Raw genomic sequence first — 46,780 nt, forward strand, 5'->3', positions numbered from 1 at the left:
CGTTGGCGCGGGCGACGAGCCGGTCGACCGTGAAGTCGGCGTCCCCGACGCGCGGCACCTCGCGCAACAACCACCAGCGGACGGCGTCGGTGCCGTACTCTCCTGCCAGGGCGATCGGATCGGCCGTGCCCCCACCGGATTTACTGATCTTGCGGCCACCGGCGGTGAGGTAGTCGTGTACCACCACGTCCGTGGGCGGCGGCTGCCCGGCCGACAGCAGCATCGCCGGCCAGTAGACGGCGTGGAAGCGCAACACTCCCTTGCCGACCAGGTGGATCCGGCGGTCGGCGCCGACCCACCAGCGGCCGTGGTTCTCACCGCCGGTGCCGTAGTCCAGGGCCGTGATGTAGTTGCCGAGCGCGTCCCACCACACGTAGACGACCTGGCCGGGGTCCCCGGGAACCGGGATTCCCCACCCCCGGGCACGGGCGGTCGACCGGGAGACCGAGAGGTCCTCCAGGCCACCGGCGATGAAGCCGAGGACCTCGTTGCGACGCTCCGCGGGCTCGATCCTCAGGCGTCCGTCGGCGACGAGGTCGTGGAGCCGGTCCGCGTAGCGCGACAGGCGGAAGAACCAGTTCTCCTCGGCCACCCGCTGGGGCTCGACACCGTGTTCCGGACATCGTCCGCCGGTGAGCTCGGCGGGGGTGTAGAACTGCTCGCAGCCGACGCAGTAAAGACCCTCGTAGTGCTTACGGTAGAGGTCACCGGCATCGGCGCAGGCCCGCCAGAGCCTCTCCACGCCACTCCGGTGGCGGGGGTCGCGGCTGGTACGGACGACGTCGTCGACCGTGAGTGCCAGCGGCTCGCGCAGCGCGACGAACGCCTCGGCGTTACGGTCGACGAACTCCTGGACGGGAACACCGGCCGCCTCGGCGGCCAGCACGTTCTTCAACGAGTTGTCGTCGGTGCCGGTCTGGAACCGCACCTGCTCGCCCTGTGTCCTGCGGAACCGGGCGAGCACGTCGGCCTGCACGAGCTCCAGCGCGAACCCCAGGTGGGGGCGGGCGTTGACGTAGGGGATGGTGGTGGTGACGTAGATGTGCGGTGTGGTCATCGGAACCTCCGAAAGAACGGGGGCTCCGGCCGGTGAAACGCGCCGAGGCCCCGTGACAGGGCCTCGGAAACGAACGTCCGTGCGGCGTCAGCGGCCCCGTGAGCGGGGCATCATCACCTGGCGTCCGGACGTGTTCATGCGGTCAGGTTAACACCCGCCCCTTGGCACGAGCCGCCAGTTTTACGGCGAACGGCCTCAGCGCGAGGAGGGATCAGGTGCCCCCGCGACGAGCCGCCGGGAATCGCGACACGCCGCGCGGCCCACCTCATGGCCTCGGCGATACCTCCGGCAGGTGATCCGGACCATGCACCGACCACCTCTTTCACTCTGAGTGATAGTCTCATTACTCATTGCAGAGAATCGAGATCGTCGAGAGGATCGTCGTGAAGCGAATCGCCCTCGTCCCCGTCATCTCCGCCGCCCTGGTCGTGGTCATGGGCAGCGCCGCCTACGCCTCGCAGTACGTGGCCTACGAAGGGCCGGGCTTCACCGGCCGGTCGGTGGTCATCGACCGGTGCGGCCCGTCCAACATCCCCTTCCACGGGTCCTACAAGTGGTACGGCGACGGCCAGAGCGGCCGGATGTACAACCAGCCCGACACACAAGGGGTGATGCACTTCGAATTGGCGTCCAACCGCAACGCGGAGCTGAGGACGCCCGTCGGCTGGAAGAGCATCTTCATCGTGTGCTGACGCCCGGAAGACGTGGCCGGAAGCCGGAGCCTCTCCGGCTTCCGGCCACGCGCCTGTGTCTTCCCGTGTCTTCCCCGTGTCTCGCCGCCCGCCTCCTCAGACCGCCTCATTCAGCCGGGAAGCGGCCACGGCCCGCTGCAGGGTAGGTCCACTTTCTCCTCGTCCAACGATCCCGCCGGGGCTACCGGTTACCTGGCCGACTCCATGATGGCGAGCACCTCCGGCATCATCTCCCGGTAACCGGCGCCTTGCTTGACCCGCGCGCTGAAGTTCTGGGCTTCGTGCGTCGTCGGCAGGACGCCCACGAGCAGCATCGGCAGGAACAGGCGACGGGCCAGCAGTTCGGGACCGGAGACGGCGTGGGGGCGGCGCAGGACCGAGACGTTCACGCGGACCGCGTGCTCGTTCAACCGGGGCACCCCCGGCCGGTCGGTCTCGATCGCCGCGTAACGGAAACCATGGGCGAGGTCACAGGGGTCGCAGCCGACCGGCCCGCGGCTCAGGACCCCATGACACTTCGGGCACACCATTTTGTCGAGCGCGGCATCGACCACCCGCCAGTCGTGCCGGTCCGGCTCATCGACGACCATTTCTCCGACGGCCATCGCCTCGGCGGGAGAGATGGGGCCGATTTCCGTGCGCAGGAACTCCTGCCAGCCTTCCTCGACGATGTCGTCCACGAGTGCGGCGCAACGTGCGCAGTCCGGGGCGCCACCGTATTCCCAGCAGTCACAGGCCGGACAGATCCTCAGCGGGTCACCCACCGCCGGCCGCATCGCTTCTCCATGCACATAGACCGCGTCCATCGACGTTTTAACCCTACCGATGGGGTGTACGGGCTCAACTGGATTTCACGCCGGCGGAAGCCCTCCCGGGGAGCCCCGCCGGCCCGTACACCTTGGAGAAGATGCGCAGGACCGCCAAGACCGGGTCACAACGACTCAGGACGGTGGACGGTCGTGACACCGTACGCCCAGGTCAGGACCGGCGCCTGTCCTGGGCGCCGGAGGCGGTCGTCTTCCGAAAAGCCCGGGTAGGCGGGTGTGTGAGGACCCGCCTACCCGGAGGTTCTAGCGGCGGGTGATGTTGGACTCCGAGTACAGGCAGTGCGTGCCGTCGGGTCCCTCGCCGATCTTGCTGGGCTCGCTGCCCTTCGGCACGCCCTTGTAGCGCTCGCAGATGGTGGTGTTGCCGTAGACGGTGATCCGGCTGAAGCGCGCGGTGTCGCCCCAGTTGGAGTTGATCCCGGCCAGCACCTTCGTGGAGCGGGCGGTGATGCCGTCCATCACCACGTGGCGCGTGTAGGAGGAGGAGCAGTTGCCGCAGGCCCGGTACAGCTTGCCGGAGCTGTGCACCTGGAAGTTCCTGATCGTGAGCGTGCCGGCGCCGTTGTGCTGGAAGACCTTGTCGGCGCCGGACTTGGCGCCGCCGCCGTCCACCAGGTAGGTGGCCGAGGAACTGGAGGACTTGAACGTCGCGGCGTCCTCGCCGACGTCGTTCCACCACACGTTGCGGATGGTGCAGGAGCCCTCGCAGTGGATGCCGTCACCGGCCGGGGCGTCAAGGATGACGTTCTGGATCGTGCCGCCGTTGGCGACGACGAACATCGGGTCCTGGCTCTCGCTCTGGCCTCCGTCGCCGATGCCGTAGTAGCGCTTCATGCCGCCGTCGAAGAACGTGCCGGCGTTGCGGGTGGTGGTCTGGTGCACGCTGCCGGTGTCCGAGGGCCACGAGCCGCTGCCGTCACCGTTTCCCGGGGGCGGCGAGGTCGGGGTCGGAGTCGGGGTGGGGTTCGGCGGCGGCGTGCCGCCGGCGGTCCGGAACGTCCACTGTTTGGTGGCCACCGAGTCGCAGGAGTTCTGCTGCAGCAGGGCGCCGGAGGAGGTGGAGTTGTCCTGGACGTTGAGGCACTTGCCGCCGTTGGCGTTGACCACCCGGTAGTTGGACCCGGAGGCGGTGAGCTGCCAGGTCTGCGACGCGGCCCCGGTGCAGGACTCCTGCTGGACCGCCTTGCCGGCGCTGGTGGAGGCGTCCCGCACGCCGAGGCACTTGCCGCTGTGCGTCGCCTTGATCTGGTATCCGCCGCCCGAGGAGGTGAGCGTGAAGACCTGTCCGGCGGCGTTGGTGCACGCGTTCTGGGCCAGTTGCACGCCGTCGCCGGTGCTCTGCCCCGGTACGGCGGCGCACAGGCCGCTGCCCGCGTTGGCGAGCGTGTAGTTGCCGTTGGAGGGGGCCGCCGAGGCCGGGGTGGAGAGCACGGTCACCAGCCCGCTGCCCGTCACGAGGGCGGCGGCCAGCATGACCGCGAGTCTTCGGTCCTTGCGCATCGTCATCTCCAGTTCGGTCGGGGGGGTGTGAGCGCTTGGCGGGGTCGAAGCGCGTCAGGGGCGATCTTCTCGACGGCCACACCTGCGGCGGCCCGGACGCCCTGATCGTCACCGTCCTCGTCAAGCTCCCTTCGCCGGCGGGCACGCCCGCCGGACAGCATGGAGAAGGTCGCCCATCTTCTATTGGTAAGCGCTTTCCCACATGCGTTTGGAGTGAAGCACACGGTGGACGAGGATGAGAAGCCCTGATGGGCGAAAGGCCCCGACGACTCGTCATCGGGGCAGGTCACCGCGATTTTCCGAGGGCCGCCCACCTCGGGACGACCCTGAAACTTTCATTTCGGGAGGGGTGGGTCGCTCACCGCGCTTGGGTTCTCGCCCTCGAAGGAGTCCGGAGACATCGTCACCGGCGGGCGTCGACGGTGACCGGGTTTCCTCCGGGCCCGCTCGGATCCGATGGCGGCAGGTACGACAGGTATCGGTGCGGGTCCGTTACCGGGGGACGATCGGGAGGGTGATGGAGGAGCCGGGGAAGACGGTCTGGTGCTGGACGACCAGGTCGGCCTCGGTGGAGTCGGCGGAGGTCCGGCCGGTGCCGGGGTTGCGGTCGAAGCGGGGGAAGTTGGAGCTGGAGATCTCGACGCGGATGCGGTGGCCGGTCTTGAAGACCTGGCTGGTCGCGACGAGGTCGATCTCGTGCACCCCGGAGGCGACGGAGGTCCGGACGATGCCGTCGGTCACGCTCATGGCACGGCCGTCGGGGTGGACGTCGACGAGCTTGGCCGTCCAGTCGGTGGAGACCGCCGAGGTCTCGGCGTGCAGGGTGACGGAGAGAGGGCCGGTCACCTCGACATCGGCGGCGAGCGCCTCGGTCGTGAAACAGAGCACGTCGGGGCGAAGCTCGACGTCGCGCTGGTCCTGAGGGCCGATGTTCGTCACGTCGGGGAGCAGGAGCGGGCCACCGGTCGTGGGCACGGGATCGCGGGGGTCGAAGGTGAAGGTGGACGGCGCGGGGTCCGAGGGGGCCTCGGCGGACAGCAGGCCGCCGGTGTGCAGGTAATAGCGGGTGTCGACCGCGCGAGACAGCGGCCACTCCTCCTCGTCCCGCCAGACGTTGTCGCCCATGACGAAGATCTTCACGGCCGGGCCGGCGTCCTCGCCGCGGAGGAAGTCCAGCTGCCGCTGCGGCAGCATGATCGCCTGCGCCGAGGCGGAGAACCCGAAGTCCAGGCGGCCGGTACCCGTCGCCTCCGAACCGTGCGACCAGGGGCCGATGACCAGCGGGCCGCCCAGCCGCCGGTGGTTCTCCAGGGTCCCGGCGAGGAACAGGTCGAACCAGCCCGCGACGTGCATCACGGGCACCTCGATCCGGTCGTGCCGCAGGGTCTCGGCCGGCCCTTCCCAGTAGGCGTCACGGGTCGGGTGCGAGATCCAGTCATTCCACCACGGCCCGGCGGGGACGTCGCGCAGCGGCAGCGTTCGCGCGGCGGCGGCCTGGTCGCCCAGTACGGGCAGGAGCGTGCCGAAGCCCGCCCCCACGTCCTGGCCGGCCTCCATCGCATGCGTCAGACCGAGCATCTCCTGCAGCAGTCCCCAGTTCAGCGCCGAGCCGAGCGCGAAGGCCCCGCCGTGATACTTCAGCCCGTCGTAGAAGTCGTGCGGGGTCATCGAGGCGACCACCGCCCTGAGCCCCGGCGGGCGGGTCGCGGCGGCCTGGAGCGCGCATCCGGCGAGGTAGGACATCCCGAAGGCCACGACCTCGCCGTTCGACCACGGCTGGGAGGTGATCCACCCGACGGTGTCGTAGCCGTCGTCGCCCTCGTCCAGCCACGGCCGGAACTCCCCGTCGCTGCTTCCGCGTCCCCGGCAGTGCTGGAGCACCACCGCGAAGCCGGCTTCCAGCGCGGGGATCTGCGGTGCCGTCGAGAACGAGCCCGAGCCGTACGGTGTGCGGACGAGCAGGGCGGGGAAGGGCCCGCCGGAGGCGGGGCGGTAGACGTCGCCGCGCAGGATCGTGCCGTCGCGCACCGGCATCGGGGTGTCGTGCTCGCCGACGATGGAGAGCGGAGGGCGGTTCAGCTTCGGCATCACGAGTTCCTTGGGACGTCCGTCGAGCTTCGGGGATCGTACCGGGGAGCTGATCCCCCTTGATGTACATCATCATGTACACTGACGACATGAAGGTGATGACCATGTCCGAATCGCGGGCCAACTACGCCGCCACCCTCGACGCCGTCATCGACGACCAGGAAGAAGTCCTCATCACCCGCCCCGGCGGAGAAGGCGTCGTCATGGTGTCGCAGCGCGAATACGAGTCGATGCGCGAGACGCTCTATCTGATGGCCTCTCCCGTCAACCGCAGAAGGCTGTCGGAAGCGGTCGCCCGGTTGGAGGCCGGAGGCGGCACCATCCGCGAGCTGGCGGATGAGGACGCCACCTCGTGAAGATCCTTTTCGACGAACTCGCCTGGCAGGACTACTGCTACTGGCAACGAGAAGATCGACGCATCCTCAAAAGGATCAACCAGTTGATCGCCGACATAGCCCGGAACGAGAACGAGGGCATCGGCAAACCAGAGCCGCTGAAGTACGAATGGTCCGGCTACTGGTCACGGCGCGTCACCTCGGAACACCGGCTCGTCTACCGCGTCAACGACGACACCATCATGATCGCCGCCTGTCGATATCACTACGAGAAGTAGCGTTCGTCCGGCGAACCCCGCGTCCTGCTTCAGCCCCGACGGCTAGCCATCGGGGCAGGTCACAGCGATTTTCCAAGGGTTGCCCGCATCAGGGCAACCCTTGAACCCTCATCCGGGAAAGGCGGGTCACTCACCGCCGCGCAGGTCGGCCAGACGCTTGGGCGAGTACTCGATGTCCTCGAAGCGTACGGTGCAGCCGTCGCCGGTGGGACTCTGCGCGAGGAAGCCGACCTCCGGGTCACCGTCGAGCGCGAAGTATCTGATGAGGTTCCAGAAACCGGACTCGTCGGCGACGTGGAAGGCGAAGGCGGAGCCGATGCGGGAGATCCGCAGCCGGATGTCCCGGCCGTCCATGGTCACGGAGTTGCAGTCGTCGGACACCCCGCGGGTGACCACCGAGACGATCGTGGGCTTGCCCTGCGGGGAGAGTTCGAGGCAGAACTTGGCCCACCGGTCGTCGTCGGCGTACAGCAGCAGGACGGCCGCGTCGTAGGTGGAAAGCAGGTCGAGCCTGACCCGCGCACTGAGGGTGAAGTCGCCGTCCAGGCGGCCGACGAGGGCGGGGGCGTTGGCGTAGCGGTTCGGCTCTCCGGGGTCGGAGAAGAGGTCGGTCCCCGCCCCCGCGACGATGGAGAGCGCGTCACCGTCCGCGCTCCAGTCCTCGGGCCGGTTCAGCCAGCGCAGCGGCGTGGGGAAGGCGGGCAGGGAGACGGTTTCGCTCACGGGTGTTCCTCCAGAGGGGTTGCGATCGCGTAGACGGTCGCGATGAGACGGTCGACGGTGTCGGCGTCGCGGACGGTGCAGACCGGATCGGTCCCGTTCCTGACGCTACGGGCGAAGTCGGCCATGAGGGGGAGATGCGGGTTCTGCGGCGGGGGAAGAAACTCGTCGACGGCGACCCCGTCGACGATGCCGCGCACGGTCCCCGAGTCGAGGGGGTCGAGTTCCAGGTGACCGCCGTCGAAGAACAGGCGCAGCCGGTCGTGGCGGGCACCGGGCCTCCACGCCGCCTCCAGGCCGGCCGTGGTCCCCGACGGCCAGGCCAGTTCCATCCGGGCGAGGCGCTCGGCGCCCAGGTCGAAGGGCCGCCCGGTCCACGCGGCGGTCACGACCGGCTCTCCCAGCAGCCAGCAGAGCAGGTCCAGACGGTGACTGCCCACATCGGCCAGTACTCCCCCGCCGGAGAGCGCGGGGTCGGTGCGCCAGAGCCTGGGATCGTCGGGGCCCGGGTCGAAAGGGCTGGAGAACTCCACGATCGCGCGGTGTACGGCACGCCCGCGCAGGATCTCGCGCACCCACCCGAGCGCGGGCGCGAGCCGGCGGTAGTAGGCGACGCCCGCGTGGGCGCCGGCCAGTTCGGACACCATCTCACGGTGGTGGGCGATCCCCGGGGGGGTCCAGGCCGGGACATATGGCGATCCGCGCCGGCAGGTGTCCCTCGCGCGAGCCGGGGCCGGCTCGGACGCCGTTCCGTGCCGGCGGTCGATTCCCACGTGGGCCGCGGCCGGCTCGGGCGCCGCCCCGCCGAGCGGTTTCTCCACCAGGACCGGCAGTCCCGCACGCGCCGCCGCGATCGCGAGCGGCAGATGGGCCGCGACCGGTGTGGCGACGTAGACGACCTCCGCCACGTCGAGCAGTTCGGTGTAGTCGGACGTGCCGAAGGCGCCGGGAGAGGTTCCGAACTCCTCACAGATCGCCTGGGCCCGCGTGGCGTCCCTGCCCCACACGCAGGTGACGGTCTCCTCCAGGGAGAGCAGGGCGGGAAGGGCCTTCCTGCGGACGATGTCGCCGTATCCGGCGATCCCCCATCTCAGCCCTGGCCGGGACATATGGCGATCTTCAGGGTTTGCGGGGGCGGGGTCTGGAACGGCGCCGCGCTTCCCGCCGGATGAAGGGTGGGACTCTCGGAGAGGCGGTCGAGGGCGTCCTGAAGCCGTTCCAGTGGGTAGACGGCGCTGAGGATCGCGTCGAGACGCAGATCCTTGGTGAACGTGGCGGCCAGCCGCTCGGCCACTCGCATCGCCTCGGCCCTCGCGGTGTCGGTCGGCTCGGCGGAGCTGTGCACCCGCAATCCCTTCTTCTCCCACTTGACCATGTCGAAGGTGACGTGGGTGTCGATGTGGTGGGTGCCGAGGAAGACGACGAGACCGTTCTGCCGGACCAGGTCGACGCAGGCGTTGGCGGTGTGCGGGGTGCCGACCGCCTCGATGGCGACGTCGAACTCCCCTCCCAGCTCCTCCGGTACGGCCTGCGGTGACTTCACCAGCGAGGTCCGGTCCGCGCCGAGGAGCACCGAGCGCTCCAGACGCCAGGGGTCCAGGTCGGCGACGGCGATCTCGGCCGCGCCGCGCAACCGTGCGACCCGCAGGGCCATCAGCCCGACCGGCCCCTGCCCCACGATGGCCACCCGATCGCCCAGCCGCACCCCTCGGGTCGCGTGCACGGCCAGGGGCAGCAGTTGCAGGATCGCCCCCTGCTCGAAGGGCACGTCGTCGGGAAGGACACCCACGCTCACCTCCCTCGCCGCCGCGTACTCGGCGAAACCCGGGGTGAGCGGGGTGCGGACGAACACCCGCCGCCCCGGCTCGACGCGGGTCACCCGCTCCCCCACGGCCTCGACGGTGCCGGCGACCTCGTGGCCGAAGCAACCGGTCGCGCAGTGATCGCGCAGGCCGAAGTAGTGATAGTAGGCCAGGTCGCTGCGGTTGCAGACGGTGCAGGCTCCCACCCGGACGAGCACGTCGCCCGGCCCGATGGGCGGGACCGGCGCGTCGCCGTCCAGGCGGATGCGATGTCGGCCGACGAGTTCGATCCGGCGCACGTCACTCCTCGTTGTTTCCGGTTTGCGGATGTCCCGTGATCGCTTCGCCCGCCAAGGGCCGTGGACGTCCCAGGGCCGCATCGCCCGCCAGAGGCCGTGGACGTCCCGGACCCGTATCGCCCGCCACGGGAGGTGGAGGTCCCGTGAACGCGCCACCGACGAGTTCGCGCCAGAACAGGTCGCCGCCCGACGTGGCGCCGACGAGCCTGCCGGTCGTGCCGGTCAGCGTGGCCAGCCCGGGTGTGGTGCCCAAAAACGCCCACTCGTCATCCCGTGTCCTGACCCGCAGTTCCCCGTCGGGAGTCAGCCCGATCAGCCGTCCCCCCACGTGGGCGAGCGCGGCGAGCCTCGGCCCTTCGCCCGCACGGGTCCACGGCCGCGACCGACCCGCGGCGAGCGGGCGCTGCCACAGTTCGCCTCCGGCACCGGCGGCGAACATGGTCTGGTCGACGGGGGCGATCCCGACCGCCTCCGGCGGGGCGTCGTACAGGTCCTGCCACGAAGCCCGCTCGGTCACCGGCTCGCGGACGACGACGCGCCCTTCGGAGTGCAGGCCGTACAACAGGACGGGTGAGCCCGGTGTCGCCTCTCTCGGCGCGGTCAGCGCCACCAGACCGGGCGCGGGCTCGATCCGCCGCCATCTCAGGTTCTGGGTGCGGTACGGCCTCACCCAGAGGTCACCGTCGGTGCGGACGGCGAAGAGACGGTGCTCGCAGGCGGCGAGCGCGAGCGCGGCGGCCCCGTGCCCCATCGGCTCCCACCAGCCGGGATCACCGGCGAGCCTGGCGAGCACGTTGCGGGTGACGCGGTCGAGCACCGGGTCGTCGAGGGCGTCGCCCCAGCCGATCGTGGCCGCGTTGAAGACGGTGCCCGCCCCACGGCGCATGATGCCCATGGTGGCGTGGCCGCCCTGGCCCAGGTGCCGCCAGTGGCGCAGGTCGGCGGTGGCCAGGATGGCGAAGTCGGCGGGAGTGCCGTCGGCGCCGGTCGCGAGCGGGACGCCGTCGACCTCGACGTACTCGGCGGCGTCGGTCTCGTACCCGACCGCGCCCCTGCCGAAGGTGTCGCCGTCGCGCAGTCCCGTGCCCTCGAACACCCAGTGCTCGGCGAAGCGCACCGTGTACGACTCGGACTTCATCGCGTCCATGTCCTCCCAGCAGCCCGCGCCGCGCCGGAAGCTCACGCCGGTCAGGCTGTTCTCCGGCCGGCCCACGGGCGAACCCGACCACTCCACGGTGACCAGGCTCGGATCGGTCGCGGCCATCGGGTCGAGCAGGGCGTCGCGGTGGCACACCATGGTGCGGCCTTCGTCCTCCAGCCGGATCTGCCACCAGCACGTGTTGCCGGCGAAGAAGGCGATGTTGCCTCCGGAGGCCACGAAGGACTCCGCGGCGTCGCGCATCTCCCGGGTCCAGTACTCGTCGTGCCCGGGGATCACGAGCAGGCGGCGGCCGCGCAGCAGCGTGTCCGGATCCTCGTGCAGGTCCAGGTTGGAGCAGTAGTCGGCCCGGACGTCGTTACGGCTCAGCCACCGGTAGAAGTTGTCCTCCCAGTTGCCCGCGGGTCCGCCGCCCGGCCGGTCGAAGGTGACCCGGCCGGCTCGCTCAGGGCTCTCCGTGGGATACAGGCCCTCTCCCGGGACTCCGGCCCTGTTGTACGCCTGCCAGGTGAGGAAGGGCACCGACACCAGGACCGCCCCGGTGGGTCCAGGTTCGCGGGCCAGGACGACGAAGTAGGTCTCGTCGTCCCCGCTCTCGTCGCTCCCGCCGGCCCGGGCCTCGCCTTCCCGGGTCCCGTCGTCCTCCTCGCCGAGGGTGAACCGCACGGCGTAGAGGGAGCTGGGCCAGCTCTCGGGGACCCGCAGGGTCCACCAGGGCCCGGAGGCGTCCAGCTCGGCCCTGACCTCGCCGGTCACGGCGTCACGAACCCGGGCACGGCAGCCGGCCGCGCCGTGCCCGCCGCCTGCCGCCGTCTCGCCGGCGGCGACACCGCCGGGCATCGGGTCCTCGGTCGTCGGATCGTCGGGCAGGAGACGAAAGCGCAGCGATCCGCCCTGCGGCACCGAGGTGCGCGCCGCGTAGGCGCGAACGGCCAAGGTCATGCCCTGGGACCTCGCAGGTCGCCGTATCCGCCGGCGACGCTCCAGCTCAGCGGGGCGATGTGGGCGTTGAACGGCACCCCGTCCAGGGTCATCTCCGGACGCGGGTGGGCCAGGTGCAGCAACGGGTCGTCGAACCGGGTGAACCCTCCCGCCAGGCTCAGCCGCGCCACGACGTCGTCGTCCTCGCCGCCCCAGCCCTGGTATCGCTCGTCGAACCCGCCGATCGCGTCGAAGGTCGTCCTTCTCGCCCAGAGGCAGGCGCCCGGCGGTTCCTTCAGCACCAGTGCGCGTACGGCGTCGAGCGGCACGCCGGCCTCGCCGTGCTCGCAGCGCCGGCGGACGGCGGCGGCGGAGGACTCGGGATCGAGGCAGAACATGCGACGGTAGGGCAGGAAGGCCGAGAGTTCGGGCTCGCTCGCCATGCGGTCCAGGTTCCGGCTCAGGAACCGGCGGTCGGCCAGGATGTCGGTGTCCAGCACGCAGATCAGCTCGGGCTCGCCGGGGGTGTCGCGAACCCCGACGTTGACCGCCCAGGACTTGTTGAAGTGCCCGTCGTGTCGCGCGAACACGTAGTGGTCCACCAGTGGTTCGACGGTGTCACGCCAGGTGGGCGCCGAGTCGGACTCGACCACGGTGACGCTCACCCGGGCGTCGTGACCGTCCTGGTCGCGCAGGGCGGCCAGGCAGGCCAGCAGGTTGCGGGTACGGGCGCCGCCGACGCGGTCCCTGAAGGGGATGACGACCACCGTCCGCACCCCCGACGCCCCCGGTGTCCCCAGCGTTCTCGGCCGTGACCAGGCGGAGGCGTCGGCCACCGACACCTCGGCGGCGGAGCGGTCGGCCGACACGCCGTTGTGGTAGTCAACCAGCACGCGCGCGTCGGCCGCGACGACCAGCTCCCCGAGGCGCGCACGGTCGGCGGGTGAGCGGTCCAGCAGGGGAAGGAGCGCGTTCACCAGCGCGGTCTCCAGCTCGCCGTCCCCGGGGCGGGCGGCGAAGCGGCGCAGGTCCTCCGCCGCGGGCTCTCCGGCCACGAAGTGGGCGAGAGCGGCGGCCACCGCCTTGTAGTGCGGGCCGCTGATCTCCCACCAGTCGGCGGCGACCATGGGAACCGACGGGTCGTTGGCGAGGAAGGCATAGGCGGCCAGCCTGGACCCGAGTGTCCGGGTGTCCGGGAAGGAACCTGGCATTTGGGGTGACGCTATTGGGGTTTCTGTCATGCCGTTTCCCTCCACCTGCACGAACTCCCTCCGGCCGCGCGAATGTCGGACCCCGACGTACCGTACCGTGTCCGAAAATGCCCTACAAGAGGTCTTGACCCATTTTGAAGCGTCATTTAGGATCCCCATTTGGGAGCGCTCCCATAGTCCGAATGTCACGATCCCGACCCTAAATCGACCTACTTCAACACGTATCCGAACGACGTTGCCAGCGCGCCGAATTTGGCACAAGGACCGGGTTGATCAAATCCTTCCTGGTCGATTGGGGATGAAATGTCGAACGAGAGTTACCGGGCGGCGAGACCCACCAATGGAGAGGGCCTGGCGGAGGTCGAACTCGACCAGGCACACGCTCCCGACAAGGTCATGGCCCACGAGGATCTGCTGAGGAAGTTCGTCAACGGGGAGAGCTTCCGGCCCGTCCATATGCGCATCGGCATCATGGGTGCCTGTAATATGCGCTGCAATTTCTGCAACTTCCACTCGCCGAACGAGGAGAATTTCTACGATCTGTTCTCCTTCAAGGACGCAATTCCCACCGACAAGAGCGTCAGGCTCATGCGGGAGTTCGCCGAGTCCGGCGGCCGGGCCGTCACATTCTGCGGCAGCGGTGAATGCACCATTCACAAGGGCTATACGGAGATCTGTGATTCCGGGCACGCGGCCGGGCTGCGCATCGGTCTCATCACCAATGGCTCCCGCCTGCACAGGGACGACATCGCCGACTGCGTGGTGAACACCCACACCTGGGTGCGCATCGGCCTCAACGCCGGCACCGAGGCCACCTTCAACGAGATCACCCGGGACCGCGAGCAGACGTTCAAGTCCTTCCTCGGCTCCGTCCGCAGGTTGCGCGACAACGCCGTCGACCCCGAGTTCCGCATCGGGTTCAACTTCGTGATCACCATGCAGAACTACCGGGAGATCACGCAGGCCGCCCTGATAGCGCGCGACTCCGGAGCCCACTACGTACGGTTCGAGCCGGAGTTCTACAGTTCGATGGGCCACGAGACGATCGAGCAGGTCATGGCGGAGGTCTCCGCCTCGCTCGACGAGGTCTCCGCGCTGTCGTCGGAGGAGTTCGAGGTCTCCGTGCCCAAGCTCGACCGGGGACCGATGGACCAGGTGGAGTCCGTCGAGGGCGACTTCGACCACTGCCACTACAGCCGCTTCGTCACGGCCGTCGGAGCGGACGGCCATCTCTACCCCTGCCCCCAGGTCCACCTGAACAGCCGCTACCGCATCGGCAACGTGCTCCAGGACGGCTACCTGAACGTCCTGGAGGGCGGCCCCAGAGCCGAGTGGGAGTCGAGCAACCCGCTCAGGACCGACCTGTGCAAATCCTGTTTCTACCGGCCGCAGAACGAGCTGCTCGAATGGCTGCGCAAGGGGCGGATCAAGCTGGACGACGCACTGAACACCTACCGCGTCGAGGTTCCGCACACGCTCCACGCCGACTTCGTCTGAGATCCGGGGTTCGCGTTGACGTCGATCGACCGGTTCCACCATCTCGGCCGTTCTCCGGTCGATTCCACCCCCGGCTCCCCCACGTCCGACCCCGCCCTCGCCGCCGCACGCAACGGCCAGGTGCGCAGGGCGGTGGCCCGGCTGGCCGCCACCCGGCAGGTGCCCCTTCGGGTGCGCTCCACCCGCAGGCAGGAGGGCGGGGAGCCGCGGGTGGACCACTACCTCTTCGAGCACGAGGACCGCCGGGAGCTGCGCGCGGTCATGCTGGCCCCGCCGGGCCCGGGGCCGTGGCCGGCCGTGCTGGTCTGCCCGGGGCGCAACGCGACCCTGGAACGGGTCACCGGGCTCCTGCCTCCCGACCATCCCGGGCGCGACGTCGCCGCGCACCTGACCCGGGCCGGTTTCCTCACCCTCACCCTCGACCACGGTCTCGACCGCTGGGCGGAGCCCGCCACGCTGGGCGGGCGCGATCCCGGCGACGTGCTGGACGGCACGCTGCGGCTGCGCGGCGGGAGCCTCCTCGGGGCGATGGCGGAGGACGCGGGAGCCGCGCTCGACTGGCTCGGCGCGCATCCGGACGTGGCGCCCGGGCGGGTCGGCCTGTTCGGGCACAGCATGGGCGCGGCCGTGGCGCTGCACGCCGCGCTGCTGCGCGAGGAGCCGCTCCCGCTGTGCGCCGCCAGCCACCTGGGCACGTACGAGACGATGATCGGCCGGTCGCTGGCCTGGAACCAGTACGTCGCCCTGCCGTCCATCCTGCGCCACGCCGACCTCCCCGACCTGTACGCGGCGCTCGCCCCCGCTCCGCTGCAGGTCCAGTACGGCACGGCCGACGGACGCCTCGATCCCGGCGACGCCAAGACCGCCGGCGAACGGATCGTGAGCGCCCATTCCTCGGCCGAGATCCTGCCGCTGCCCATGGGCCACGGCACCGGCCTGCCCGAGGCGGCGGACTTCTTCACCCGGTCCCTGGCCGAGCCCGCCACCGCCGCGCCGGACGTGCCCGCGGCCAAGATCGGGTTCGATGTCCGGGCCCGCCTGGACATCCTGGACCTCGTCGACGACGCCCTCGCCTCCGGGTCCCTCACGCTCGGAACGCGCGGCACCCGGCTGGAGGCGCTCGCGACCGGGGAGATCGGGCGTGGCACGGCGGCGGTGAGCTCGGGCTCCTCCGCCCTGGAGATCGCGCTACGAATCGTCGGGGTCGAGGGGCGCACCGTCCTGGTCCCGGCCAACACCTTCTTCGCGACCGCGGCGAGTGCCGTCCGCGCCGGCGCCCGGGTCGACTTCGTCGACATGGAGCCTGACGGTCTCGGCATGGACCCCGAAGGGCTGCGCGCCGCCCTCGCCGCCCACGAGGACGTGGCCGCGGTCGTGCCCGTGCACATCGCCGGGGTCGTCCCCGACTCGCTGGCCGAGGTGCTGGCCGAGTGCGACAGGCAGGGGATCGCCGTCGTCGAGGACGCCGCCCACGCCCTCGGCTCCTCGCTGCACGGACGCCGGGCGGGCACCTTCGGCCGGTTGGCCGCCTTCTCCCTGTACCCCACCAAGATCATCACCAGTGGCGAGGGCGGCCTGCTCAGCGCGGACGAGAGCGACCTGAGGCGCGTCATGCACCTGCGCGACCACGGCAAGCGCTCCTTCGAGGAGAACCTCCACGACGATCTCGGCAGCAACTGGCGGATGAGCGAACTGCACGCGGCGGTGGGCCTCACCCATCTGGCCCGGCTGGCCGAGGTGCTGGCCGAGCGTACCGAGCTGGCCGCCCGGTACGACGACGGCCTGGCCGGCGTGCCCTCACTGAAGCGCCCCGCCGTACCCGCGGGGTGCGCGACGAACCACTACAAGTATCTCGCCCTGCTGCCCGAGGGCGTCGACCGCGCGGCGCTCAAGCGGCACCTCCGCGCCGAGGGGGTACGGCTCGCGGGCGAGGTGTACGACGTCCCGCTCCATCGCCAGCCCTACTTCGCCCGGCGCTTCGCGAACCGGTCCTTCCCGAACGCCGAGGCGTTCACCTCCCGGCACATCTGTCTGCCGCTCTTTCCCGGCATGACGCGAGCCCAGCAGGAGCGGGTCGTCCACGCGCTGCGGGACGCGCTGTCGTGACCGGCGAGGCGGTCCTGCCGTTGCTGCGCGCGGGACGGTGGTACCGGTCGATGGACACCGTGCCCGTCCCCGGAGGGCCGTCGCTCTCCCTCGCCCCGGAGATCCTCGTCCGCGACGACGCCGCGCGCCTGCGGGCGCGTCGTGCCGCGACGACCGTTCCCCCCTTCGCCCGGCGCATGGAGATGCTCCGCGAGGCCGTCGCGCTGTTCGGGCACGGCCGCGTACCCGTCGAGTCCCTCGGCGTCCAGGACGCCGGGGGGTTCGACGAGGCGATGCGCGCCACGGCGGGGCTCCCCTCCGTTCTCGTGCGCCGCTGGTCGGCGATGCTCGGCGAGCGGCTGGAGGAGCTCGCGGCGGACGTGCGCGAGACCGGCGGGCTCACCCTGGTCTCCCTGCCCGCCAACACCTTCACCTGCCTGGAGGGAGTGCTCGAGGCGGCGCTGTCGGGCGCGGCGGTCTGGGTCCGCCCCAGCAGGCGCGAGCCGCTGTCGTCGGCCCGCCTGATCGGTGCCCTGCTGAGCGTGGGCTGGCCGCCGGAGACACTGGGCTACTACCCGAGCGCGCCCCGGGTCCTGCCCGCGCTGATCCGGGCGACCGACAGACAGGTCGTCTACGGCGGCGACGGCCTGGCCGCGGAACCGGCGATGGACACGCCGTCCCTCGATCTGCGCGGCCCCGGGCGGGCCTGCGTGATCGTGGGCGCGCGGGAGCCGGTGGATCCCACCGAGCTCGCCTTCCGGATCGCGCGGGACGCGGGCCGATTCTGCACCTGCGTGTCCACGGTGGTCTGCCTGCGGACGGCCGGGGAAGATGCCGTCGAGCGCGGCCGCGCGGTCGCGGCGGTGCTCGACGGCATCTCCCTCGACCCGCCCGACCCGCGCCTGCCGCAGGCGTCGTGGCCCGAGGCCGACGCCGCGCGCATGGCCGCGTTCGTCTCCGACCGGCTCGCCCCCGGCGGGCGCGTCCTCACCCGGCGGCCGCTCCTGGTCAGGTCGGGCGGGACGACGTTCCTCGCGCCCACCCTCGTCCACGTCGACGACGTCGGCCATCCACTCGTCGGCTGCGAGCTGCCCTTCCCCTTCGCCGTCGTCGTCTCCGCGGACGAGGCGGGAGCGCGTGACGTCGCCGCCGGGTCCCGCTTCGTACACCCGGCCTGCTTCGCGGCCGTTCCCCAAGGAGTGTCGTCCTGAACCCGAGCAGTCATCACCTCACGGTCGGCTCCCTGCTGGACGCCATGCGAGAACAGATCCCCGCCATGCGCGAGTCCCTCGACGAGTGGACGGCGCGCATGATGAGCTGGCACTTCAGCGAGGAGACCGGCTCACCGTTCTGGCTGGCGCGCAGGAGCCGCCTGCCCTTCGACCCGATCCGCGACGTCACCGACTACGCCTCCCTGCGCCTGTTCGGCCTGTTCGACAAGACCGACCTGCGGGGGGTGAGCGCGCGCGACCTCGTGCCCAAGGGCTTCGCGGGGCGGCCGTTCCGCGTCGTGGAGACCGGCGGGACGTCCGGGCCGCCGTACCGGGTCGTCGATGTGACCCGCGCCGTCTACGACGTGAAGATGTACCGCGTCATGCTGGAGGCCCGCGGCCTGCTCGGCGGCGACATCCTGGCCATGACGCCCAGCGGCCCGCACGCCTACGGGCATTTCGTCAAGCTGCTCGGCGACAGCTGGGGGGCGGCGGTCTTCTCCGTGGACTTCGACCCGCGCTGGGTGAAACACCGGCTTCGCGCCTCCAACGACGGCGACGGCGCCGACGCCTACGTCGAGCACCTCGTCGCGCAGACGGCGGACCTCCTGCGGGACGAGCGGGTCAGCCTGCTCTTCACGACCGCCAAACTGCTCCTGTCGCTCGCCCCCGCACTGGACAAGCCCCTCGCCGAGTACGGCGTCCGCGCGGTGTGCACCGGCGGCACCTCCTGCTCCCCCGAGGAGGCGCGCTATCTGCGCGAGGAGTATCTGGACGGGGTCCAGTGGATCGACACCTACGGCAACACCCTCGTCGGGCACGCCCTCCAGGGGGACGCCCCCTCCCCCGAAGAGCCGCACAGCTACCATCTGCCGCCGCCCTTCGCGGTCATGCACGTCGTCCGGCCCGACGACGTCTGGCGGGAGGCCGCCACCGGTGAACGGGGCCGGATCAGGGCGGTGACCCTCCTGGAGGATCTCTTCCTGCCCAACCTGCTGGAGCGGGACAGCGCCGTCTCCGCCCCGCCGCATCCCTGGTTTCCGTGGCCGGGGGTGGCGCGAGTGGGGCCCTACGAGGCGGAGGACGCCGACCAGATCACCGAGGGGGTCTACTGATGCCAGGAGACAGGCGGGCCGTCTCCTCCAACGGCGTGCCCATCCCGTTCACCGACGAGTTGTTCGCCCCGCTCGCCGACAGCAGCGCGCTGCTCGGCGATCCCGAGGCGCTCAGGCGGCGGTTCCACGACGACGGCCTGTTGCTGCTGCGGGGGTTCCTCGACCGCGAGGCGGTCCTCTCCCTGCGGGCGGCGTACCTGTCGGCGTTTCCCGAAGGTCTGCTCAAGCCGGGGACCACCCCCGAGGAGGGCGTCTTCTCCGGCCGTCCGCCGGAGGGGCTGCCCTCCCACGGGGTGAGGGACCACCCCGCCTACGACTTCGTGCGTACCGAGCGGTTCGCCTCCTTCGCCCGGCAACCGGCCCTGACGAAGCTCGCCTCGACCCTGCTCGATGGCCCCGTCCGGCTGCTGCCCCGGGGCATCCTGCGCCACTTCTACGCGGGCTCGCTGCGGGCCTCCCGCGCCCACACCGATCACGCGTACATGTCCCAGGGCAGCGACCGCGTCCTGACGATGTGGATACCGGTCGGCGACTGCCCGATGGAGACCGGGGGCCTGGTCTACCTGGAGGGCTCGCACCGGGAGTCCGCGGAGCGGTTCGACCCGGCGCGGCTTCGAACCGATCGGGCCCACGACTCCCGGCCGATCAGCCACGACCTCCAGACGACGGCCCGCGTCGTCGACCGGCGATGGCTGTGGAGCGACTACGAGGCGGGCGACCTGACCGTGCACAACCCGTACGTGGTGCACGCCTCCCTCGACACCGTGACCGACGTCATGCGTGTCTCGGCCGACGTGCGGTTCATCCGCGAGGAGGACGAAGTGGACCCCAGGTGGATGAAGGAGTGGGCCGGCGATGACGGCGCCTGAGAACATGACCGAACCCGCCTCCGGAGGACGGCCTCCCAACGAGCCGCCCGGGGTGGACTCTCCCGCCGGTGAGCCGCCGGGGACGCCTCCCGAAGCGGTGATGTCGCGGGCCGCGGGCCTGACCCGCCTCGCCGCGATGTCGGCGTTCCTGATCGTGGGGATCTCCTACGCCAGCTTCCTGATCAGGGTCCCCTCGCTGAAGGTGGAGCACGACCTCTCCGCCGGGCAGCTCGGTCTCCTGCTCGTCGTCCCCTCCGTCTCGGCCCTGGTCGCCATGCAGCTCGCCGGTGGCCTGGTGGCCCGGTACGGCAGCGCGCCGATCGCCCGGGTGACCGGGGTGGCGCTGCCGCTCTCCCTGGTCGGCCTCGCGCTGGCCTCCGATCCGATCCAGCTCGCCGTCGCACTGGTGATCTTCGGTCTGATCGACGGGCTTCTCGACGTCTCCATGAACGCCCACGCCATCGCGGTCGAGCGCGCTCACAAACGGTCCGTCATGAACCGCTGCCACGCCGCGTGGAGCATCGGCGCGATGATCGCCTCCGTGCTGGGCGGCCTCGCCATCCAGGCCGGCCTCACCCCCATGTCGCACTTCCTGTGGCTGGGTGTGGCCGTGGCGCTGTTCTCGCTGGTCACCGGGCTGTGGATGCTGCCGGCCTCGGCCGACCGGCACGCGAGCCGGGAGGGTGAGAAGAAGGTCCGGGTGAAGTGGCGGGACGGGTGGACCCCGCGGGTGCTGATGTTCGGCGCGATGGGCGCCGTCATCCTGATCCTGGAGGGCGCGGTCGGTAACTGGAGCGGTGTCTTCCTCCTGGAGGATCGCGGCGCCACCCTCGCCGTCGCCTCGCTGGGATACACGTTCTTCAACCTGTGCCAGACCGCGGGCCGCCTCGTCGGTGACCGCCTCCACGAGCGGTACGGCGCGCCCGCCCTGGTCAGGGTGAGCGGCGGCATCGCCCTCTGCGGCCTGCTGATGGTCGTGCTCAGCCCGGGGATCGTCGTCGCGATCGCGGGTTTCGCGGTGGTGGGGATCGGTCTCTCGGTCCTGCTCCCCCTCATCTTCAGCGCAGTGGGGCACGGCGGCGCGGAGGGCCTCGGGGCGGCCGCGGCACTGGCCAGGTTCACCACGCTGACCTACTCGGGACTGCTGCTGGGCCCCGTCCTGGTCGGCTGGTTCGCCGAGTTCGTGGGCCTGGCCGCGACCTTCGCCGGGTTGCTCGTCCTGCTGGCGCTGGTGGTGCTCAACGCCAGGTCCACCGGCACGGCGGATCGCAGGGAGACCCCGCAGGAGGCGTAGCAGGCAACGAGACGGGCTCCAGACGAGAGGGCTCAGACGAGGGAGCGGACGGAGCGGACCGAGCGCGGCGGTTGCCAGCCGGCGGAGTCGACGGCCTCGGGCGACAGGATGTGGTCCAGGACCATGTGGGCGCAGCCGATGATCCCGGCGCTCGGGCCGAGCCGGCTGCGCTCTATCCGCAGGTTGCGGGTGGCCAGCGCCGTCGAGCGGCGGTAGATGACCTCGCGGACCCCCGAGACCATCGGCTGGAAGGTCTCCGCGACGTCTCCGCCGAGAACGACCACCGAGGGGTTGAGCAGGTTGACCGCGCTGGCGACGACCTCGCCGAGCATCCGGGCGGCGTCGCGGACCACGGTCATGGTCTCCGCGTCCCCTGCCCTGACCAGGCTCACCACGTCGGCGAGACTCGTGACCTCGTGCCCCCTGGCCCGGAGCTGACGCAGGATCGCGGTGCCGCTGGCGACGGAGTCGACGCAGTCGATGTTGCCGCAGCGGCACAGGACGCCCCCGCCGTCGCGGACCGGGATGTGCCCGATCTCCCCCGCGGCGCCCAGCGCCCCCCGCAGGATCTCGCCCCCGGCGATCACCCCGGAGCCGATCCTGGTGGAGACCTTGATGAACAGCAGGTCGTCGGCCTCGCCCGCGTAGACCTCGCGGTGCTCACCGATCGCGATGACGTTCACGTCGTTGTCGAGGAAGACGGGGGCGGGGAAGCTCTCGGCGATGATCGGCGGGATGGCCACACCGGTCCAGCTGGCCATGATCCGGGCGCTCTCGGTGCGACCGGCCGCGAACTCCACCGTGGCGGGGACCCCCAGGCCGACGCCGCGGACCAGGGAGACGGGGCGGTCGCCGAGCAGCTCGCTCCAGCTCCGCATGACCAGCGGCAGGACGACGTCCGGCCCCTCCTCCACGTCCACCGAGAGGGCGGTGTCGGCCAGCACCTTGCCCGCGAGGTCGCAGACGGCGACCTGTGCGCGGCTCGCGCCGAGAGATCCGACCAGGACGACCCCGCCTGAGGCGTTGAAGACCAGGCGGGTGGGCGGGCGGCCTCCGGTGGAGGGGCCCTCACTGTCCTCCACGACGAGGCGCCGCTCCAGCAGCTCGGTGACGCGCAGGGACACGGCGGGTCTGGACAGGCCGGTGACACGCCCTATGTCCGCTCGGGTGGCGGCCTCGCCCGAGCGGATGAGGTGCAACACCTCACCGCTGGTGGCCAGCGCGGCAGCGGGACGTCGAGGCATCCGCCAAGTGAATCACACCCACTTAGGAAATGAAAACTTCCTACTTTCTCATCTCAAATTACAAAACTCCGCTTGTGTAGAGCGCAAGATCTAGCTAGTGTCCGATCTATCCCCAAATTCGATAGATCATCACGGAGAGTTCCCCCGATGTCCGAGACCCCGCAACCCGCCGACCTCATCGTCTTCGGCGGCACCGGCGACCTCTCCATGCGGAAACTCCTCCCGGCGCTCTACCACTCCGACCGGGACGGACGTCTCGCCCCCGAGACCCGCGTGATCGCGATGTCCCGCGGCGGGCTCGACGACGCCGACTTCCGCGGCAAGGTGGACGCCGCGATGCGCGGCTCGGTGCCGCAGGACGACCTCGACACCTGGCGGCGCTTCCTCGGCCGCCTGCACCACGTCACCATCGACATCAGCGGCCAGGACCCCACGGGGTGGACGAGACTCGCCCAGACGCTCGACGGGCACGAGCGCCGCGACCGGGTGTTCTACCTGGCCAGCCCGCCCATGACATTCGGCCCGTTCTGCCGCGAGGCACACCGCGCCGGCCTGGTCACCCCCGCCTCGCGGGTGGTGCTGGAGAAGCCGCTCGGACGCGACCTGCGCAGCGCGATGCGGATCAACGACGAGGTCGGCGCCATCTTCGACGAGCGGCAGATCTACCGCATCGACCACTACCTGGGCAAGGAGACGGTCCAGAACCTCCTCGTGCTCCGGTTCGCCAACGCGTTCCTGGAGCCGATCTGGAACTCCCTGTGGATCGACCACGTCCAGATCACCGTCGCCGAGACCGTCGGCACCCCCGGCCGTCGCGGCTACTACGACCACGCAGGCGCGCTGCGCGACATGGTGCAGAACCACCTGCTCCAGTTGCTCTGCCTGGTGGCGATGGAGCCGCCGTCGCGCAACGACCGCGAGTCGATCCGCGACGAGAAGGTCAAGGTCCTCCAGGCGCTGCGGGCCATCACCGGCGGCGAGGTGGACCGTTTCACCGTGCGCGGCCAGTACACGGCGGGCGAGTCCGGCGGCGTCCCGGTGCCCGGCTACCTCGACGAGCCCGACAAGACCGCGCCCACCGACGACTCCCGCCGGGTGGAGACCTTCGCCGCGATCCGCGCCGAGGTGAGGAACTGGCGCTGGGCAGGGGTGCCGTTCTACCTGCGTACGGGCAAGCGCATGCCGCAGCGCTACTCGGAGATCGTGGTGCAGTTCAAGGACGTGCCCCACTCGATCTTCCCTGACAGCACGCCGAACCGGCTCGTGCTGCGGCTGCAGCCGAGCGAGGGCATCCAGCTGAACATCATGGCCAAGGAGCCCGGCGCGGGCGAGGTGGCGCTCAAGCCCGTCCCGCTGAGCCTCAGTTTCGCCGAGACCTTCACCGGCCGGGTGCCCGAGGCCTACGAGCGGCTGCTCATGGACGTCCTCGCCGGCAACCCGACCCTGTTCATGCGGCGCGACGAGGTCGAGGCCGCCTGGCGGTGGATCGACCCGATCCTCGACGAGTGGGAGTCGCGGGGAACCCCGCCCGAGCCGTATCCGGCGGGCAGCGCGGGACCCGCCGCGGCCCACGAGCTCGTCGGCCGCAGCGGCCGCGTCTGGCACGAGGAGGGGGCGGAGTGAGCACGCGAGCCGACCGCCCTGCCCGAAGCGACCATCCCGGCAACGATGACGCCGACCACGATCGAGGAGTCCGGATGCACCCCGTGATCCAGGAGGTGACCGACCGTCTGGTCGAGCGCAGCCGCCCCAGCCGCACCGCCTACCTGAACCGGCTTCACGCCGAGGCCGAGGCGGCCCGCCTGCGCGGCCCCGCCAGGGCGAGCCTGGGCTGCGCGAACCTCGCGCACGGCTTCGCCGCCGTGGGCGAGAGCGACAAGCGGGACCTGCGCGCAGGCGTCAAGCCCGGCGTGGCGATCGTGTCGAGCTACAACGACATGCTGTCGGCGCACCAGCCGTACGAGACCTACCCGGCGATCCTCAAGGCCGCCGTCAGGAAGGCCGGCGGCGTCGCGCAGTTCGCCGGGGGCGTGCCCGCGATGTGCGACGGCGTCACGCAGGGCCGGGCGGGTATGGAGCTCTCGCTCTACAGCCGCGAGGTCATCGCGATGGCCACCGCGATCGCGCTCTCGCACGACATGTTCGACGCCTCCCTCATGCTCGGCGTCTGCGACAAGATCGTTCCCGGCCTGCTGATCGGGGCGCTGCACTTCGGCCACCTGCCCGCGGTGTTCGTCCCCGCCGGTCCGATGACCTCCGGCCTGCCCAACAAGGTCAAGGCCCGCACCCGGCAGCTGTTCGCCGAGGGCAAGGTCGGCAAGGGCGAGCTGCTGGACGCCGAGGCGAAGTCGTACCACTCCCCCGGCACCTGCACCTTCTACGGCACCGCCAACTCCAACCAGGTCATGATCGAGGTCATGGGCCTGCACCTGCCGGGCTCGACGTTCGTCAACCCGCGCACCGAGCTGCGCGAGGCCCTGACGAAGGCCGCGGGCAGGCGGGCGGTCGAGCTGACCGCGCACGGCTCCGAGTACACCCCCGTCGGCGAGGTCGTCGACGAGAAGGCGATCGTCAACGCCTGCGTGGCACTGCTCGCGACCGGCGGCTCGACCAACCACACCATGCACATCGTCGCCATCGCCGCGGCGGCCGGCATCGAGCTCCTGTGGGACGACCTGGCCGCGCTGTCGAAGGCGGTGCCGCTGCTGACCCGCATGTACCCCAACGGCCACGCGGACGTGAACCACTTCCAGGCCGCGGGCGGCATGCAGGTGCTCATCGGCGACCTGCTGGACGCCGGGCTGCTCCACCGCGACGTGCTCACGATCGCCGGGCGAGGGCTGGACCACTACCGCTCGGCCGCCGAACTCAAGGAGGGCGAGCTGGTCTGGCAGGAGCGCACCGAGGGCAGCACCGACCTCGACGTGCTGCGCCCGGTCTCCGAGGCGTTCTCCGCCGACGGCGGCATCCACATGCTCGACGGCAACCTGGGCCGCGCGGTCAGCAAGGTCTCCGCCGTCAAGGACGAGCACCTCGTCATCGAGGCCCCGGCCAAGGTCTTCGACGACCAGCTTCAGCTGCTGCGCGCCTTCGACGCGGGCGAGCTGGACGGGCAGGACTTCGTGGCGGTCATCCGCTACCAGGGGCCGAGCGCGAACGGCATGCCGGAGCTGCACAAGCTCACCCCGCCGATGGCGGTGCTGCTGGACAGGGGGCAGCGGGTGGCGATCGTCACCGACGGCCGCATGTCCGGCGCGTCCGGCAAGGTCCCCGCGGCCATCCACCTGTCGCCGGAGGCCGCCGACGGAGGCCCCATCGCACTGGTGCGCGACGGTGACCCCATCCGCCTCGACGCCGCCGCGGGCACCCTGGAGCTGCTGGTCGGCGCCGAGGAACTGGCGGCCAGGCCCCTTCAGGGCGCGCCGCTCACCGACGCCCAGTGGGTCGGCACCGGCCGCGAGCTGTTCGGCGCCTTCCGCCGCGCGGCGGGCCCCGCGGAACGCGGCGCGGGCGTCTTCGCGCTGAACGGCCACGCCGAGGCCGTCGCGAACGGCACCCGCCCGGCGACCGCCCAGAGCGGGATCCGGGCGTGAGCGCGCACATCGTCTCCTTCACACGGTCCGCGAAGGAGATCTCGTGAGCCTTCCCTGGCTCGTCGCCGACATCGGCGGCACCAACGCCCGGTTCGGGCTGGTCACCGAGCCCGGTGGACAGCCCGAGGCGGTGGCCGTGCTCGCGGGCGCGGAACACGATGGCCTTCCCGAAGCCGTAGCCGCCTATATCGCAGATCATGCGGGCGGAGTTCAGCCGGGAGCCGCGTGCGTCGCGATCGCGGGGCCCGTGGAGGGCGACCGCTATCGGCTTACCAACTCCGGGTGGACCGGGTCGGTACGCGACCTGGGCATCCCGAACGCCTGGCTGCTCAACGACTTCGAGGCGCTGGCCGCGTCCCTGCCGTACCTGCGGGGCGACGACCTGGTCTCCCTGGGCGGTCCCGAGCCCTCGCACGGCGTCAAGGTCGTGCTCGGGCCGGGGACGGGTCTCGGCGTGGGCGGTCTGGTGCCCGCGGCCGAGGGATGGGTGCCGATCCCCGGGGAGGGCGGGCACGTCACGGCGCCCGTCCTCGACAGGCGGGACCACGAGATCGTCCGGGCACTGCGCGGAGACGGCCTGGAGCACGTGGTGGCCGAGCACCTGCTGTCCGGGCCGGGGCTGTCACGTCTGCACCGGGCCCTCGCGCTCGTCCGCGGAACGGACGCGCCGGCACTGTCCGCCTCCGACATCGTGGCCCGGATGGACGACTCGCTGTGCGCGGAGACCGTCGAGGTCTTCTGCGCCATGCTCGGCACCTTCGCCGGGAACGTCGCCCTCACCCTCGGCGCGCGGGGCGGCGTCTACCTGGGCGGCGGCGTGCTGCCACGTATCGTGGACCGGGTCCGCTCCAGCGACTTCCGCCGTCGCTTCGAGGCCACCCCGACCCTGAACGACTACCTTTCCGACATCGCCACGGTGCTGATCGTGGCCCCTCAGCCCGCCCTCACCGGCGCGGCGGCCTGGCTGAGCCGGCGCCTGTCCAACCTGGAGTTCGCATGAGTCTGCTCGACATCGCCCCGGTCGTCCCGGTCGTCGTGATCGACGATCCGGAGACCGCGGTCCCCCTGGCCCGAGCCCTGGTCGCGGGCGGCCTGCCGGTCATCGAGGTGACCCTCCGCACCACCGCCGCCCTGGACTCCATCACGCGCATCGCCGCCGAGGTCCCGGAGGCGGTGATCGGCGCCGGCACCATCCGCACCCCGGCCGACGTGGCGGCCTCCGTCGCGGCCGGTGCCAGGTTCCTGGTCAGCCCGGGAACCACCCCGGGGCTGGTCGACGCCATGGAGGTGAGCGGGGTGCCGTTCCTGCCCGGTGTGGCGACCGCCTCCGAGGTCATGGCGCTCGCCGACCGCGGGGTGACCGAGATGAAGTTCTTCCCCGCCGAGGCCGCCGGCGGCCTGCCGTACCTGAAGGCACTCGGCGGCCCGTTGCCGCAGGTCACGTTCTGCCCGACGGGTGGCATCAAGCTCGCGACGGCCCCCGACTATCTCGCGTTGCCGAACGTCGGGTGCGTGGGCGGCACCTGGCTCACCCCGGCCGACGCGCTCGCCGACGGCGACTACTCGCGCATCGAGAAACTGGCCGCCGAGGCGGCCGCCCTCCGCTGACTCCCCCGTCCCCACGACTCCTCCCGGGTGCCGGCCCTGGAGAAGCGGACTGAACCGCGCACGGACCCCACGCGTATCTCGCGGCGAAAGGCACTCCCTCACAGAGGAGCCATGAATGCGAGTACGCACCGTCACGATCTGCGCCACGGTCCTGGTCATGGGCGTCGCCGGTACGGCGTCCGCCGGGACCCATCAGGCGCGGGCCGGAGCGAAACAGGCCGGGACCGCGAGCGGTCCCGAGAAGGCCGGTCAACAGAGCCTGCGAAAGCATTTCGCGGTCACCAACCTGGTCTCGGACGTCAGCGGACGGGCCGCGGTCACCGACCCCGCGCTGGTCAACCCGTGGGGACTGGCGATGGGCAAGACCCTCTGGGTCTCGGCCACGGGCACCGGCCTGGCCACCGTCTACTCCGGCGGCGCGGGCACCGTGAAGCAGGAGAAGACCCAGGTCCGCGTCCCCGGCGGCAGGCCCACCGGGCAGGTCGTCAACATGGGCGAGGAGTTCGTCGTGAAGGGGCCCGGTGGTTCCGGGCCGGCCACGTTCATCTTCGCCAGCCCCAGCGGGGCGATCACCGGCTGGAACGCCGAGGCCGACCCCGACGACGCGATCATCAGCGCGTTCGTCAAGGGCGCCGACTTCAAGGGCCTCGCCCTCGCCCAGACGAACCGGGGGCCGATGCTGCTCGCCGCCGACTTCGCCCGCAACCGGATCCACGTCTTCAACGGCGACTTCGACCGGATCTCGATGGGCCGCCGCGCGTTCCAGGACCCCGGCCTGCCGGAGAACTACGCGCCGTTCAACGTGGAGGTCGTGGGCAACTCCGTGCTCGTCGCGTACGCCAAGCGCGACCCCGAGACCGGCAAGTCCGTGGCCGGGCAGGGCAAGGGGTTCGTCAGCCAGTTCAACGGCTCCGGCCGGTTCCTCGGCCGCTTCGTCGCTCGCGGAGCCCTCAACGCCCCCTGGGCGATGACGCTGGCCCCGAAGAACTTCGGCAACCTCTCCGGTGCCCTGCTGGTCGGCAACTTCGGCGACGGCCGCATCAACGCCTACAACCCGCGCAACGGCCGCTCGCTCGGCCCGCTGCGCTCCTCCGACGGCAGGCCCATCACCCTCGGCGGCCTGTGGGACCTGGAGCCAGGTACCGAGACCGTCGGCGGCACGAACTCCCTGTGGTTCAGCGCGGGCAGCGACGGCGGTACGCACGGCCTGCTCGGCCTGATCAGGCCCGGCGGAGCGGCCACCTCGACGACCTCCCCCACGGGGGGTTCCTCCCCCACGCCCTCCTCGCACCCGAGTTCCCACAACTCCGGTTCCAACAACTCCGGCAACTCGAACAACTCCGGCTCCAACAACTCCGGTTACAACTACTGACGGACCACCGACGGGCGTCAGGCCCAGGGCTTTCCCGGCGGCGCCGGCACCCCTACACCAGCGGACCACGAGGCCGAGCCGGCAGACCGGCCCGTACGGATCGCGGGAGGGGTGCCGGCGCCGCGGCGCGTCCGGAAGAGTCACCCTTCATGAACGCGAGATCGCCCGCTTTCCTTTAACCTTGAACGAACGAGGGGAGTACTTCCCAAAGACCGGCCCGGTCAGTACGGACGCCCTGTGGCGTCCCCGGGCGGTCGCCCGCGAGACGCGGGTGAAGGAGACCTCGAATGGCCGAGCGCATTCGAGGAGCGAGCATGCCCCCTGACACCCCCCTCCCCCTCCGGGCACCGTCCCACCGGCTTCTCCCCCGGAACGCGGGACGCGGCATGAGTGAAGCCCCCCACACCAGCGAGGTGCACGTGATGGCCACCACACCGGCCAGCGGGCCCTCCGCCGGGGATCTGCGCTATCCGGCCGGATCGCTGGTGCTCCTCGCGGGGATCCCCGGCGCGGGCAAGAGCACCCTGCTCGACCGTCTGTACGGGCTGCGCGGCGACGAGAGGGAGCCGGTGCGCGCCGGTGACGCCCTCGTCATCGACTCACGCCAGTCCCGCAACTGGTGGGCCCCCTACCTGGGACCGATCCCGCAAAGAGCCCGCGTCCCGCTCGTGCACACCACCCACGCGGTGCGGATCGCCCGCGCCATGTGGAAGGGGCACGCCGTCGTCGCGCACACCCGCGGCACGTGGCCGCACATCCTGTACGGGTTCGCCTGGCTGGCCCGCAGGGCCGGCAACGAGGTCCACCTGATCCTGCTCGACGTGGAGCCGAGGCTCGCCCGCGAGGGGCAGCTCTCGCGCGGCCGGGTCGTCACGAGCGCGACCTTCGCCCGGCACTGCCGCCGCTGGCGGGTGCTCGTCGAGCGTGCCCGCGGCGGCTCGCTCCCTCCCGCGGCGAGCGTCACCATCCTCGACCGTCCCGCCGCGGACCTGCTTCGGACCATCCGCTTCGACGGGCGGCCCTCCGCCCGGCGGGGCGGATGACTTTACCTTCGCCTGGCTCTGCGTCTCGCCCGCCCAGGGCAAGATTCACAACGACCGGAAGGAAACCCGATGACCGACGTACTGGCTCTCGCCCAGGAGCATCTCACCCTCGCCAGGGCGAGCGCGCACGGCCGCAGCGCCCACACCTACCTCAACGAGGGCACCCTGCGCCAGGCGGTCATCGCGCTGACCGCCGGGACGGCCCTCGGTGACCACGAGGCCGCGCCTGCCGGGAGCCTGCACGTCCTGATGGGACGGGTACGGCTCGTCGACGACGAGCGGACCGTCGAACTCGGCGAGGGCCACACGGCCCCGATCCCGCAGCGGCGGCACTCGCTGGAGGCCGACGAGGAGTCGGTGGTCATCCTCACCAGCGTCGTCAACATCGGCGACTGAGGACGCACGCCCGCCCCCTCTCTCAGGTGAGGGACGAGCACAGGCGCGGGACGGCGACGCCGATGGGGTCGTGGATCACCTCGTCGGCGAGGTGGTCGTACGGGGTCGGCTCGGCGTTGACGACGATCAGCCGGGCACCCGCGCGCACCGCGACCGCCGCCAGGGAGGCGGCGGGCTGCACCTGCAGCGAGCTGCCGACGGCGAGGAACACCTCGCACTCCTCGGCCGCCTCGGCCGCGCGGGTGAGGACGACCGGGTCGAGGGACTGGCCGAACATCACGGTGGCCGTCTTGAGGATGCCCCCGCACTCGTGACAGGCGGGGTCGCTCTCGCCCGCGTCGATCCGGTCGATCGCCTCGCGCGTGGTGGAGCGGGCGCCGCAGGCGGTGCACAGGGCGCCGAACATGTTGCCGTGCAGTTCCAGCACCCGCTCGGGCGGCGACCCGGCCCGCTGGTGCAGGCCGTCGACGTTCTGCGTGACGATCCACGCGTCCGGCAGGGCGGCGAGGGCGCGATGCGCCGCGTTCGGCTCGGCCTCCCACGCGGGGTTGTCGCGGCGCATCAGCCACGAGCGCCGCCGGATCTCGGGATCGGCCATGTAATGGTCGTAGGTGACGAGCTTCTCGTGGTCGGGGTCCCTGCGCCACATGCCGTTCGGCCCGCGGTAGTCGGGGATCCCCGACTCGGTCGAGATCCCCGCACCCGTCAGCACCGTCACCCTCATGACGAGTGATCCTAGCCAGCCGGAACGGGGCCGGTGCAAGCCCGGCCGACCGGCGAGCCATGCGTCACGGATCCTCCTGGCCCCGCCTCGAACTCCGGAGTGTCCTGAGGGCGGCCGGAAGCTCAGAGGGGCAGGACGCCGCCGGGTTTGAGGGCTTTCATGGCGATCTGGGAAGTGAGCTTGTCGAGACCGGGCAGGCGGCCGAGCTTCTCCAGGCACAGCTGGCTGTAGGCGTCCATGTCAGGCACCGCCACCCGCAGCACGTAGTCGGGGCGGCCGAACATGCGCAGGCACTCCACCACGTCGTCGATCTCCATCACGGCGGCCTCGAAGGCGGTGACCGTCTCGGCGTCCTGGCCCTCCAGCTCCACGTAGGCGACGACCTGGAAGCCCCGCCCCACCGCCACCGGGTCGATCACGGCACGGTAGCCGGTGATCACTCCGGTCTCCTCCAGGTTGCGGACCCGGCGCAGGCACGGCGAGGGGGTGAGCCGCACCCGTTCGGCCAGCTCCAGGTTGCTCAACCGCCCCTCCACCTGCAGGAGACCGAGAATTGCGCGATCCGTCACATCCATGACATCGGATGCTAACGAGAGGTGCTCTTCCTGGAAAGTTTGACATCGAATTTTGTTCTACCTGGCATAACCTTGCGGCACTGCAGGAGCGCCGACGACGGGACGACAAACCATGACGATCTTCGCAGACGCCCGTGAGATCTCCCCCGACGACCGCTACCTGCTCGACGAGAGCCAGGTCTTCATGACCGGCACCCAGGCCCTGGTGCGGGTCATCCTCGACCAGATGCGCGCCGACAGGGCCGCGGGCCTGCGTAGCGGCGCGATGGTGTCCGGCTACCCCGGCTCCCCGCTCGGCGGCTTCGACCAGGAGCTGGCCCGCTCCCGCCGGCACGCCGAGCCGCTCGGCGTCGTGCACCGCCCGGGACAGAACGAGGAACTCGGCGCCACCGCCGTCTGGGGCAGCCAGCTCGTGCCCGCGCTTCCCCGTCCGCGCACCTCCGGCGTGCTGGGCGTCTGGTACGGCAAGGCGCCCGGTGTCGACCGCGCGGCCGACGCGTTCCGGCACGGCAACTTCGTCGGCGCCCACCCCGAGGGCGGCCTGATCGCGCTCTGCGGCGACGACCCCACCTGCAAGTCCTCCACCCTCCCCTCGGCGACCGAGGGCACGCTCGCCACGCTGGGCATGCCGATCGTTCATCCCGGCAGCGTCCAGGAGCTGCTCGACCTGGGACGCCACGCGATCGCGGCGTCCCGGGCCAGCGGCCTGTGGGTCGCGGTGAAGGCCGTCTCCAACGTCGTGGACGCCACCGGCACCGTGGACGTCGGGCGTGACCGGGTCGTCCCGGTCACGCCCGTCGTCGAGTACGAGGGCAGGCCGTACCGGCACGTGCCCGACGCCACCCTGCTCACCCCGTGGTCGCTGGAGATGGAGCGCACGCTCTTCGGCCCCCGCCTCGACCTGGCCCGCGCCTACGCCCGCGAGAACGGGCTCAACCACGTCACCGCCGACCCCCGCGACGCCTGGCTGGGCATCGTCGCCTCGGGAACCGCCTACCACGACGTCCGTGAGGGCTTCCGCAAGCTCGGTGTCACGCCGGAGGAGGCCGGTGTCCGCCTCCTGAAGATCGGCATGCTCTGGCCGCTGGACCCCGAGATCGTCAGGACCTTCGCCAGAGGGCTCTCGGAGATCCTCGTGGTGGAGGAGAAGGCCCCGCTGCTGGAGACCTCGGTCAAGGACATCCTGTACGGGACCGCCGACGCCCCGCGCGTGCTGGGCAAGCTCGACGAGAACGGCGCGCGGCTCATTCCCCCGCACGGCGCGGTCGACGCCGACCTGGCCGCCAAGGCCGTCGCCTTCCGGCTGCGCCGCAGGGGGCTGACCGACCTCGGCGAGCGGGTGGCGAAGGGGCTCTCCGTCATCTCGCGCCCGGCACCGCTCACACTGCTCGCGCCCAAGCGCACCCCCTTCTTCTGCTCGGGCTGCCCGCACAACCGTTCCACCGCCGTCCCCGACGACGCGCCCGTCGGCGCCGGGATCGGCTGCCACACGATGGTGGTGCTCAACCGCGAGGGCAAGGGCACGCTCACCGGCCTGACCCAGATGGGCGGCGAGGGCGCGCAGTGGATCGGCCAGGCGCCGTTCACCGACACCCCGCACATCTTCCAGAACCTCGGCGACGGCACCTTCCACCACAGCGGCTCGCTCGCGGTGCGGGCCGCGGTCGGGGCGGGCGTGAACATCACCTACAAGCTGCTCTACAACAGCGCGGTCGCGATGACCGGAGGCCAGACGATCACCCCGGCCCTGTCGGTGCCCGACCTGACCCGCTGGCTGGAGGCCGAGGGGGTGCGCAGGATCGTCGTCACCACCGACGAGCCGGAACGCTACCGGGGGGTCAGGCTCGCGGGCATCGCCGAGGTCCGCGACAGGACGGCCCTGGAGGACGCCCAGCGCGAGCTGGCCGCGATCCCCGGGGTGACCGTCCTCGTCCACGACCAGCAGTGCGCGGCCGAGAAACGGCGGCTGCGCAAGAAGGGCGACCTGCCCGACCCCGTCAGGCGGGTCGCGATCAACCAGCGCGTCTGCGAGGGCTGCGGCGACTGCGGGCAGAAGTCCGAGTGCCTGTCCGTGCTGCCGGTGGAGACCGAGTTCGGCCGCAAGACCGAGATCCACCAGTCGTCCTGCAACAAGGACTACTCGTGCGTGGAGGGCGACTGCCCGTCCTTCCTGACCGTCATGCCCGCCACGAAGAAGGCGTCCTCCCGCGGGCGCGCACCGGTGCCCGCGCCGCCGGACATGCCCCTCCCCGAGGCGCGCACCGGGGACGCCTCGATCAGGCTGGTCGGCATCGGCGGCACCGGCGTGGTGTCGGTCGCGCAGATCCTCGGCACCGCCGCGATGCTCGACGGCAGGCGCTCGCGGGGACTCGACCAGACCGGCCTCGCCCAGAAGGGCGGCACGGTCGTCTCCGACATCCTCATCTTCGACGGTGACGGCGAGCGCTCGGCGCGGGGCGGGGCGGCCAGTGTGGACGCCTACCTGGCGCTGGACCTGATCGGCGCCACCGACCCCGCCCACCTGGCCGCCGCCGACCGTGACCGTACCGTGGCGGTGGTCTCCACCAGCCTGGTGCCGACCGGTTCGATGGTGCTCGACCCGTCCACCCACCTGACCGACCCCGGCTCGCCGATCGCCGCGCTGGAGTCGCGGACCCGGCGCGAGCTGAACGTCTACCTCGACGCCGAGGAGCTGGCCCAGGCGCTGTTCGGCGACCACATGCCGGCCAACACGATCATCGTCGGGGCCGCCTGGCAGCGCGGGCTCATCCCGCTCGGCCTGGAGTCGGTCGAGCGGGCCATCCGCGCGGGCGGAGGCAGGGCCGCCGAGCGGACCGTCGCCGCCTTCCACTGGGGCCGCGCGGTGGTCGCCGCCCCCGAGGCCGTGGCGGCGGTGACCCGCCCCGCCGTCCCCGCCGCGCCGCTCCCCGACAGGTCGGCGGCACAGCTGGTCGACGCGGTCGCCGAACCCGGCGGCGAGCTGCACCGGATCCTCACCGTCCGGGTCCCCGACCTCGTCGCGTACCAGAACGCGCGCTACGCCGCCGGGTACGTCGACGCCGTCCGCGCGGTCCTCGCCAGGGAGCGTGAGGTCTTTCCGGACGGCACCGCCGTCACCGAGGCCTACGCCAGGCAGCTGCACCGGCTGATGGCGTACAAGGACGAGTACGAGGTGGCGCGCCTGCACCTGGACCCGGCCGAGCGGGCGCGGATCGCCGCCGAGTTCGGAGAGGGCGCGAGGGTCTCCTACAACCTGCACCCGCCGTTCCTGCGCGCCCTGGGCATGAGGCGCAAGCTCCGCCTCGGCCCCTGGTTCGACCCGGCCTTCCGCCTGCTGTACGGCATGCGCGTGCTGCGCGGCACCCGGCTGGACCCGTTCGGCCTGGGCGGGGTGCGCGCGACGGAGCGGGAGCTCGTCGCCGAGTACACCCGCGACGTGCACCGGGCGCTGGACCACCTGCGCCCGGCGACCGAGGAGCGGGTCCGCGAGCTCGCGGAGCTGCCCGCCATGGTGAGGGGGTACGAGCACGTGAAGCTGCGCAACGTGGCCGCCTACCGTGAGCGCGTGACCGCGCTCCTCGACGACCTGCGCGAGGGCTGAACGTCAGGGCGTGGGGACGACTCCCGTGCCGCCGGCGGGGGGCGACTCCCCGCCGAACCGCTCGCGCGGCCTCACGGGGACCGGCTTCCCTGTCCGGCCGAGGAGGTCAGCGAACTTGTCGCGACACCTGAGCTCCGTCACCGAGCGCTCCCGCGCGGCCGAGGAGGTCCGGCTCGGTGATGGGGTTCTCGTGGGTGCCCTCCGACGTGCAGGCGTGGGCTCCGGCGACGGCGCCGAGGGGGATGGAGTCGTCGAGGGAACGGCCGGAGAGCAGGCCGTACAGGACCCCCGAGACGAACGCGTCCCCGGCGCCGTTGCTGTCGGCCACCGGGCCCGGCAGGGGTGCGGCGGGGAAGGCGCGCGGCCCGTCCGCGTCCAGGACGTGGCAGCCCTCGGCGCCCTCCGTGCAGACCACGGCCCTCGCCCTGCCGCGCGCCAGGATGTCGCGCATGACCTCGTCGCGGCGCGGGCCGAGTGCGGTGGCCGACAGGAAGACCAGGTCGGAGGAGTAGGCGAAGTCCCTGTGGTGGTCGTTCTCGCCGTCCCAGTCGTGCAGGTCGGTGGAGACCGACCCGGCGCCCAGGGCGATCCCCGCCGCCGGTCCGGCTCCCGCCCCGGTGCCGCGGACCGGCTCGGGAGCGGTACGCGGGCCGGACCCGTCGCGCAGGTCGGGGTAGACGTGCCGGGAGAAGTCGGTGATCGACACGTGGACGTGCCGGGCCGCGCGGACCGCGTCCAGGTAGAGCTCCCTGGGCAGTCGCTCGCCCGCCGCGGCGCGCGGGTCGAACAGCGAGGTGCGCCGCCCGTCCGGGCCGACGAGCAGGACGCTGCGCCGGGTCCCCTGCGGGGCGAGCGCCCAGCCGGTGTCCACCCCCTTCTCCTCGAAGTGGGCCCGGATGAACCTGCCCTGCGGGTCGTCGCCGATCAGGTCGACCAGCTTCACCCTCAGCCCGAGCGCGTGACAGCCGAGGGCGACACCGCTGCCGGTGTTGCCGATCCGGTCGATCACCGGGGGGACCGGGTAGGTGTCGGCGTACGGCAGGGGGAGCGAGGGCACGTAGGCGGTGGTGTCGACGCCGGTACCGCCGATGACGACGACGTCGTGGACAGCGTTCACCGTGTTCAACGTGTTCAACGTGTTCAACGTGTTCCCTTGACCAGGGGGCCCGAGCCGGTGGAGCGGCGGACGACGAGTTCGGGCTGGAACATCAGCTCGACGTGTTTGGCACGGACGCCGTTGATCTCCTCCAGGAGGGTCGCCACCGCCGCCGAGGCCATCGCGCCGATGGGCTTGCGCACGGTGGTGAGCGGCGGATCGGTGAACGCGATCAACGGCGAGTCGTCGAACCCCACCACCGACACCTCCCCCGGCACCGACAACCCCCGATCCCGGCACGCCCGGATCGCCCCCAACGCCATCAGATCCGACGCGCACACGATCCCCGTACACCCCCGCGCCAGCAACTGCGCCGCGGCCGCCTGACCACCCTCCACCGAGAACAACGAATGCGAGATCCACTCGTCGACCTCCGCCACCCCCAGCAACTGCGACATCGCCTGCCGATACCCCTCGATCTTCCTGATCACCGGCACGAACCTGCGCGGACCCACGGCGAGACCGATGCGCTCGTGCCCGAGATCGGCCAGATGCTGCACCGCCAGCCGGGCCGCGGCCCGGTCGTCCGGGGAGATGAACGGGGCCTCGACGCGCTCGCTGTAGCCGTCGAGCAGGACGATCGGCAGTCCGCGTTCGATCAGGCGGCTGTAACGGTCCATCTTCGCCGTGGTGTCGGCGTGCAGCCCGGAGACGAAGACGATGCCGCTCACCCCGCGGTCCATCAGGAGTTCGGTGAACTCGTCCTCGGGGGCTCCTCCGGGCAGCTGGGTGCACAGCACCGGGGTGTAGCCGTGCTGGGTGAGCGCCTTCTCGATGGCCTGGGCGAAGGCGGGGAAGATCGGGTTGTCCAGCTCGGGAGTGACCAGGCCGATCAGCCCGTTGCTGCGCTGCCGCAGCCGCTGGGGACGCTCGTATCCCATCAGGTCCAGAGCCGTCAGCACCGCCTGCCTGGTCGACTGCGAGACGCTGGGTTTGCCGTTGAGCACCCGGCTGACCGTGGCCTCGCTCACCCCGGCCTGCGCGGCGATGTCGGCCAGCCGTATCGTCGTCCCGTCGGAGCGGGATCGCGAGTTCCGAGGGAGCTCATCGTCCATCAGGAAGTCACCCCACCATGCGGCTGAACCGGGCGCGAACCGATCGGCGTCCGGCGCCCTCCATGAAATTCGTTTCTGCAACTTTTCGCAAACTGTAACATTTCAACCCTCGTCTGGCGGTCTGGTCAGGGCTCCCTGTCACCGCTGGTCGTCACGTCGGGGAGCGGAGAAGTAACTAACAGATGAGCGATTTCTAACGACATCTATGGACACGCGGGTAAGTGTCGCGATGTACTACCTCATCAATCACACAGCTGGGATCCGGGCGGGGGCGCCCGGGAGGAACGAGCGCGCATGAGTACCGTCGTTCTCGACAACGTGAGCAAGGTATACCCGGGCGGATACCTCGCGATCGACCGCATGAGCCTGCGGGCCGAGAACGGGGAGTTTCTCGTGCTGCTTGGCCCTTCGGGCTGCGGTAAATCCACCCTGCTCCGGATGATCGCGGGCCTGGAGGAGGTCACCGAGGGAGACCTGTGGCTGGGCGGCACGCTCGCCAACGATCTGGCTCCCCGCGACCGCGACGTGGCGATGGTGTTCCAGAACGGTGCGCTCTACCCGCACCGGACGGTACGCGGCAACCTCTCCTTCCCCCTGGAGATAGCCAAGGCCGACCCCTCGCTGGTGAAGGAGCGGGTGACGGAGCTGTCCAAGGCGTTGCACATCGACGAGACCCTGGAGCGGCGCCCTGGAACGCTCTCCGGCGGCCAGCGCCAGCGGGTGGCGATGGGCCGCGCGATCGTCCGTCAGCCCTCCCTCTTCCTGATGGACGAGCCGCTCTCCAACCTGGACACGGGCATGCGCACCGAGCTCCGGATGGAGATCTCGTCGCTGGTCCGCTCCCTCGGAGTGACCACGATCTACGTGACGCACGACCAGGTCGAGGCCCTCACCCTGGCCGACCGGATCGCCATCATGAACCGCGGCGTCCTGCAGGACGTCGGCACCCCCGCACAGGTCTACAACGACCCGGCGACCGCCTTCACCGCGGCCTTCCTCAGCTCCCAGCAGATCAACCTGCTCGCGGCCACCGTCCGCACCCCGCAGAACCAGTTCATCCTGCTGGACTTCGGCCCGCACCAGATCATGATCCCCTGGACCGATCCCAGGGCGTACGTCATCTCACAGCACGTGGGCCGCCAGATCATCGTCGGCCTGCGTCCCGACTGCCTGGCCCCGGTCCCCGACAGCTTCGAGGGACCGACCTTCCTCGGCCGCGTCCGCGCCCTGGAGTACCACGGCCACGAGTGGCTCGCCTACGTCGAGAGCGGGCTCACCTCCGTGACCGTCCCCGAGCCTCCCGACCCCCGTCAGAAGATGAACGGCATGGGCGTCCCCCTCGTCGGCGGGCGGGTCCGTTCGGTGTTGCGGAGGCTGATGCCCAGTGCCATGTTCGACGAGGACGAGCCCCAGCCGGAGCAGGAGCAGGAGCGCTCCGGCGGCCACCGCCGGGCCGACCTCATCGTCCGTCTGGGCTCCCGGCCGGTCTGGCGGGCGGGAGAGCCCGCCAGGGTGGGGGTCGACGTCACCCGCCTGATGCTCTTCACCATGGACGGCGCCCGCATCGACCCGCCGCAGCGCTGAGACGACACTCACCCCGGCACCACCCCGGCACCGTCGTGGCGGCGGTCGTACGGGCGGGGGCGCCGGTCAGACCGTCCTGATCGTCTCGCCGATCCGGTCGAACAGCGCCTGCTCGCCCTCGGTGTCGGTGCTGAGCGTGACGATGCAGGTCTTGTCCTCGGCGGGCACGTAGTACTGGGTGCCCCGGATGCGGACGCCGTTGGTCTCGAACGAGTAGACGAGCCGTGCCGCCTCCTTGGAGCCGATCGGCACCCTCCTCGCCTCGACGACCTTGGCGCCGAGCTGTTCGAGCTGGGTTCTGGTCTCCTTGATCAGCTGCTCCGTCGAGATCTGCCGGCCGGCCTGGCAGAAGGCGTTGAGGTTGGTGGGAAATCCGTTCGCGGAGGGCCCTGCCGAGGCGCCGCCCGAGGCCCAGAGGCCCTTGTTTTCGACCAGGGTCTGCAGGCTCTCCTTGGCCTGCTCCAGCATGGGCCCCGACAGGCCGCTGTTCCTCAGTCCTTTGTCGAGGTCGTCCTTGGCCAGGTCGAGCGCGACCCAGTCCTTGGGGACCGCGACGACGACGCCGTTGGCGGGCCCTCCGATCAGCTTGAATCCTTCGGGCACGGATGCGGGGCTTCGCGTGGCGGTGGCACCGGGGGTCGCGCCCTGCCCGGGACCGGGGCTTCGCACCGTCTCCAGGCCCCGCGCGGGGGCGGCGTCCACGGCGACCGGTCCCCCGCTCCCGCAGGCCGTACTCACCCCCAGACAGAGCCCGAGCAGGCTCGTCGTCACGACGTGATGGCGCTTAGGCATCAGGCTGCCCTCCTCCCGGACCCGCGAGGGCCCGGTACCGATACGACCTGCGGCGTCTGTCGGGGGGAGAGCTGATGCGGGTGTGGGCGGCGGCCATCGCCTCGCCGGGGAGCCGGCCCGCGACGGGCGGGACGGGGCACGACGGGCGGGAATGCCCGGTCACGGGAGTGGCATCAGGCCACTCCTCGTCTTCCTACCCCATAACCGACATATCGGAAACGCTGGCACTCAAGCAGTACGTCCCATGATGGAGACGATCTCCAGGACACGCATGGCACGGTCCAGCTCCGCGCGGTGGAAGGGCGGGCCGTCGGCCCTGGCCAGGATCAGGTGCCGGCTCGTCCCAGGCACCGGCAGGCTCATCAGCTGGTGCCGCCCCGAGCCGAGGACGGCGGGCCTCAGCGTGGCGAGATCGGTCACCTTGACACCGACGAGACCGCTCCCCTCGTCGAAGGCCTCGGGCGCCTGCCAGCTGCGGTGCAGGAGCTCTCCGCTCTCCGGCGACACGATCACCGCCCAATCGGCGCTCACCAGGTCGGGCACGGCGTCCACGAGGGTGGCGAAGGCCCTGCCCGGATCGGCGGCGACATGCTTCAGCAGGTCGTAGTCGGGGGCGGCGCCGGGAATCTCCCGGGTGGGCCAGACGCCCTCGACGCGCATCCCGGGGACACCGGAGAGACGGTCTCGCACCGTCTCCGCGTCCACGGTGCCGGGCCAGGAGACGGTGAAGTCGTCCATCGCCCGGCCGAGTTCACGTTCCAGCACCGTCACCTGGAGAATGTCCGCGCCCAGCGTGCCGAGCACCCGGGCCGCCTGCCCCAGGGCGCCTGGCCTGTCGGGGAAGGAAACGCGTAGCCGCAACATCATGCCGATCACCTCACTCTGCGCACCAGACTGTCCTAGCCAGGTTTCACGGAGGTTCCAGGGAGATGTCCAAAATAAGACCTGAAATAGGTATAAGTCAGGACTGATAGGCCCCGGCGGCGGGAGACGCGGACAGCGCGGCGCCGGAGAGGTCACGGGCGAGCCCCGTGCCCCCGTACCAGTCGGGGCCGAGCTTGACACCGCGGCCGAGCGCCGGGGAACCGGGGCGCAGGCGCAGGTCCGTCCGGCTCCTGAACCGGGGATCGGCCATGATCGACCGGGGGCCGAGCTTGAACTTGCGGGAACGGCCCTTGTAGACGCCGGCGTCCTCGTCGGCCCCCTTGCCGTCCTCGAAGCCCACCTCGCCGCCGACCACGATGATGTTGTTGCGCAGCTTCAGGATTCCCGGGGAGCAGCCGTCGTGACAGATCCAGCCGAGGGTTTTGCGTGCGGGCAGGTAGACCGAGTTGTGCACCGCGACGGTGCCCTTCACCGGCCCGACCACGTGGCGAGCGCCTCGGGTGACGAGGAAGGCGGCCCTGCGCGAGGAGGTGACCACGTTGTGGGCGAAGATGTTGCCCGCGGCGGTTTTCCCCTTTTGTGCGCCGAGCTCGACGAAGGTCTCGTTGTTCCTGGCGATGTTGTGGGTGACCCGGTTGCGGTTGCCGTTGAACACCTCGACGGCGGCGCCGTCGGTGCCGTAGTCCTCGCTGGCGGCGTAACTACCGGTGATCACGTTTTCCGTGACGAGGTTGTCGTCGCCGTTGAGCAGCACGCCGAACGCGCCGGAGTCGTCGTCGCCGCCCTTGGTGTTGACGCTCATGCGGTTGTTCTCGCTCAGCAGGCTGTTCTTGACGACGTTGTACCTGCCCATGAGGTGGACCCCGGTGATGTTGCGCTCGGCGATCACGCGGTCGAGCTCGTTGCGGTTGCCGCTGACCTCGAAACCGGCCCACCGGCAGTTGACGGCCCTCACCCCGACGACCCGCACGTAGGAACCCGTGATCACCACGCAGTCCTCGTCCCTGCCGCTGATCCTCGGAGCCGTGCCCCTGCCGTAGGGCTCGACCACGACGGGAGCGGCGGCGGTGCCCCTGCCGGACAGCGTGAGCACTCCCGGCCAGCTGCCGCCGCGCTTGAGACGCACGGTGTCACCGGCGCCCAGGGTGGCGGCGTTCACGTTGTCCAGGCTGCGCCAGGCCGTCGCGGCCGAGGTCCCGGCGGCGGAGTCGTCACCGGATCTGGAATCGACGTAGTAGACGGTGCCCGCCGTGGCCGCGGTGGCTCCGGCGGCCCCCGTGGCTCCGGCGGCCCCCGGCACGGCGACAAGCAGGCTTCCCACCATGAGAGCCCCCGCCACGGGAGCGGCCCACGGCCTCGTCGAGTTCATTCCTGGTACGCTCCATCGCCTTCACCGCCGTTATGTCAGCGCAGATCTTCGCACACCCGGAGTTCGCTCAGCGATCCGAGTGACGGACCCACAGCCGACCGTTATCTACGCCTCGCCCAGGCGGGGCACGGATCGTGGCGAGAGGGCGACGCGGGCACGTTCAGCGAACGATCTTGGGACCCGATCCCGTCGAGCCCCGCACGATGAGTTCCGGCTGGAAGATCAGTTCGGAGTGCTGTCCCGGCGCGCCCGCGACGGCCTCCAGGAGGGTGTGCACGGCGGCGGTGACCATCGGCTGCACGGGCTGGCGCACGGTGGTGAGCGGCGGATCGGTGAACGCGATCAACGGCGAGTCGTCGAACCCCACCACCGACACCTCCCCCGGCACCGACAACCCCCGATCCCGGCACGCCCGGATCGCCCCCAACGCCATCAGATCCGACGCGCACACGATCCCCGTACACCCCCGCGCCAGCAACTGCGCCGCGGCCGCCTGACCACCCTCCACCGAGAACAACGAATGCGAGATCCACTCGTCGACCTCCGTCACCCCCAGCAACTGCGCCATCGCCTGCCGATACCCCTCGATCTTCCTGATCACCGGCACGAACCGGCCGGGGCCGACGGCCAGGCCGATGCGCTCGTGCCCGAGGTCGGCCAGATGCTGCACCGCCAGCCGGGCCGCGGCCCGGTCGTCCGGGGAGATGAACGGGGCGGGCACGTCGGCGGCGTGCCCGTTGAGCAGGACGATCGGCACGCCCTGCCCGATCAGCTGGGTGTAGCGGTCCGAGCGCGCGGTGATGTCGGCGTGCAGCCCGGAGACGAAGATGATGCCGCTCACCCCGCGCTCCACGAGGACCTCGGTGAACTCGTCCTCGACCGCCCCGCCGGGCAGCTGGGTGCAGAGCACCGGGGTGTAGCCGTGCTGGGTGAGCGTCTTCTCGAACGCCTGGGCGAAGGCGGGGAAGATCGGGTTGTCCAGCTCGGGAGTGACCAGGCCGATCAGCCCGTTGCTGCGCTGCCGCAGCCGCTGGGGGCGCTCGTAGCCCATCAGGTCCAGAGCCGTCAGCACCGCCTGCCTGGTGAGGGCCGACACGCCCGGCTTGCCGTTCAGCACCCGGCTGACCGTGGCCTCGCTCACCCCGGCCTGCGCGGCGATGTCGGTCAGCCTCGCAGTGCCGCCGCCGGCGCCGAGCTGCCCGGTGCTATGCGACATCGGGTTCCCACCAGACGGCGGAGTCGGGGGCGAGCCGCACCACGCCGTCCTCGACGGCCGTCTCCGTGCTGGCCAGCAGGATCCGCCCGGGGGCGGGCAGTTCCACGGGCTCGCCGGTGAGGTTGAGCGTGCAGGCGAAGCCTTCGCCCCTGGAGAAGGCGAGGGTGCCCTCCGGGGAGTCGAGCCAGGTGAGCGGGGCGTCGTCGAAGGAGCGGCGCTCGCGTCTGATCCGCAGCGCCTCCCGGTAGAGGTTCAGCGTGGAGAGCGGGTCGTCGAGCTGGGAGGCCACGCTGAGCGGCCCCCAGGAGGGCGGCATGGGCAGCCAGGTCGCCTCGGCGCCGGGCAGGCTGAAGCCGAAGTGCGGCTCGTCGCCGGCCCACGGGAGCGGCACCCGGCAGCCGTCACGCCCGTGGTCGGGGTTGCGCAGGCGCTGCGGGTCGCGCTGGAACTCCTCAGGCAGGTCGAGGACCTCGGGCAGCCCGAGTTCCTCACCCTGGTAGACGTAGACCGAGCCGGGCAGGGAGAGCGTCAGCAGGGCGGCGGCACGGGAGCGGCGCAGGCCGATCTCTCCGCCCCCATACCTGGTGAGATGGCGTTTGACGTCGTGGTTGGAAAGCACCCAGGTGGACGGCGCGCCGACCGTCCCCGCCGTGGTGAGCGACTCCTGGATGACCGCGCGGAACGGAGCGGCCTCCCAGGGGGTGACGAGGAAGTGGAAGTTGAACGCCTGGTGCATCTCGTCGGGACGGACGTAGTTGGCCAGCCGCTGCGAGGACGGCGCCCACGCCTCGGCGACACCGATCCGCTCCCCGGGGTAGGAGTCGAGCAGTTTGCGCCAGGCGCGATGGATCTCGTGCACGCCGTCCTGGTCGAAGAACGGCACCACCTCGGTGCCGATCATCCCGACCTGGTCGGCGTGGCCGACGTCGGGCAGGCCCTCGGCCTTGACCATGCCGTGGGCGACGTCGACGCGGAAGCCGTCCACGCCCATGTCGAGCCAGAACCGCAGGATCGACTCGAACTCCGCGTGGACCTCGGGGTTCTCCCAGTTCAGGTCGGGCTGCTGCGGGGCGAACAGGTGGAGGTACCACTCGCCGCCGGGCAGCCGGGTCCACGCGGGGCCGCCGAAGACCGACTCCCAGTCGTTGGGCGGCAGTTCCCCGTCGGCGCCCCTGCCCCGGCGGAAGATGTAGCGCTCACGCGCGGGGTCTCCCGGAGGCGCCGCCAGGGCCTCCAGGAACCACGCGTGCCGGTCGGAGGTGTGGTTGGGCACCACGTCCACGATGACCCGCAGGCCGTGCCGGTGCGCGTCCTCGATCAGCGCCCCGGCGTCGGCGAGCGACCCGAAGATGGGGTCCACGTCCCGGTAGTCGGCCACGTCGTAGCCGAAGTCGGCCATCGGCGAGGTGAAGAACGGGGTGAGCCAGATCGCGTCGACCCCCAGGTCGGCCAAGTACGGGAGCCTGCCGCGCACGCCGAGCAGGTCTCCCACGCCGTCGCCGTTGCCGTCGGCGAAGCTGCGCACGTAGACCTGGTAGATCACCGCGTCGCGCCACCATCGGGTGACGGCCCCGGCAGCGAGGCCCGCCCGGACAAGCTCGGTCATATTAAATCCCCCGATCGGATGACGTACCAGGATGTAGTAGCACGGTGGTGTTACGACTTCGTGGCACCGGCGGTAAGCCCGGTGACCAGATGCCGCTGGACGAGCAGGAAGACGACCGCGGCCGGGACCGCGATCAGCACCGCCGCGGCCGTGAGCAGGCCCCAGTCCGACCAGTGCTGGCCGACGAACTGCTGGAGCCCGATGGCGAGTGTGCGCTTCTCCTCCTGCGACATGAACACGGTGGCGTAGGCCACCTCGCCCCAGGCGGTCATGAACGAGTAGAACGCGGTGACCGCGAGGCTCGGCCTGGCCAGGGGCAGCACGACCCGCCAGAACGTGCCGAACGGGGTGAGCCCGTCGACCAGCCCGGCCTGGTCGATCTCGCGCGGGATGGAGTCGAAGTAGCTCTTCATCATCCACGCGCAGAACGGCACCGCCACCGTCATGTAGGCGATGACGAGTCCGGGGATCTGGTTGAGCAGCCCGAGGCCCGCCATCAGGTTGTAGAGGGGGACGATCAGGATCGCCACCGGGAACATCTGGATGACGAGCAGCATCCACATCACCCCGCGATAGCCGGGGAAGCGGAAGCGGCTGACCGCGTACCCGGTCGTGGAGGCGAGGAAGACGCCGATGACCGTGGTGAGCCCGGCGACGATCACCGAGTTGAGCAGCCAGGTCGGGAACTGCGTCTCGGTCAGCACCCGGACGTAGTTGTCCAGCGAGGGCTGGTTGAAGATCTCCAGCTCGCTGGAGAGCCAGCCGTCGCGCGGCTTGAGCGAGGTGAGGAAGAGCCAGACGATCGGGAACAGCGAGACGGCGACCGCGGCGAGCAGGGTGGCGTGCAGCAGGATCGACGCGCCCACACCGCGTTCCCCGCGTTCCCCGCGTTCCCCGCGTCCCTTGACGCGTCCGCTTCCGGCCCCGGTGGTGGCGGTGCTGCCGGCGGTGCCACTGACGGTGCTCACCAGACCTCCCCTTGCTTGCGCAGCGAGCGCCGGTAGACCACGGCCAGCACGACGAGGAGCAGAAGGATGATCACTCCCCAGGCCGCGGAGTTGGAGTAGTTGCGGACGCCGGTGAAGGCCTCGCGGAAGGCGTAGGTGACCAGGATCTCGGTGGAGCTTCCCGGCCCTCCCCCGCTGATCAGATAGATCACCGGGAACATGTTGAACGTCCAGATCGTGCCCAGAAGGACAACCGTGCTCGACACGGTACGCAGGCTGGGAACCGTGATGAAGCGGAAGCGCTGCCACGGCGTGGCGCCGTCCACCTCGGCCGCCTCGTACAGCTCACCGGGGATCGACTGGAGCCCGCCCAGCACGGCGACCATCATGAACGGCACACCCATCCAGACGTTGACCGCGATGACCGCGATCTTCGCGGTGGTCGGGTCGTCGAGCCAGCCGACCCCTCCCAGGCCCGCGGCCCGCAGCATCGCGTTGATCACGCCGAAGTCGCTGTTGTAGAGGTAGCGCCAGATGAACGCCGAGACGAACCCCGGGATCGCCCACGGCAGGATGAGCAGCAGCCGGTAGGCCGAGCGGAACCTGACCTTGCGGTTGAGCAGCAGGGCCAGACCGAGCCCGAGCCCGTAGTGGAATCCCACGCAGGTGACGGTCCACACGACCGTCCAGGTCAGCTTCTCCCAGAACAGCCCGCTGGTCAGGATCGCGACGTAGTTGTCGAACCCGACGAACTCATACGTCGAGGGGATGACGTTGACGCCGATCGTCCGGCCGATGTTGGCCTCGGTGGCGTCGGTCAGCGACAGGTAGACGCCCCTGGCGAGCGGCCAGCCGACCAGCAGGGCGGTGACCAGGATCACCGGGGCGACCATGGCCCAGGCGTACCAGTGCCTGCCCAGCGCCAGCCGGAGGGCCCCCGGGGGGCGGCCCCGGCCGCGGGGGGGGGGGGGGGGCCCCCGCCCCCGCCCCGCCCGGGGGGTTTAATAGCCGCAGCGACTGGGCCCCCCACAATACAAAAAAAGAGAAAGTGAAA

Annotated in this window: 39 protein-coding genes (1 of these 39 running past the window's edge); 18 read left to right on the forward strand and 21 right to left on the reverse strand. The window is 70.9% G+C overall.

Annotated features, from left to right (window positions below):
* A protein-coding gene (metG, locus tag ABT352_RS34675) for a methionine--tRNA ligase (protein ID WP_350949242.1) crosses the window boundary here: on the reverse strand, positions 1-1,057 show its 5' portion. 509 nt of this gene lie to the left of the window's left edge; the window shows 1,057 of its 1,566 coding nt (coding positions 1-1,057); its start codon is at positions 1,055-1,057; its stop codon lies beyond the left edge, outside the window.
* 350 nt (positions 1,058-1,407) lie between these two features.
* On the opposite strand from metG, the gene ABT352_RS34680 reads away from it, so the two are divergent.
* Entirely contained in the window at positions 1,408-1,749 is a 342-nt protein-coding gene (locus ABT352_RS34680; RefSeq protein WP_350949243.1) for a MiAMP1 family antimicrobial peptide, read from the forward strand.
* Positions 1,750-1,937: 188 nt separating this feature from the next.
* Here ABT352_RS34680 and ABT352_RS34685 read toward each other — a convergent pair whose 3' ends face one another.
* From ABT352_RS34685 to ABT352_RS34695, 3 genes are all read right to left on the reverse strand, one after another.
* Positions 1,938-2,525, reverse strand: coding sequence for a hypothetical protein (locus tag ABT352_RS34685; protein ID WP_350949244.1), 588 nt, complete (start codon positions 2,523-2,525; stop codon positions 1,938-1,940).
* Between the two features lie 294 nt (positions 2,526-2,819).
* Positions 2,820-4,076 (reverse strand): pectate lyase, encoded by a 1,257-nt coding sequence (locus ABT352_RS34690; protein ID WP_350949245.1) that lies wholly within the window; start codon positions 4,074-4,076, stop codon positions 2,820-2,822.
* A gap of 492 nt (positions 4,077-4,568) precedes the next feature.
* Complete coding sequence (locus ABT352_RS34695) at positions 4,569-6,164, reverse strand: CocE/NonD family hydrolase (protein WP_350949246.1); 1,596 nt, start codon at positions 6,162-6,164, stop codon at positions 4,569-4,571.
* Between the two features lie 89 nt (positions 6,165-6,253).
* Here ABT352_RS34695 and ABT352_RS34700 point away from each other — a divergent pair, with 89 nt between their 5' ends.
* Both ABT352_RS34700 and ABT352_RS34705 read left to right on the forward strand, forming a co-directional pair.
* Positions 6,254-6,520, forward strand: a complete 267-nt coding sequence (locus tag ABT352_RS34700; RefSeq protein ID WP_350949247.1) for a type II toxin-antitoxin system Phd/YefM family antitoxin — start codon at positions 6,254-6,256, stop codon at positions 6,518-6,520.
* Positions 6,517-6,777 (forward strand): Txe/YoeB family addiction module toxin, encoded by a 261-nt coding sequence (locus tag ABT352_RS34705; protein WP_350949248.1) that lies wholly within the window; start codon positions 6,517-6,519, stop codon positions 6,775-6,777. The genes ABT352_RS34700 and ABT352_RS34705 overlap by 4 nt, the downstream gene beginning before the upstream one ends.
* Positions 6,778-6,903: 126 nt before the next feature.
* Here the strand turns inward: ABT352_RS34705 and ABT352_RS34710 are convergent, their stop codons facing one another.
* Genes ABT352_RS34710 through ABT352_RS34730 form a run of 5 tightly spaced genes read right to left on the reverse strand, consistent with a single transcriptional unit; the run spans position 6,904 to position 12,889 of the window.
* Positions 6,904-7,500, reverse strand: coding sequence for a DUF1349 domain-containing protein (locus tag ABT352_RS34710; protein ID WP_350949250.1), 597 nt, complete (start codon positions 7,498-7,500; stop codon positions 6,904-6,906).
* Positions 7,497-8,606 (reverse strand): Gfo/Idh/MocA family protein, encoded by a 1,110-nt coding sequence (locus tag ABT352_RS34715; RefSeq protein WP_350949251.1) that lies wholly within the window; start codon positions 8,604-8,606, stop codon positions 7,497-7,499. The genes ABT352_RS34710 and ABT352_RS34715 overlap by 4 nt, the downstream gene beginning before the upstream one ends.
* Positions 8,588-9,598 (reverse strand): zinc-dependent alcohol dehydrogenase, encoded by a 1,011-nt coding sequence (locus ABT352_RS34720; RefSeq protein ID WP_350949252.1) that lies wholly within the window; start codon positions 9,596-9,598, stop codon positions 8,588-8,590. The genes ABT352_RS34715 and ABT352_RS34720 overlap by 19 nt, the downstream gene beginning before the upstream one ends.
* Position 9,599: 1 nt before the next feature.
* Positions 9,600-11,699: a N,N-dimethylformamidase beta subunit family domain-containing protein gene (locus ABT352_RS34725; RefSeq protein ID WP_350949253.1), complete on the reverse strand. Its 2,100-nt coding sequence runs from the start codon at positions 11,697-11,699 to the stop codon at positions 9,600-9,602.
* Positions 11,696-12,889, reverse strand: coding sequence for a galactosyltransferase-related protein (locus ABT352_RS34730; RefSeq protein WP_350949254.1), 1,194 nt, complete (start codon positions 12,887-12,889; stop codon positions 11,696-11,698). Before ABT352_RS34730 ends, ABT352_RS34725 begins: the two co-directional genes overlap by 4 nt.
* A 303-nt stretch (positions 12,890-13,192) precedes the next feature.
* Between ABT352_RS34730 and ABT352_RS34735 the strand changes: the two genes are divergently transcribed.
* From ABT352_RS34735 to ABT352_RS34760, 6 genes are read left to right on the forward strand one after another with little or no spacing between them, the layout of a single operon-like run.
* Entirely contained in the window at positions 13,193-14,386 is a 1,194-nt protein-coding gene (locus ABT352_RS34735) for a radical SAM protein (RefSeq protein ID WP_350949255.1), read from the forward strand.
* 15 nt (positions 14,387-14,401) lie between these two features.
* Positions 14,402-16,492, forward strand: a complete 2,091-nt coding sequence (locus tag ABT352_RS34740; protein ID WP_350949256.1) for a DegT/DnrJ/EryC1/StrS family aminotransferase — start codon at positions 14,402-14,404, stop codon at positions 16,490-16,492.
* Positions 16,489-17,682 (forward strand): hypothetical protein, encoded by a 1,194-nt coding sequence (locus ABT352_RS34745; RefSeq protein ID WP_350949257.1) that lies wholly within the window; start codon positions 16,489-16,491, stop codon positions 17,680-17,682. Before ABT352_RS34740 ends, ABT352_RS34745 begins: the two co-directional genes overlap by 4 nt.
* Positions 17,683-17,726: 44 nt before the next feature.
* On the forward strand, positions 17,727-18,797 hold the full coding sequence (locus tag ABT352_RS34750; RefSeq protein ID WP_350949258.1) for a class I adenylate-forming enzyme family protein: 1,071 nt from the start codon (positions 17,727-17,729) through the stop codon (positions 18,795-18,797).
* A complete protein-coding gene (locus ABT352_RS34755; protein ID WP_350949259.1) occupies positions 18,797-19,666 on the forward strand; it encodes a phytanoyl-CoA dioxygenase family protein in 870 nt (289 codons plus the stop codon). The genes ABT352_RS34750 and ABT352_RS34755 overlap by 1 nt, the downstream gene beginning before the upstream one ends.
* A complete protein-coding gene (locus tag ABT352_RS34760) occupies positions 19,653-20,960 on the forward strand; it encodes an MFS transporter (protein ID WP_350949260.1) in 1,308 nt (435 codons plus the stop codon). The genes ABT352_RS34755 and ABT352_RS34760 overlap by 14 nt, the downstream gene beginning before the upstream one ends.
* A gap of 32 nt (positions 20,961-20,992) precedes the next feature.
* On the opposite strand, the gene ABT352_RS34765 is transcribed toward ABT352_RS34760, so the two are convergent.
* Entirely contained in the window at positions 20,993-22,204 is a 1,212-nt protein-coding gene (locus ABT352_RS34765; RefSeq protein ID WP_350949261.1) for an ROK family transcriptional regulator, read from the reverse strand.
* A 147-nt stretch (positions 22,205-22,351) separates the two neighbouring features.
* Between ABT352_RS34765 and zwf the strand changes: the two genes are divergently transcribed.
* The 7 genes from zwf (at position 22,352) to ABT352_RS34800 (ending at position 30,216) form a co-directional block, all read left to right on the forward strand.
* Complete coding sequence (zwf, locus tag ABT352_RS34770; RefSeq protein ID WP_350949262.1) at positions 22,352-23,827, forward strand: glucose-6-phosphate dehydrogenase; 1,476 nt, start codon at positions 22,352-22,354, stop codon at positions 23,825-23,827.
* Positions 23,828-23,901: 74 nt separating this feature from the next.
* A complete protein-coding gene (gene edd, locus ABT352_RS34775) occupies positions 23,902-25,797 on the forward strand; it encodes a phosphogluconate dehydratase (protein ID WP_350949263.1) in 1,896 nt (631 codons plus the stop codon).
* Between the two features lie 43 nt (positions 25,798-25,840).
* Positions 25,841-26,797, forward strand: coding sequence for a glucokinase (locus ABT352_RS34780; protein WP_350949264.1), 957 nt, complete (start codon positions 25,841-25,843; stop codon positions 26,795-26,797).
* A complete protein-coding gene (gene eda, locus ABT352_RS34785) occupies positions 26,794-27,405 on the forward strand; it encodes a bifunctional 4-hydroxy-2-oxoglutarate aldolase/2-dehydro-3-deoxy-phosphogluconate aldolase (protein ID WP_350949265.1) in 612 nt (203 codons plus the stop codon). The genes ABT352_RS34780 and eda overlap by 4 nt, the downstream gene beginning before the upstream one ends.
* Positions 27,406-27,520: 115 nt before the next feature.
* Entirely contained in the window at positions 27,521-28,777 is a 1,257-nt protein-coding gene (locus tag ABT352_RS34790) for a TIGR03118 family protein (RefSeq protein ID WP_350949266.1), read from the forward strand.
* Between the two features lie 386 nt (positions 28,778-29,163).
* Positions 29,164-29,820: an AAA family ATPase gene (locus tag ABT352_RS34795; protein ID WP_350949267.1), complete on the forward strand. Its 657-nt coding sequence runs from the start codon at positions 29,164-29,166 to the stop codon at positions 29,818-29,820.
* Between the two features lie 69 nt (positions 29,821-29,889).
* Entirely contained in the window at positions 29,890-30,216 is a 327-nt protein-coding gene (locus tag ABT352_RS34800; protein WP_350949268.1) for a cupin domain-containing protein, read from the forward strand.
* A 22-nt stretch (positions 30,217-30,238) separates the two neighbouring features.
* Here ABT352_RS34800 and ABT352_RS34805 read toward each other — a convergent pair whose 3' ends face one another.
* Positions 30,239-30,940: an SIR2 family NAD-dependent protein deacylase gene (locus tag ABT352_RS34805; RefSeq protein WP_350949269.1), complete on the reverse strand. Its 702-nt coding sequence runs from the start codon at positions 30,938-30,940 to the stop codon at positions 30,239-30,241.
* A 122-nt stretch (positions 30,941-31,062) separates the two neighbouring features.
* The gene (locus ABT352_RS34810) at positions 31,063-31,515 is read right to left on the reverse strand and encodes an Lrp/AsnC family transcriptional regulator (protein WP_350949270.1); all 453 of its coding nucleotides are present in this window, start codon (positions 31,513-31,515) and stop codon (positions 31,063-31,065) included.
* A 112-nt stretch (positions 31,516-31,627) separates the two neighbouring features.
* Here ABT352_RS34810 and ABT352_RS34815 point away from each other — a divergent pair, with 112 nt between their 5' ends.
* Complete coding sequence (locus tag ABT352_RS34815) at positions 31,628-35,116, forward strand: indolepyruvate ferredoxin oxidoreductase family protein (protein ID WP_350949271.1); 3,489 nt, start codon at positions 31,628-31,630, stop codon at positions 35,114-35,116.
* A gap of 106 nt (positions 35,117-35,222) precedes the next feature.
* Here the strand turns inward: ABT352_RS34815 and ABT352_RS34820 are convergent, their stop codons facing one another.
* Together ABT352_RS34820 and ABT352_RS34825 are read right to left on the reverse strand one after the other, a co-directional pair.
* Positions 35,223-36,233 (reverse strand): carbohydrate kinase family protein, encoded by a 1,011-nt coding sequence (locus tag ABT352_RS34820; RefSeq protein ID WP_350949272.1) that lies wholly within the window; start codon positions 36,231-36,233, stop codon positions 35,223-35,225.
* A 23-nt stretch (positions 36,234-36,256) separates the two neighbouring features.
* A complete protein-coding gene (locus tag ABT352_RS34825; RefSeq protein WP_350949273.1) occupies positions 36,257-37,327 on the reverse strand; it encodes a LacI family DNA-binding transcriptional regulator in 1,071 nt (356 codons plus the stop codon).
* A 294-nt stretch (positions 37,328-37,621) separates the two neighbouring features.
* Between ABT352_RS34825 and ABT352_RS34830 the strand changes: the two genes are divergently transcribed.
* A complete protein-coding gene (locus ABT352_RS34830) occupies positions 37,622-38,911 on the forward strand; it encodes an ABC transporter ATP-binding protein (protein WP_350949274.1) in 1,290 nt (429 codons plus the stop codon).
* Positions 38,912-38,977: 66 nt separating this feature from the next.
* Here ABT352_RS34830 and ABT352_RS34835 read toward each other — a convergent pair whose 3' ends face one another.
* The 7 genes from ABT352_RS34835 to ABT352_RS34865 all read right to left on the reverse strand — a co-directional run bounded on the left by ABT352_RS34835 (position 38,978) and on the right by ABT352_RS34865 (position 46,619).
* The gene (locus tag ABT352_RS34835) at positions 38,978-39,703 is read right to left on the reverse strand and encodes a hypothetical protein (protein ID WP_350949275.1); all 726 of its coding nucleotides are present in this window, start codon (positions 39,701-39,703) and stop codon (positions 38,978-38,980) included.
* A gap of 228 nt (positions 39,704-39,931) precedes the next feature.
* Positions 39,932-40,570: an ACT domain-containing protein gene (locus tag ABT352_RS34840; RefSeq protein ID WP_350949276.1), complete on the reverse strand. Its 639-nt coding sequence runs from the start codon at positions 40,568-40,570 to the stop codon at positions 39,932-39,934.
* A 94-nt stretch (positions 40,571-40,664) separates the two neighbouring features.
* Positions 40,665-41,957 carry a right-handed parallel beta-helix repeat-containing protein gene (locus tag ABT352_RS34845; protein WP_350949277.1) on the reverse strand — a complete coding sequence of 431 codons (1,293 nt, stop codon included), beginning with the start codon at positions 41,955-41,957 and terminating at the stop codon, positions 40,665-40,667.
* A 160-nt stretch (positions 41,958-42,117) separates the two neighbouring features.
* A complete protein-coding gene (locus tag ABT352_RS34850) occupies positions 42,118-43,173 on the reverse strand; it encodes a LacI family DNA-binding transcriptional regulator (protein WP_350949278.1) in 1,056 nt (351 codons plus the stop codon).
* Positions 43,163-44,779 carry a glycoside hydrolase family 13 protein gene (locus ABT352_RS34855; protein WP_350949279.1) on the reverse strand — a complete coding sequence of 539 codons (1,617 nt, stop codon included), beginning with the start codon at positions 44,777-44,779 and terminating at the stop codon, positions 43,163-43,165. The genes ABT352_RS34850 and ABT352_RS34855 overlap by 11 nt, the downstream gene beginning before the upstream one ends.
* Positions 44,780-44,829: 50 nt before the next feature.
* Positions 44,830-45,747: a sugar ABC transporter permease gene (locus ABT352_RS34860; protein WP_350949280.1), complete on the reverse strand. Its 918-nt coding sequence runs from the start codon at positions 45,745-45,747 to the stop codon at positions 44,830-44,832.
* Positions 45,744-46,619, reverse strand: a complete 876-nt coding sequence (locus ABT352_RS34865; RefSeq protein WP_350949281.1) for a carbohydrate ABC transporter permease — start codon at positions 46,617-46,619, stop codon at positions 45,744-45,746. Before ABT352_RS34865 ends, ABT352_RS34860 begins: the two co-directional genes overlap by 4 nt.
* Between the last annotated feature and the right edge of the window lie 161 nt (positions 46,620-46,780).

The organism is Streptosporangium sp. NPDC000563 (assembly GCF_040299985.1).
Taxonomy (GTDB): Bacteria; Actinomycetota; Actinomycetes; order Streptosporangiales; family Streptosporangiaceae; genus Streptosporangium.

What these genes read in the sequence shown, in the direction of transcription:
- ABT352_RS34750 (WP_350949258.1), top strand. Translation starts at nt 17,727, where the DNA reads ATGCGAGAACAGATCCCCGCCATGCGCGAGTCCCTCGACGAGTGGACG.
- ABT352_RS34725 (WP_350949253.1), bottom strand. Translation starts at nt 11,699, where the DNA reads ATGACCTTGGCCGTTCGCGCCTACGCGGCGCGCACCTCGGTGCCGCAG.
- eda (WP_350949265.1), top strand. Translation starts at nt 26,794, where the DNA reads ATGAGTCTGCTCGACATCGCCCCGGTCGTCCCGGTCGTCGTGATCGAC.
- ABT352_RS34845 (WP_350949277.1), bottom strand. Translation starts at nt 41,957, where the DNA reads ATGAACTCGACGAGGCCGTGGGCCGCTCCCGTGGCGGGGGCTCTCATG.
- ABT352_RS34805 (WP_350949269.1), bottom strand. Translation starts at nt 30,940, where the DNA reads ATGAGGGTGACGGTGCTGACGGGTGCGGGGATCTCGACCGAGTCGGGG.
- ABT352_RS34840 (WP_350949276.1), bottom strand. Translation starts at nt 40,570, where the DNA reads ATGATGTTGCGGCTACGCGTTTCCTTCCCCGACAGGCCAGGCGCCCTG.
- ABT352_RS34800 (WP_350949268.1), top strand. Translation starts at nt 29,890, where the DNA reads ATGACCGACGTACTGGCTCTCGCCCAGGAGCATCTCACCCTCGCCAGG.
- zwf (WP_350949262.1), top strand. Translation starts at nt 22,352, where the DNA reads ATGTCCGAGACCCCGCAACCCGCCGACCTCATCGTCTTCGGCGGCACC.
- ABT352_RS34765 (WP_350949261.1), bottom strand. Translation starts at nt 22,204, where the DNA reads ATGCCTCGACGTCCCGCTGCCGCGCTGGCCACCAGCGGTGAGGTGTTG.
- ABT352_RS34760 (WP_350949260.1), top strand. Translation starts at nt 19,653, where the DNA reads ATGACGGCGCCTGAGAACATGACCGAACCCGCCTCCGGAGGACGGCCT.
- ABT352_RS34810 (WP_350949270.1), bottom strand. Translation starts at nt 31,515, where the DNA reads ATGGATGTGACGGATCGCGCAATTCTCGGTCTCCTGCAGGTGGAGGGG.
- ABT352_RS34755 (WP_350949259.1), top strand. Translation starts at nt 18,797, where the DNA reads ATGCCAGGAGACAGGCGGGCCGTCTCCTCCAACGGCGTGCCCATCCCG.
- ABT352_RS34700 (WP_350949247.1), top strand. Translation starts at nt 6,254, where the DNA reads ATGAAGGTGATGACCATGTCCGAATCGCGGGCCAACTACGCCGCCACC.
- ABT352_RS34865 (WP_350949281.1), bottom strand. Translation starts at nt 46,619, where the DNA reads ATGGTCGCCCCGGTGATCCTGGTCACCGCCCTGCTGGTCGGCTGGCCG.
- ABT352_RS34830 (WP_350949274.1), top strand. Translation starts at nt 37,622, where the DNA reads ATGAGTACCGTCGTTCTCGACAACGTGAGCAAGGTATACCCGGGCGGA.
- ABT352_RS34730 (WP_350949254.1), bottom strand. Translation starts at nt 12,889, where the DNA reads ATGCCAGGTTCCTTCCCGGACACCCGGACACTCGGGTCCAGGCTGGCC.
- ABT352_RS34790 (WP_350949266.1), top strand. Translation starts at nt 27,521, where the DNA reads ATGCGAGTACGCACCGTCACGATCTGCGCCACGGTCCTGGTCATGGGC.
- ABT352_RS34695 (WP_350949246.1), bottom strand. Translation starts at nt 6,164, where the DNA reads ATGCCGAAGCTGAACCGCCCTCCGCTCTCCATCGTCGGCGAGCACGAC.
- edd (WP_350949263.1), top strand. Translation starts at nt 23,902, where the DNA reads ATGCACCCCGTGATCCAGGAGGTGACCGACCGTCTGGTCGAGCGCAGC.
- ABT352_RS34685 (WP_350949244.1), bottom strand. Translation starts at nt 2,525, where the DNA reads ATGCGGCCGGCGGTGGGTGACCCGCTGAGGATCTGTCCGGCCTGTGAC.
- ABT352_RS34825 (WP_350949273.1), bottom strand. Translation starts at nt 37,327, where the DNA reads ATGGACGATGAGCTCCCTCGGAACTCGCGATCCCGCTCCGACGGGACG.
- ABT352_RS34715 (WP_350949251.1), bottom strand. Translation starts at nt 8,606, where the DNA reads ATGTCCCGGCCAGGGCTGAGATGGGGGATCGCCGGATACGGCGACATC.
- ABT352_RS34735 (WP_350949255.1), top strand. Translation starts at nt 13,193, where the DNA reads ATGTCGAACGAGAGTTACCGGGCGGCGAGACCCACCAATGGAGAGGGC.
- ABT352_RS34690 (WP_350949245.1), bottom strand. Translation starts at nt 4,076, where the DNA reads ATGCGCAAGGACCGAAGACTCGCGGTCATGCTGGCCGCCGCCCTCGTG.
- ABT352_RS34815 (WP_350949271.1), top strand. Translation starts at nt 31,628, where the DNA reads ATGACGATCTTCGCAGACGCCCGTGAGATCTCCCCCGACGACCGCTAC.
- ABT352_RS34795 (WP_350949267.1), top strand. Translation starts at nt 29,164, where the DNA reads ATGAGTGAAGCCCCCCACACCAGCGAGGTGCACGTGATGGCCACCACA.
- ABT352_RS34855 (WP_350949279.1), bottom strand. Translation starts at nt 44,779, where the DNA reads ATGACCGAGCTTGTCCGGGCGGGCCTCGCTGCCGGGGCCGTCACCCGA.
- ABT352_RS34850 (WP_350949278.1), bottom strand. Translation starts at nt 43,173, where the DNA reads ATGTCGCATAGCACCGGGCAGCTCGGCGCCGGCGGCGGCACTGCGAGG.
- ABT352_RS34835 (WP_350949275.1), bottom strand. Translation starts at nt 39,703, where the DNA reads ATGCCTAAGCGCCATCACGTCGTGACGACGAGCCTGCTCGGGCTCTGT.